At 64.9% G+C, this 56,374-nt stretch carries 54 protein-coding genes, 1 tRNA gene, 2 pseudogenes and 1 riboswitch (1 of these 58 cut by a window edge); of the genes and pseudogenes, 25 read left to right on the plus strand and 32 right to left on the minus strand.

Going from position 1 to position 56,374, the window contains the following annotated elements; genetic code table 11:
* Window positions 1-554 (plus strand): TPM domain-containing protein (locus tag KK7_RS0108020; protein WP_010544126.1); only part of this gene is annotated, 554 nt, incomplete at its 5' end.
* 10 nt (window positions 555-564) lie between these two features.
* A complete protein-coding gene (locus tag KK7_RS0108025) occupies window positions 565-1,095 on the plus strand; it encodes an NUDIX hydrolase (protein ID WP_010544127.1) in 531 nt (176 codons plus the stop codon).
* Window positions 1,096-1,104: 9 nt separating this feature from the next.
* On the opposite strand, the gene KK7_RS0108030 is transcribed toward KK7_RS0108025, so the two are convergent.
* On the minus strand, window positions 1,105-1,386 hold the full coding sequence (locus KK7_RS0108030) for an ETC complex I subunit (protein WP_010544128.1): 282 nt from the start codon (window positions 1,384-1,386) through the stop codon (window positions 1,105-1,107).
* 11 nt (window positions 1,387-1,397) lie between these two features.
* Complete coding sequence (hrpB, locus tag KK7_RS0108035; RefSeq protein WP_029623064.1) at window positions 1,398-3,941, minus strand: ATP-dependent helicase HrpB; 2,544 nt, start codon at window positions 3,939-3,941, stop codon at window positions 1,398-1,400.
* Between the two features lie 60 nt (window positions 3,942-4,001).
* On the opposite strand from hrpB, the gene KK7_RS0108040 reads away from it, so the two are divergent.
* Window positions 4,002-4,220 (plus strand): hypothetical protein, encoded by a 219-nt coding sequence (locus KK7_RS0108040; protein ID WP_010544130.1) that lies wholly within the window; start codon window positions 4,002-4,004, stop codon window positions 4,218-4,220.
* Window positions 4,221-4,242: 22 nt separating this feature from the next.
* On the opposite strand, the gene KK7_RS0108045 is transcribed toward KK7_RS0108040, so the two are convergent.
* Window positions 4,243-5,256: a polyprenyl synthetase family protein gene (locus tag KK7_RS0108045; protein ID WP_010544131.1), complete on the minus strand. Its 1,014-nt coding sequence runs from the start codon at window positions 5,254-5,256 to the stop codon at window positions 4,243-4,245.
* Window positions 5,257-5,337: 81 nt separating this feature from the next.
* Here KK7_RS0108045 and KK7_RS0108050 point away from each other — a divergent pair, with 81 nt between their 5' ends.
* The 4 genes from KK7_RS0108050 to KK7_RS0108065 are packed head-to-tail and all read left to right on the plus strand — an operon-like array spanning window position 5,338 to window position 9,400.
* Window positions 5,338-5,646, plus strand: coding sequence for a chorismate mutase (locus KK7_RS0108050; protein WP_010544132.1), 309 nt, complete (start codon window positions 5,338-5,340; stop codon window positions 5,644-5,646).
* A 37-nt stretch (window positions 5,647-5,683) separates the two neighbouring features.
* Window positions 5,684-6,799, plus strand: a complete 1,116-nt coding sequence (locus tag KK7_RS0108055; protein ID WP_010544133.1) for a glycoside hydrolase family 130 protein — start codon at window positions 5,684-5,686, stop codon at window positions 6,797-6,799.
* Window positions 6,796-8,379: an alpha-amylase family glycosyl hydrolase gene (locus tag KK7_RS0108060; RefSeq protein WP_010544134.1), complete on the plus strand. Its 1,584-nt coding sequence runs from the start codon at window positions 6,796-6,798 to the stop codon at window positions 8,377-8,379. The genes KK7_RS0108055 and KK7_RS0108060 overlap by 4 nt, the downstream gene beginning before the upstream one ends.
* 13 nt (window positions 8,380-8,392) lie before the next feature.
* Complete coding sequence (locus tag KK7_RS0108065) at window positions 8,393-9,400, plus strand: glycosyltransferase family 4 protein (RefSeq protein WP_010544135.1); 1,008 nt, start codon at window positions 8,393-8,395, stop codon at window positions 9,398-9,400.
* 1 nt (window position 9,401) lies between these two features.
* Here the strand turns inward: KK7_RS0108065 and KK7_RS0108070 are convergent, their stop codons facing one another.
* From KK7_RS0108070 to KK7_RS0108080, 3 genes are all read right to left on the minus strand, one after another.
* Window positions 9,402-11,978 carry a PAS domain-containing protein gene (locus KK7_RS0108070; protein ID WP_010544136.1) on the minus strand — a complete coding sequence of 859 codons (2,577 nt, stop codon included), beginning with the start codon at window positions 11,976-11,978 and terminating at the stop codon, window positions 9,402-9,404.
* A 19-nt stretch (window positions 11,979-11,997) separates the two neighbouring features.
* A complete protein-coding gene (locus KK7_RS0108075) occupies window positions 11,998-13,704 on the minus strand; it encodes a histidine kinase famiy protein (protein ID WP_010544137.1) in 1,707 nt (568 codons plus the stop codon).
* A 93-nt stretch (window positions 13,705-13,797) separates the two neighbouring features.
* On the minus strand, window positions 13,798-14,475 hold the full coding sequence (locus KK7_RS0108080; protein ID WP_010544138.1) for an HAD family hydrolase: 678 nt from the start codon (window positions 14,473-14,475) through the stop codon (window positions 13,798-13,800).
* Between the two features lie 61 nt (window positions 14,476-14,536).
* Here KK7_RS0108080 and KK7_RS0108085 point away from each other — a divergent pair, with 61 nt between their 5' ends.
* From KK7_RS0108085 to KK7_RS0108100, 4 genes are read left to right on the plus strand one after another with little or no spacing between them, the layout of a single operon-like run.
* The gene (locus KK7_RS0108085) at window positions 14,537-15,646 is read left to right on the plus strand and encodes an ABC transporter permease (RefSeq protein ID WP_010544139.1); all 1,110 of its coding nucleotides are present in this window, start codon (window positions 14,537-14,539) and stop codon (window positions 15,644-15,646) included.
* A complete protein-coding gene (locus KK7_RS20345) occupies window positions 15,643-16,458 on the plus strand; it encodes an ABC transporter ATP-binding protein (protein ID WP_010544140.1) in 816 nt (271 codons plus the stop codon). Before KK7_RS0108085 ends, KK7_RS20345 begins: the two co-directional genes overlap by 4 nt.
* The gene (locus KK7_RS0108095; RefSeq protein WP_010544141.1) at window positions 16,458-17,423 is read left to right on the plus strand and encodes an MlaD family protein; all 966 of its coding nucleotides are present in this window, start codon (window positions 16,458-16,460) and stop codon (window positions 17,421-17,423) included. The genes KK7_RS20345 and KK7_RS0108095 overlap by 1 nt, the downstream gene beginning before the upstream one ends.
* Window positions 17,424-17,431: 8 nt before the next feature.
* Complete coding sequence (locus KK7_RS0108100) at window positions 17,432-18,025, plus strand: ABC-type transport auxiliary lipoprotein family protein (RefSeq protein WP_010544142.1); 594 nt, start codon at window positions 17,432-17,434, stop codon at window positions 18,023-18,025.
* A 15-nt stretch (window positions 18,026-18,040) separates the two neighbouring features.
* Here the strand turns inward: KK7_RS0108100 and KK7_RS0108105 are convergent, their stop codons facing one another.
* The gene (locus KK7_RS0108105) at window positions 18,041-18,940 is read right to left on the minus strand and encodes a peptidylprolyl isomerase (RefSeq protein ID WP_010544143.1); all 900 of its coding nucleotides are present in this window, start codon (window positions 18,938-18,940) and stop codon (window positions 18,041-18,043) included.
* A 78-nt stretch (window positions 18,941-19,018) separates the two neighbouring features.
* Here KK7_RS0108105 and KK7_RS0108110 point away from each other — a divergent pair.
* Both KK7_RS0108110 and KK7_RS0108115 read left to right on the plus strand, forming a co-directional pair.
* A tRNA-Ser gene (locus KK7_RS0108110) sits at window positions 19,019-19,109 on the plus strand.
* A gap of 153 nt (window positions 19,110-19,262) precedes the next feature.
* The gene (locus KK7_RS0108115) at window positions 19,263-20,444 is read left to right on the plus strand and encodes a tyrosine-type recombinase/integrase (protein WP_010544144.1); all 1,182 of its coding nucleotides are present in this window, start codon (window positions 19,263-19,265) and stop codon (window positions 20,442-20,444) included.
* On the opposite strand, the gene tnpA is transcribed toward KK7_RS0108115, so the two are convergent.
* From tnpA to KK7_RS0108155, 7 genes are all read right to left on the minus strand, one after another.
* Entirely contained in the window at window positions 20,392-20,853 is a 462-nt protein-coding gene (tnpA, locus tag KK7_RS21815; RefSeq protein WP_237709166.1) for an IS66-like element accessory protein TnpA, read from the minus strand. The genes KK7_RS0108115 and tnpA overlap by 53 nt on opposite strands.
* Before the next feature lie 207 nt (window positions 20,854-21,060).
* Window positions 21,061-21,969: a GDP-mannose 4,6-dehydratase gene (locus KK7_RS21820; protein WP_040598095.1), complete on the minus strand. Its 909-nt coding sequence runs from the start codon at window positions 21,967-21,969 to the stop codon at window positions 21,061-21,063.
* 24 nt (window positions 21,970-21,993) lie between these two features.
* Complete coding sequence (gmd, locus tag KK7_RS0108135; RefSeq protein WP_010544148.1) at window positions 21,994-23,028, minus strand: GDP-mannose 4,6-dehydratase; 1,035 nt, start codon at window positions 23,026-23,028, stop codon at window positions 21,994-21,996.
* A gap of 76 nt (window positions 23,029-23,104) precedes the next feature.
* Window positions 23,105-24,556 carry a glycosyltransferase family 4 protein gene (locus tag KK7_RS0108140; protein ID WP_010544149.1) on the minus strand — a complete coding sequence of 484 codons (1,452 nt, stop codon included), beginning with the start codon at window positions 24,554-24,556 and terminating at the stop codon, window positions 23,105-23,107.
* 285 nt (window positions 24,557-24,841) lie between these two features.
* Entirely contained in the window at window positions 24,842-25,498 is a 657-nt protein-coding gene (locus KK7_RS0108145; RefSeq protein WP_010544150.1) for an ABC transporter ATP-binding protein, read from the minus strand.
* A complete protein-coding gene (locus KK7_RS0108150; protein WP_040598097.1) occupies window positions 25,495-26,286 on the minus strand; it encodes an ABC transporter permease in 792 nt (263 codons plus the stop codon). Before KK7_RS0108150 ends, KK7_RS0108145 begins: the two co-directional genes overlap by 4 nt.
* A 12-nt stretch (window positions 26,287-26,298) precedes the next feature.
* A complete protein-coding gene (locus KK7_RS0108155) occupies window positions 26,299-27,498 on the minus strand; it encodes a KpsE/RkpR family capsule polysaccharide export protein (protein WP_138983933.1) in 1,200 nt (399 codons plus the stop codon).
* 429 nt (window positions 27,499-27,927) lie between these two features.
* Between KK7_RS0108155 and KK7_RS0108160 the strand changes: the two genes are divergently transcribed.
* The 5 genes from KK7_RS0108160 to KK7_RS0108180 all read left to right on the plus strand — a co-directional run bounded on the left by KK7_RS0108160 (window position 27,928) and on the right by KK7_RS0108180 (window position 33,619).
* Window positions 27,928-29,136, plus strand: a complete 1,209-nt coding sequence (locus KK7_RS0108160) for a polysaccharide biosynthesis/export family protein (RefSeq protein WP_237709167.1) — start codon at window positions 27,928-27,930, stop codon at window positions 29,134-29,136.
* Window positions 29,137-29,305: 169 nt separating this feature from the next.
* On the plus strand, window positions 29,306-30,409 hold the full coding sequence (locus KK7_RS0108165; RefSeq protein WP_010544154.1) for a DegT/DnrJ/EryC1/StrS family aminotransferase: 1,104 nt from the start codon (window positions 29,306-29,308) through the stop codon (window positions 30,407-30,409).
* A gap of 7 nt (window positions 30,410-30,416) precedes the next feature.
* The gene (locus tag KK7_RS20355) at window positions 30,417-31,655 is read left to right on the plus strand and encodes a hypothetical protein (protein ID WP_010544155.1); all 1,239 of its coding nucleotides are present in this window, start codon (window positions 30,417-30,419) and stop codon (window positions 31,653-31,655) included.
* Window positions 31,648-32,967: a glycosyltransferase family protein gene (locus tag KK7_RS0108175; protein WP_010544156.1), complete on the plus strand. Its 1,320-nt coding sequence runs from the start codon at window positions 31,648-31,650 to the stop codon at window positions 32,965-32,967. Before KK7_RS20355 ends, KK7_RS0108175 begins: the two co-directional genes overlap by 8 nt.
* 43 nt (window positions 32,968-33,010) lie before the next feature.
* On the plus strand, window positions 33,011-33,619 hold the full coding sequence (locus tag KK7_RS0108180; RefSeq protein ID WP_010544157.1) for a tetratricopeptide repeat protein: 609 nt from the start codon (window positions 33,011-33,013) through the stop codon (window positions 33,617-33,619).
* A 2-nt stretch (window positions 33,620-33,621) separates the two neighbouring features.
* Here the strand turns inward: KK7_RS0108180 and KK7_RS20360 are convergent, their stop codons facing one another.
* From KK7_RS20360 to KK7_RS23725, 6 genes and pseudogenes are all read right to left on the minus strand, one after another.
* Window positions 33,622-34,248 carry an acetyltransferase gene (locus KK7_RS20360; RefSeq protein ID WP_010544158.1) on the minus strand — a complete coding sequence of 209 codons (627 nt, stop codon included), beginning with the start codon at window positions 34,246-34,248 and terminating at the stop codon, window positions 33,622-33,624.
* Window position 34,249: 1 nt separating this feature from the next.
* Window positions 34,250-35,548, minus strand: a complete 1,299-nt coding sequence (locus KK7_RS0108190; protein ID WP_010544159.1) for an ANL family adenylate-forming protein — start codon at window positions 35,546-35,548, stop codon at window positions 34,250-34,252.
* A complete protein-coding gene (locus KK7_RS0108195; RefSeq protein WP_010544160.1) occupies window positions 35,545-36,222 on the minus strand; it encodes an SDR family oxidoreductase in 678 nt (225 codons plus the stop codon). The genes KK7_RS0108190 and KK7_RS0108195 overlap by 4 nt, the downstream gene beginning before the upstream one ends.
* The gene (locus tag KK7_RS0108200; protein ID WP_010544161.1) at window positions 36,219-36,497 is read right to left on the minus strand and encodes an acyl carrier protein; all 279 of its coding nucleotides are present in this window, start codon (window positions 36,495-36,497) and stop codon (window positions 36,219-36,221) included. The genes KK7_RS0108195 and KK7_RS0108200 overlap by 4 nt, the downstream gene beginning before the upstream one ends.
* 1,392 nt (window positions 36,498-37,889) lie before the next feature.
* Window positions 37,890-38,228: a manganese catalase family protein gene (locus tag KK7_RS23360; protein WP_010544162.1), complete on the minus strand. Its 339-nt coding sequence runs from the start codon at window positions 38,226-38,228 to the stop codon at window positions 37,890-37,892.
* 52 nt (window positions 38,229-38,280) lie between these two features.
* Window positions 38,281-38,564: pseudogene (locus tag KK7_RS23725) on the minus strand (manganese catalase family protein); the annotation flags it as partial.
* A 90-nt stretch (window positions 38,565-38,654) separates the two neighbouring features.
* Between KK7_RS23725 and KK7_RS0108210 the strand changes: the two are divergent.
* Complete coding sequence (locus tag KK7_RS0108210) at window positions 38,655-38,897, plus strand: hypothetical protein (RefSeq protein ID WP_010544163.1); 243 nt, start codon at window positions 38,655-38,657, stop codon at window positions 38,895-38,897.
* A gap of 18 nt (window positions 38,898-38,915) precedes the next feature.
* On the opposite strand, the gene KK7_RS20370 is transcribed toward KK7_RS0108210, so the two are convergent.
* From KK7_RS20370 to KK7_RS0108255, 9 genes are all read right to left on the minus strand, one after another.
* Entirely contained in the window at window positions 38,916-39,416 is a 501-nt protein-coding gene (locus tag KK7_RS20370; protein WP_193378005.1) for a hypothetical protein, read from the minus strand.
* Window positions 39,417-39,466: 50 nt separating this feature from the next.
* Window positions 39,467-39,835 (minus strand): hypothetical protein, encoded by a 369-nt coding sequence (locus KK7_RS0108220; protein WP_010544164.1) that lies wholly within the window; start codon window positions 39,833-39,835, stop codon window positions 39,467-39,469.
* Window positions 39,836-39,914: 79 nt separating this feature from the next.
* Window positions 39,915-41,876 (minus strand): ATP-dependent zinc metalloprotease FtsH, encoded by a 1,962-nt coding sequence (gene ftsH / locus KK7_RS0108225; RefSeq protein ID WP_010544165.1) that lies wholly within the window; start codon window positions 41,874-41,876, stop codon window positions 39,915-39,917.
* Window positions 41,877-41,944: 68 nt separating this feature from the next.
* A complete protein-coding gene (gene tilS, locus KK7_RS0108230; protein WP_010544166.1) occupies window positions 41,945-42,955 on the minus strand; it encodes a tRNA lysidine(34) synthetase TilS in 1,011 nt (336 codons plus the stop codon).
* The gene (locus tag KK7_RS0108235) at window positions 42,933-43,847 is read right to left on the minus strand and encodes a tol-pal system YbgF family protein (RefSeq protein WP_010544167.1); all 915 of its coding nucleotides are present in this window, start codon (window positions 43,845-43,847) and stop codon (window positions 42,933-42,935) included. The genes tilS and KK7_RS0108235 overlap by 23 nt, the downstream gene beginning before the upstream one ends.
* A gap of 82 nt (window positions 43,848-43,929) precedes the next feature.
* Complete coding sequence (locus KK7_RS0108240) at window positions 43,930-44,874, minus strand: helix-turn-helix domain-containing protein (protein ID WP_010544168.1); 945 nt, start codon at window positions 44,872-44,874, stop codon at window positions 43,930-43,932.
* A 111-nt stretch (window positions 44,875-44,985) separates the two neighbouring features.
* The gene (ptsP, locus tag KK7_RS0108245) at window positions 44,986-47,262 is read right to left on the minus strand and encodes a phosphoenolpyruvate--protein phosphotransferase (protein WP_010544169.1); all 2,277 of its coding nucleotides are present in this window, start codon (window positions 47,260-47,262) and stop codon (window positions 44,986-44,988) included.
* An 80-nt stretch (window positions 47,263-47,342) separates the two neighbouring features.
* Window positions 47,343-48,374: an NAD(P)H-dependent flavin oxidoreductase gene (locus KK7_RS0108250; RefSeq protein ID WP_010544170.1), complete on the minus strand. Its 1,032-nt coding sequence runs from the start codon at window positions 48,372-48,374 to the stop codon at window positions 47,343-47,345.
* Between the two features lie 67 nt (window positions 48,375-48,441).
* A complete protein-coding gene (locus KK7_RS0108255; RefSeq protein ID WP_010544171.1) occupies window positions 48,442-49,713 on the minus strand; it encodes an aspartate kinase in 1,272 nt (423 codons plus the stop codon).
* A gap of 58 nt (window positions 49,714-49,771) precedes the next feature.
* Here KK7_RS0108255 and ubiG point away from each other — a divergent pair, with 58 nt between their 5' ends.
* Complete coding sequence (ubiG, locus tag KK7_RS0108260) at window positions 49,772-50,503, plus strand: bifunctional 2-polyprenyl-6-hydroxyphenol methylase/3-demethylubiquinol 3-O-methyltransferase UbiG (protein ID WP_029623071.1); 732 nt, start codon at window positions 49,772-49,774, stop codon at window positions 50,501-50,503.
* Window positions 50,504-50,516: 13 nt separating this feature from the next.
* Window positions 50,517-50,932, plus strand: a pseudogene (locus tag KK7_RS20375) (DUF1810 domain-containing protein).
* Here the strand turns inward: KK7_RS20375 and KK7_RS0108270 are convergent.
* Window positions 50,922-51,476: a carbohydrate binding domain-containing protein gene (locus tag KK7_RS0108270; RefSeq protein ID WP_010544175.1), complete on the minus strand. Its 555-nt coding sequence runs from the start codon at window positions 51,474-51,476 to the stop codon at window positions 50,922-50,924. The pseudogene KK7_RS20375 and the gene KK7_RS0108270 overlap by 11 nt on opposite strands.
* Before the next feature lie 110 nt (window positions 51,477-51,586).
* Between KK7_RS0108270 and ung the strand changes: the two genes are divergently transcribed.
* From ung to KK7_RS23730, 4 genes are all read left to right on the plus strand, one after another.
* A complete protein-coding gene (ung, locus tag KK7_RS0108275; protein WP_010544176.1) occupies window positions 51,587-52,282 on the plus strand; it encodes a uracil-DNA glycosylase in 696 nt (231 codons plus the stop codon).
* Window positions 52,283-52,325: 43 nt separating this feature from the next.
* The gene (locus tag KK7_RS20380) at window positions 52,326-52,520 is read left to right on the plus strand and encodes a type II toxin-antitoxin system Phd/YefM family antitoxin (protein WP_010544177.1); all 195 of its coding nucleotides are present in this window, start codon (window positions 52,326-52,328) and stop codon (window positions 52,518-52,520) included.
* A 93-nt stretch (window positions 52,521-52,613) separates the two neighbouring features.
* Window positions 52,614-53,321 carry a DUF433 domain-containing protein gene (locus KK7_RS0108285; RefSeq protein ID WP_010544178.1) on the plus strand — a complete coding sequence of 236 codons (708 nt, stop codon included), beginning with the start codon at window positions 52,614-52,616 and terminating at the stop codon, window positions 53,319-53,321.
* Window positions 53,318-53,716: a PIN-like domain-containing protein gene (locus tag KK7_RS23730; protein WP_010544179.1), complete on the plus strand. Its 399-nt coding sequence runs from the start codon at window positions 53,318-53,320 to the stop codon at window positions 53,714-53,716. The genes KK7_RS0108285 and KK7_RS23730 overlap by 4 nt, the downstream gene beginning before the upstream one ends.
* A gap of 21 nt (window positions 53,717-53,737) precedes the next feature.
* Here KK7_RS23730 and thiC read toward each other — a convergent pair whose 3' ends face one another.
* Entirely contained in the window at window positions 53,738-55,615 is a 1,878-nt protein-coding gene (thiC, locus tag KK7_RS0108290) for a phosphomethylpyrimidine synthase ThiC (RefSeq protein WP_010544180.1), read from the minus strand.
* A gap of 45 nt (window positions 55,616-55,660) precedes the next feature.
* Window positions 55,661-55,771: riboswitch (TPP riboswitch) on the minus strand.
* A gap of 40 nt (window positions 55,772-55,811) precedes the next feature.
* Window positions 55,812-56,374: the 3' portion of a MipA/OmpV family protein gene (locus tag KK7_RS0108295; RefSeq protein WP_010544181.1), read on the minus strand. 295 nt of this gene lie beyond the right edge of the window; 563 of the gene's 858 nt are visible here — the last part of the coding sequence; its start codon lies beyond the right edge, outside the window — the gene reads right to left on this strand; it ends in the stop codon at window positions 55,812-55,814.

The following is a 56,374-nucleotide window of genomic DNA, read 5'->3' on the forward strand; positions in this document are numbered from 1 at the left end:
TCGCGCTGCAATGGGCGGCACTCGCCATGCTGCTGGTGCTCGCGCTGCTCGCCTGGCAGCCCTGGCCGATCGAATGGCTGCACAGCCGGATGATCGATCCCTGGGCGCAGACCGTGCCGGCGCACTGGTACCTCACCGCCGCGCTGGTGGTCAGCGCGCTCACCTTCCTCATCGTCCGCGTCGCGCTGGCGAAGGACGCCCTGAGGATCGCGCTCGCGCCGGGATCGATGAAGACGCGGCGGGTCCATGCCCGCGCGCTGACGCTGTTCCGCACGGCGGCGGAGAAGCGGACCACGGGATCCACCGGCGTGCTGCTCTACCTGAGCCTAGCCGAACATCGCGCCGAGATCCTGGCGGATTCGGCGATCCATTCGCGCGTCACCCCCGAGGTGTGGGGCGCGGCAATGGCGGCGCTGCTGGCCGAGGTGAAGCAGGACCGCGTCGGCGAGGGCATGGCCGCCGCGGTGGCGCAGATCGGCGTCGTGCTGGCCGAGCATTTCCCGCGCGCCGAGGACGACGTGAACGAGCTTCCCGATCGGCTGATCGAGCTCTAAGGCCCATCCCATGACCGACGAACCGATCGAGACCCCCTGGGCGGGCAAGTGGATCACCGTGCGCCGCCAGGGCAAATGGGAATATGTCGCCCGCGCCCGCGGCATCCGCGCCGTGGTGATCGTCGCGATCGACGAGGAGGACCGGGTGATCCTGGTCGATCAGTATCGCGTGCCGCTGGGCCGCCGCTCGATCGAGCTGCCCGCCGGGCTGGTCGGCGATACCGAGGAAGGCGACACGGTCGAGGCCGCCGCCCGCCGCGAGTTGGCGGAAGAAGCGGGCTATGCCTGCGAGCGCGTCGAAGAACTGGGCGAGTATTTCGCCTCGCCCGGCATGGTCAGCGAGAGCTTCACGCTGGTGCGCGCGCACGGACTGACGCGAATCGGCGAGGGCGGCGGCGTGGATGGCGAGGACATCAACGTCCACCATGTCCCGATGGCCGACCTGCCCGCCTTCATCGCCGATTGCCGCGCGCAGGGCATGGGCGTCGACGTGAAGATGCTGTTGCTCCTCAGCGGCGCGCTGCTGGGGCGCGCCGGCTGAACCGAACGATCAGCGAAAATTGTCGGCGTAGGCCTGCAGCTTGAGCTTGCGCTGCGGCGCCGGCACGACGTGATAGGCATAGCCCTCGCGCTCGGCATAGTCCTTGGCAGCGTCCAGCGTCGGAAAGGACAGCCGGACCTGGTTCGCGGTCTCGCCGCCGCCGGCCCAGCCGGTCAGCGGATCGGGGCGCTGCGGCGTGTGCGGCTCGAACTCGAGAACCCAGTTGTCGGTCCGGGCGCGGCCGGACTGCATCGCGTTCTTGACGCGCTGATAGATGCGAGCGGACTTCATGGGGCCACCCTTTAGCGCGCCCCGCGCGCCCTTGCATCAGCGTTTTTCGTCCGTAGCGTTGCGGAGGCCGCCGCCGGATCCTCGGGCCAGGGATGGCGGGGATAGCGCCCGCGCATTTCCTTGGCGACCGCTGTCCAGCTGCCCTTCCAGAAGCCGGGAAGGTCGCGCGTCGTCTGGATCGGTCGCCCGGCCGGCGAGGTGAGGCTGAGGACCAGCGGCACATTGCCGCCGATCACCGGATGCTCTGCCAGGCCGAACAGCGCCTGTACCCGCACCTCTACGGTCGGGCCTGCTTCGGCGGCATAATCGATCGCATGGCTGGAGCCGGCGGGCGTCTCGAAACGCGCGGGCGCGAGGCGATCGAGCGCCTTCTGCCCGTCCCAGCCGAGCAGATTCTGCAGCGCCTGGGTGAGCGATTCGGGGCTGACCGCATCGAGCCGGCGCTTGCCTTCGAGCGCCGCGGGCAGCCAGTCGTCTAGCGTGGCGAGCAGGGCTCCGTCGGTCAGCGCCTCGATCCCGGCATAGGCGCCACGGGTGCGGAGCGCCTGCGCGGTATCGGACCAGGGGAGCAGGTGGAGGCCGTGGGTCCGCACGCCTTCGAGCAACGCCGATTCGATCTCCGCAGGGGTCGCACCCGAGTCGCTGCCGCCGGACAGGCGCACCGCGCCGAGCCTGCGCTCCCGCAGCGCCTCGATCCGGCCGGTCGCGGGGTCGAAGCTGACGGTACGGCGCGTCTCGATGCGGTCGGCGAACAGCGATTCGACCGTCGCAGCGTCGATCGGCGCGGCGGAGAGGATGCGCGCGCCCGCGGCCATGCCCTGGGTTTCCGCCACCGCCAGCCAGTCGGCGCGGGCGAGCGGCGAAGTCGGGTCGAGCTTGAACCCGCGCCCGCCGACCGACGCCCAAGTCTCACCCGAGCCGTCGCGACGCTTGGCGACGCGGTCGGGGAAGGCCAGCGCGATGCAGAGGGCAACCTCTTCGCCCTGCGCTCCCCCTCCCGCGAGCGGGAGGGGGCCGGGGGGTGGGCCACCGGCATCCGCACCGGAATCGCGCGTGGAGAGCGGGGGCCCACCCCCTAACCCCCTGCCGCTCGCGGGAGCGGGGACCAGCTTGCTCCAGCGTTCCGCCAGCCTTCGCGCATTCTCCGCGCGCTGGCCGCGTTCGCCCTTCCATCGGCGCAGGCGCAGCTCGAGGTCGGCGTCGTTGCCCCCCAGCCCGCGCTCGCCGAGCAGCACCGCCACCTCCGCCGCCGTCCGCGCCAGCCCGCGTTCGCTCGCGCGCACCAGCATGTGCCCGAGTCGGGGCGGCAGCGGCAGGCGGGCGATCGCCTTGCCGTGGTCGGTCGGTCGGCCGTCTTCGTCGATCGCCTCCAGCGCCCCCAGACGCGCCCGCGCCTCGGCAATGGCAGCCTCGGGCGGCGGATCGAGCCAGGCGAGCGCACGCGGATCGGTAACGCCCCACAGTGCGCAATCGAGCATCAGCGCCGACAGATCCGCTTCCAGTATCTCGGGCGGATCGAAGCGCGGCAGTCCCGCCGTCGCCGCCTCTTCCCACAGCCGATAGGCCGTTCCCGGCCCCTGTCGCGCCGCACGGCCCGCGCGCTGGGTGACCGCCGCCTGGCTCGCCCGCTCGGTAACCAGCCGCGTCATCCCCGCCGCCCGGTCGTACCGCGGCCGCCGCGCCAGCCCCGAATCGACCACCACGCGGATGCCGTCGAGCGTCAGCGAGGTCTCTGCGATCGAGGTCGCCAGCACGATCTTGCGCCGCCCTTGCTGGTCGGGCGCGATCGCGGCGCGCTGGGCAGCGGGCTCCAGGCTGCCGTGCAGCCGGTGGAGCACCGCGCCGCCGATATCGCCCAGCCGCTCGGCCGTCCGCTCGATCTCCGCCACGCCGGGCAGGAAGGCGAGGATGCCGCCCTCCTCCTCCCGCAGTGCCTGGCGCACTGCCGCCGCGACCGAGTCCTCGATCCGCGCCTCGGTCGCGCGGCCGAGATGGCGCAGTGTCAGCGGAAAGCTGCGGCCTTCGCTTTCCACCACGGGTGCCGCGCCCATCAGCCCCGAGAAGCGGCTGCCGTCGAGCGTCGCCGACATCGCGACCAGCCGCAGGTCGGGCCGCAACGCGCCTTGCGCATCGAGCGCCAACGCGAGGCCAAAATCGCTGTCGAGGCTGCGCTCATGCACCTCGTCGAACAGCACGGCGGATATGCCCGCGAGCTCGGGATCGGCCTGGATGCGATTGACGAAGATGCCTTCGGTCACGACGGTCACGCGCGTCGCCGCCGAACGTTTCGTATCCATCCGCGTGGCATAGCCGAAGGTCTTGCCGACGCTCTCGCCCGCCAGTGCCGCCATCCGCTCCGCCGCCGCGCGCGCGGCGAGCCTGCGCGGCGAGAGCAGCAGGATCTCGCCGGTGCACCAGGCTTCGCCGAGCAGCGCCGGTGCCACCGCCGTCGTCTTGCCCGCGCCGGGTGGCGCGACCAGCACCGCGTTGCTCGCCCCCCGCAGCGCATCGAGCAGCGCCGGCAAAACAGCGTGGATGGGCAGGGAGGACGTCATCAGGCTGCAACCATTCGGGACAAGCGTGGTTAGGCGGACTCACCGCCAGAGGAGCGCGACATGGCACGAATCCTTTCCCAGTTCACCATCACGCCGGATAGCGACGGCGATTACACACTGCACCTCGAGGACGAGGACGGTGAGACGATCGAAATGACCGCGAGCTACGAGCAGCTCGACCTGATCGTCGAGAGCATCGAGGAGGTGCTCGACATGGACGAGGAAGACGCGCTCGAAGTCGACGAGGACGACGGCGACGAGAAGTCGACCGAAGAATAATCCCCGGGCGGGTCGGCGCGCGTCAGTAGGCGCGCGCCACCGCGAATTCCACCGCCTCGACCATCGCGTCCTTCGCCTCGCAGGCGCGGAAGCCGCCCAGCGCATCGATCGCGCGCTGGCCATAATGGCGGGCGCGCGCCAGCGTATCGTCCACCGCGCGGCAGCTCTGCACCAGCCGGATCGCCTCGGCGAAATCCTCGTCCGAATTGCGGCGGCCCGAAATCGCTTCCTTCCAGAAGCCGCGTTCCGTCTCGTTGCCGCGCGCATAGGCGAGAATCACCGGCAGGGTCATCTTGCCTTCGCGGAAATCGTCGCCGGCATCCTTGCCCATGGTCGACGCGTCCGAGACATAGTCGATCGCGTCGTCGACCAGCTGGAAGGCGATGCCGAGATTGCGGCCATAGGCGTCGAGCGCCATTTCCTCCGTCTCGGGACGCTCGGCCACCACGCCCGCGATGCGGCAGGCGGCGGCGAACAGCGCGGCGGTCTTGGCGCCGATGATGTCGAGATAGCGATCCTCGGAAAGGTCGATCCGGCGCACCGCGGTGAGCTGGTTGACCTCGCCCTCGGCAATGATCGCGCTGGCGCCCGACAGGATGCGGAGTGCCTTGAGGCTCTCCGCCTCGACCATCAGCTCGAACGAGCGGCTGAACAGGAAGTCGCCGACCAGTACGCTGGCCGGATTGCCCCAGATGATGTTGGCGGTGCGGCGACCCCGGCGCAGGTCCGAGCTGTCGACCACGTCGTCATGGAGCAGGGTCGCGGTGTGGATGAACTCCACCGCGGCGGCCAGCTTGTGGTGGCGGGTGCCGGCATAGCCGAGCAGCCGCGCGCTCGCGAGCGTCAGCATCGGCCGCATCCGCTTGCCGCCGCCGGCGATCAGATGGCCGGCAAGCTCCGGAATCAGCGGGATTTCCGACTGCATGCGATCGAGGATCACCGCGTTCACCAGGTTCATGTCCTGGGCGACCAGCGCCATGATCGGATCGAGCGAGGGCTGGGTTCGCGACCCCAGGCGATGGACGGTAGCGCTCATATGCAGGTGCCTCTGGCCTTTGTGCATTGCAAAGGCAAGAGGCGCTTGCATGGCCGTGCCGCAGCGGCAAAAGAGACTTCCATGACCGACGCGACGCTGACCCGCTTCCGCCAGAGCATCGACAATATCGATGCGGCGCTCGTCTTCATGCTCGCCGAGCGGTTCAAGGTGACCCAGGCGGTGGGACGCTACAAGGCCGAGGCCGGGCTGCCCCCGGCCGATCCGGGCCGGGAAGAGGCGCAGATCGCAAGGCTGCGCGCGCTGGCGCAGGATGCCGATCTCGACCCCGAATTCTCCGAGAAGTTCCTGCGCTTCATCATCGACGAGGTGATCCGGCATCATCGCCAGGCGCAGGAAGCGGGCGCCGACGCCGGAACCCCGGGGGCCTGACTCCGTTGCTGGGCGTGACACCCAAGGGGGCAAGCGCTTGAGCGACGATTACCTGATCTTCCGGCCCGACGATGTCGACCTCACCCGCTCGCCGCTGCGGGCGGGCGTCGACGCGCGGACCTATGTCCTCGGCGCCTTCAACCCCGGTTTCACGCGGCTGCCGAACGGCAATCTGCTGCTGATGGTGCGTGTGGCGGAAGCCCTGCGCGATCCGGTGGTGGACGGCCATGCGCGAGCGATTCGCTGGACTCCGTCCGGCTATGTGCTGGACGGGCATGCAGTGGCTGGACTCGACATGGACGATCCGCGCCAGTTCGCCCTCAAGGAGCGAACCCCGCGGCTGCTCGGGCTCACCTCGCTGTCCTGGCTGCTGCCGGTGGAGCTCGACGCCGATGCCCGCACAGTGGTGGCGGTGCATTACGACAAGGCAATCGCGCCCTCGGCGAGCTATCTCGATTACGGCGTCGAGGATGCGCGGATCACGCGGATCGACGGCACCTACTGGATGACCGTGTGCGGTGTCTCCGCCGAACGGCACTGCACGGCCATGTACCGCTCGACGAACGGGCTGGACTGGGAGCTGCTCGGGGTCGTGCTCGACCACCAGAACAAGGACATGATCCTGTTCGAGGGGCGGATCGGCGGGTTTTTCCACGCACTCACCCGGCCGCTGGGCGAGGTCTATTTCGCCTATCCGGACGACTCGCCCTGGCTGGGTGGCCCCTCGATCAATCTCGCCCGCTCGCCCGACGGACTGCACTGGAAGCCACTGGACCAGCCCGGCCTCCGCGCGCGCAAGGGATCTACCTCCAACCAGCGGATCGGCGGCGGCAGCCAGCCGGTGCTGACCGATGCGGGCTGGCTGCTCATCTATCACGGCGTGGAGAAGCGAGAGTCGGTCGGAATCTATCGCAGCTTCTGGGCGCTGCTCGACCGCGACGATCCCAGCGTGATCCTGCGACAAGAAGATGCGGTGCCGTTGCTCGAGGCCGATCCCGCGCTGACCGCGGACATCGCGCACCAGCTCTATCTGCCGACGCCGGTGGTGTTCACCACGGGGCTGGTCGATGCCGGCGATCGCTACATCGTCGCGAGCGGCGAGGCGGATCTGGCCTGCCGCATCACCCATATCCCGAAGGAACGCTTCCGATGACCGAACCGCTGTGGTGGCAGAAGGGCGTGATCTACCAGGTCTATCCGCGGTCGTACGCCGATTCGAACGGCGACGGGATCGGCGATCTGGCGGGCGTCGCCGCGCGGCTCGACTATCTGGTCGATCTCGGTGTCGACGCGGTGTGGCTGTCGCCGATCTTCCCCTCTCCGATGGCCGATTTCGGCTATGACGTGGCGGACTATCGCGGGATCGATCCGCGCTTCGGCACGCTCGCGGATTTCGATGCGCTTCGCGACGCCGCGCATGCCCGCGGCCTCAAGCTGCTGCTCGATTTCGTGCCGAACCACAGCTCGAGCGAGCACCCCTGGTTCCTCGAAAGCCGCGCCTCCCGCGAGAACCCTAAGCGCGACTGGTATATCTGGCGCGACGCCGCACCCGATGGCGGGCCGCCCAACAACTGGCAGAGCTATTTCGGCGGCAGCGCCTGGGAATGGGATGCGGCCACCGGCCAATATTATCTCCACCAGTTCCTCAAGGAGCAGCCCGAGCTCAACTGGCGCAACCCGGATCTGCGCGCCGCGATGCTGGAGGCGATGCGCTTCTGGTTCGATCGCGGCGTCGACGGGTTCCGCATCGACGTGCTGTGGCTGGCGATCAAGCATCCCGACTTCCCCGACAATCCCGCAAATCCCGCCTGGCGCGAGGGGATGCAGGACATCGAGCGGCTGCTGCCCGCCCATTCGGCCGACCAGCCCGAGATGATGGAAATCATCGCGGCGATGCGCGACGTGACGGATGCCTATCCCGAGCGGGTGCTGATCGGCGAGATCTATCTGCCGATCCCGCGCCTCGTCGCCTATTATGGCGCGCGCGGGAACGGGGTGCATCTGCCCTTCAACTTCCATCTGCTCGACGCGACATGGGACGCGGCGGCGCTCGCTCGGTTGATCGCCGAGTATGAGGGTGCGCTGCCGGCAGGCGGCTGGCCCAACTGGGTGCTCGGCAACCACGACAAGCCGCGGGTCGCCTCGCGGGTTGGCCCAGAACAGGCGGCGGTTGCGATGATGCTGCTGCTCACCCTGCGCGGCACCCCGACATTGTACCAGGGTGACGAGCTGGGCATGCCCAACGTGCCGATCCCGCCCGAACGGGTGCAGGACCCGCAGGCGCTCCGCGAGCCCGATACCGCCTTCAACCGCGACGAGGTCCGCACGCCGATGCCGTGGGATGCCAGCGCGCATGCCGGATTCAGCACGGTGGAGCCCTGGTTGCCGCTCAACCCGGACTGGGCGGAACGCAACGTGATGGCGCAGCGGGACGACGCAGGCTCGATGTTGGCCTTCACCCGCGCGCTGCTCCAGCTGCGGCGGGCGCATTCTGCACTGTCGGTGGGGAGCTGGCATGCCGTGTCGAGCGACGGCGCGGTGCTGGCGTACGAACGGCGGCACGGCGCGGATCGCGTGCTGGTCGCGCTCAACCTGTCAGATGCGCCGCAGGCGCTGGCGCTGCCGGACTGGGCCGTGACGCTCGCCCCCGTGCTCACCACGCCCCATCACGACCTTCGTGCGGAGGGCGCCACCCTCCTCCTCGCCCCGAACCAAGGCATTCTGCTCCTATGATCATCCTCCCCATATGAAGATCGCCATGCTCGCGCCGATCGCCTGGCGCACCCCGCCGCGGCATTATGGCCCGTGGGAGCTGGTGACGAGCCTGCTTACGGAGGCGCTGGTCGCCAAGGGCGTCGACGTCACCCTGTTCGCCACCCAGGATTCGGTCACCACCGCCCGCCTCGCCGGCGTGGTGCCGCGCGGTTACGAGGAAGATCCGGCGATCGACGCGAAGGTGTGGGAATATGCCCATCAATCGCATCTCTTCGCCCGTGCGTCCGAGTTCGACCTGATCCACAACCAGGCCGATTTCCCCGCGCACGCCTATGCACCGCTGATCGACACGCCGATGGTCACCACCATCCACGGCTTCTCTTCCGAACGCATCCTGCCGATGTACAAGCCCTTCGAGGAGCGCGTGCACTATGTCGCGATCTCCGATGCCGATCGGCGCCCGGCACTGCGCTATGCCGCGACCATCCACCACGGCATCCCGCTGGACGACTTCGCCTTCGACGCGACCGGGAGCGAAGACCTGCTGTTCTTCGGCCGGATGCACCCGGACAAGGGCGCGGCGGAGGCGATCGCCGTCGCCCAGGCGGCGGGGCGGCGGCTGAACCTCTACGGCATCGTCCAGGACCAGGGCTATTTCGAGCGCGACGTGCAGCCGCACCTCGATGACCATATCGTCTACCACGGCCCCGTGGGTGGCGAGGAGCGCATTCGGGCCCTCGGCCATGCCCGTGCGCTCCTCCACCTGATCAACTTCGACGAACCGTTCGGCCTGTCGGTGATCGAGGCGATGGCGTGCGGCACGCCGGTGATCGCGATCCGCCGCGGATCGATGCCCGAGCTGATCGACGACGGCGCCACCGGCTTGCTCGTCCGCTCGGCCGAGGAGGCGGTGGAAGCAGTCGACCGGGTCGCCGCGATCGACCGCGCGGACTGCCGCCGCGCGGTGGAAGCGCGCTTCTCGGTGGAGGCGATGGCCGATGCCTATATCGCGCTCTACCGGCGTATCCTGGAACGGTAGCTCAGCGCACCCCGAGCAGGGTCAGCGCGCGGGCCAGGTCGGCCTGGCGGAACGGCTTGGGAAGATGCGCATAATCGCGGCCCAGCCCTTCGACATCGGCATAGCCCGAGACGATCAGCGTCGGCACCTCCCCCAGCCGGGTGCGCACCTCGCGCGCCAGCTCGGTGCCGGTCATGCCCGGCATCAGATGGTCGGTCAGCAGCAGGTCGGGCACCAGCCCCTGGTCGAGCATCCGCAGCGCCGCCTCGGCCGAATCCGCCGGCTGCACCTGGTAGCCGAGCGCGCGCAGCATCTCGGCCGCGGTGCCGCGTACGATCTCCTCATCGTCGACCAGCAGCACCATGCCGGCACCGTCATGCGGTTCGTGCCGGGGCGCCGCTTCGGCGATCTTGAGCGCGTCGCCGCTCACCGGCAGCCACAGCTCGACAACCGTACCCGCGCCCGGCTTGCTCTGGAGCCCCATGGTGCCGCCGAGCTGGCTGGCGAGCCCGTGCACCATCGACAGGCCCAGCCCGGTGCCGCGCCCCACCCCCTTGGTGGAGAAGAACGGCTCGATCGCACGCGCCAGCGTCGCTTCGTCCATGCCGAGCCCGGTGTCCCGCACCGCCAGGCGGACATAGCTCCCCTCCGCGAGCGGCTGCGGCGCCTCCGCCGCGCCGCCAAGCCCCAGCCGCACCTCGAGCGCGCCGCCTTCCGGCATCGCATCGCGCGCGTTCACCGCGAGGTTGAGCAGCGCCATTTCCAGCTGGTTGGCGTCGGCATGCGCCGGCGGCAGCGCCCCGGGCTTGGAGACCGACAGCGCGATCTTGGGGCCCAGGGTGCTGGCGAGCAGCGGCACCATGCCGTCGACCAGCGCGATCATGTCTACCGGCGCGGGCTGGAGCGGCTGGCGACGGGCGAAGGCGAGCAGCCGCTGGACCAGCGTGCTCGCCCGCTCCGCCGAGCGCAGTGCGCCATCGAGCAGCCGGTGGAGCACCGGGTCGTCGCCGCGCTTGCGCAGGATCAGGTCGAGGCTGCCGATGATCGGGGTGAGCAGGTTGTTGAAATCGTGCGCGACCCCGCCGGTCAGCTGGCCCATGGCCTCCATCTTCTGGCTCTGGCGCAGCGCCGCCTCGGCCTCGCGCAGCGCGTCGGTGCGGTCCTCGACGCGGCGCTCCAGCGTCTCGTTGGCGGCGCGGACGTCGGCGAGCAGCCGGGCATTGTCGATGGCGACGGCTGCCTGCGCGGCAAGGCTCTGCGCCAGTTCCTCGTGCCGGGCGGTAAAGCGCCCCGCCTGCGGGTGGCCGAACAGCAGCCCGCCGAGCACCGATCGATCGCGCGAAACCACCGGCACGCCCAGATAGCTGGTGATCACCGGATGGCCGGCCGGCATGCCGTGATGGGGCGCGTTGAGACCATATTCCGGTTCGCGCGTCACGTCGTCCGAGCGGATGACCACGTTGCGGAAGATGGGACCGAGGATGCCGGTGGCGCGCGGTCGCCCGAGCCGCTCGAACCGGCTGCGGTCCTCACCGGAAAGCGTGAAGAGGTGCAGCCGCTCGCCGCTTTCATCCATCACATTGTGGAAGAAGGCGCCGACACTGGCGCCGGTCAGCTCCACCCCGGCATCGGTGAGCATCTGGACCAGCCGTTCGAGATCATGTTCGGCCGAAAGCGCCGCGCCGACCCGGTTGAGCGTTACCAGCGCGCGTTCGGCGTTGCGCTCCTCGCTGACATCCTCGCAGGATATGGCGATCTGGTGGACCGTACCGCTCTCGTCATAGACCGGTACCCAGTTCTGCCGCCAGGTCGACATGCCATCGGGCCGCCCCCTAGTCGGCCCGGTGATCTCGATGTTCAGCAGTGGCTCGCCCGCAAGCACCTTCTGCAGCGCCGCCACGACCTGGTCGGTCAGGTCGGGCACGATCTCGCTGACATGCCGGCCGATATGGTCGGCGACCGGCAGGCCGTTCCATTCCGCCAGCTGACGATTGATCCGGATATAGCGGAGATTCGTATCGAGCACCGCCAGGCCTACCGGCGAATTGTCGTACATCACCGCCAGCTCGTGGGTCTGCTCGCGGGCCCGCGCCTCGCTCGCCCGCAGTGCCGCCTCGCTCTCGCGCAGCCGCTGCTCGGCCTTCACCCGTTCGGTGGTCTCGGTGAGAATGCACAGCACCCCGCCGATCGACCCATCGGGTTCGCGCAGCGGCGAGCAGGAAATGTCGAAATGCACCGTCTCGCGGAAGCCGCGCCGGTCGATCCGGAAGGGGCGATCCTCGGCCGCGAAGGTCTCGCCAGTCGTGCGGACGCTTGCGATCAGCGGCTCGAGATCGCTCCACCAGTCGCTGCCGTGAAGCGCGCCCGGCGCACCCAGCGCCGCGGGATGGCGATCGCCGAGGAGTTTGGCATAGGCAGGGTTGTAGATCGCGATCGCCCCTGCTGCCCAGAAGATCGCTACCGGGATCCCCGGCGGCAACAGCAACGCCGCGGACAGGCGCAGGCCCGGCGGCCATGCATCCGGGGCCCCGAGCGACGATTGCGCCCAGTCGCGCGCGGCGGCGAGTGCCGCCAGCGTCGGATCGGCCGGGCTCGTCACAGGGGCATCGGATCCGGCATCAACCCTCCGCCGGAACGATCGGATTGATGGCGCGGCGTGGATCGGGCGCACGCCGGTCCAGTGCCGAGCGGATCCGGTCCGCGAGCTGCTCGCGGCGATAGGGCTTGCCGATCACGTCCAGATTGGTGCCGCGCGGAATGTCGGCGACGAGATCCTCGTTGTAGCCGGTGGTCATCAGTACCGGCGTATCGGGATGCGTGGCGCGGAACTGCTCGACCAGCTCGAGCCCACTCATCCCCCCCGGCATCACGATGTCGGTGAACAGCAGGTCGATTGCCTCGGTCTTCAGCCGCTCCAGCGCTTCCTCGCCGCTGGCGGCCTGCAGGACGCGGTACCCCATCGCCGCAAGCTGCTCATGCGCCAGCGCGCGGACGTCGTCGCTGTCCTCGACCAGCAGAATGGTCTCGCTGCCCCCGGCGACGCCGCGACCGGCCGCATGGCGGGGCGTGGGCGGCGGTACGGCACCGGCAGCTGCATTGGCCGTCGGGAACAGCATGCGAATCTCGGTTCCTTCCCCCGGCACGCTGTCGATCTCCAGCCGCCCCAGCGATTGCTGGACGAAACCGTGCACCATCGCAAGCCCCAGCCCGGTGCCGCGCTCCGCGCCCTTGGTGGTGAAGAAGGGCTCGGTCGCGCGGCGGCGAACCTCCTCGTCCATCCCCGTGCCTTCGTCGCGAATGGTGAGGACGACGTAATCGCCCTCCGGCAGCTGGTGCTTGGCCGCGTCGCCGTTGAGCTTCCACAATCGGGTGGCAATGGTCACCGTGCCGCCCTTGGGCATCGCGTCGCGGGCATTGAGCAGCACGTTGAGGATCGCCATTTCGAGATGGGTCGGATCGACATGCACGGCTGGCAGCCGCCGTTCCAGCGCAGTCACCAGCCGGATCTGCGCGCCAACCGTGTTGTCGAGCAGGTCGCCGAACTCGTGGATAAGCTGGTTCATCTCCACCCGCTTCGGCTCCAGCCGCGTCTTGCGGGCGAAGGCGAGCAGCTGGCGGGTGAGTTTCGATCCACGATCGGCCGCCCGTGCGGCGTTGCTCAGCAGCCGCTGCTGCCGCTCGTCGTCGACCTGATTGAGGACGATGTCGACATTGCCGGAAACGACCTGGAGCAGGTTGTTGAAGTCGTGCGCCAGCCCCGCGGTGAGCTGGCCGATCGCCTCCATCTTCTGCGCCTGGCGAAAGGCCTGTTCGGATTGTCGGCGGCGGGTAACGTCGAGCTGGCTGGCGAAGAAATAGATCAGCTCGCCGTCCGGATCGAGCACCGGCGCGATGAACACCGCGTTCCAGAAGGGCGATCCGTCGCGGCGATAGTTGATCACCTCGATCGCCAGCGCTTCCTCGGCTTCCACCGCCGCCCGCATCTCCGCCACCGCATCGCGATCCGTCTCCGCGCCCTGGAGGAAGCGGCAGTTGCGGCCGAGGATCTCGCTTTCCTCATAGCCGGTCAGGTCGAGAAAGGCCTTGTTGGCGAAGACGATGGGATTGTCGTCCTGACGCGGATCGGTGAGGATCATCGGCATCCGCGTCATCTGGAGCGCAGCGAAGAACACCGTGCTGCGATCGCCCAGGCCGGGCGTGCCGATGATCGCGCGCTGCCAATGATGGGTGGGATGGTTGCCCGTGGGGCTGTAGCTGGTCGAATCCTTCAGGTTTTCGGCCGCTTCTCCGATAGCCGCCGGCTTCTGCTCGTCGTCATGCTGCACGCGCGTTTCTTCCTTATGGTCGCACCAACCCGGCCAACCAATGCACGGGCTGCCGTTTCGGTTGCGAACCTTTTGGAAGTGTTGAAGAAATCTTCAGCCGCGACGCCAGTCCAGCGCCGTCCAGCCGCGCTCGCGCGCCAATCTGGCCAAGGGCCCATGCGCATTGACGGCGAACGCCTCGTCCGCCCAGCCGAGCAGCGGCGCGTCGGAAACATGGTCCGAATAGGCGCGGACATGACAATCGGCGCGGTGCTGTCCCCGAGCCGCCAACCAATTTTCGATCATATGGAGCTTTACGGGCCCGTAACAGTTCTCGCCCTCGAGTTCGGAGAGAATATGCCCCTGCCCATCCCGCTTCGCATTGGTGGCAATCACGTCGTCGAAGCCCAGCCGCTTGCCGATCGCTTCGGCATAATAGCGGTGCGAGGCGGTGGCCATGACCAGCCGGTAGCCGGCGGCGCGATCGGCCTCGATCTGCGCACGGGCACCCTGCAGCACGCCCTTCTGCAGCTCCAGCTCGGCAAAGGCCTCGGCCACCGCGGTCATTTCCGCCGGCGCCAGCGCCCGGCCGAGCAGCAGCCGGTGCGACAGGCGCTTCAGCCCTGCACGGTCGATGCGGCGGACAAGATAGGCCATGCCCCCCAGCCCCACCACGGGGAACAGCCCGAGCCGCCAGGGCGCGCGAGTCCGGGCGACGTGCAGCAGGAACCGCGTCCAGGTGGGTTTCGCGGTGATGGTCTTGTCCATGTCGTAGATGGCGAGGCGTTGCATTGCGCCCTCTAGCCACGGGAGAACTTGCCGTTCCAGTCGGAATCGCGGAAAGGGGTGGTCGATGAGGGGACCTGCCGACTTCGAACGCTCCGACAGCAACGGCGAAGCGGTGCTCCGCTTCTCCGGCAATCTTTCGCTCGCCTGCCTTGGCGACCTGGCCGACCGGCTCGACGCCGTCGACGGCCCGGTTGCCCGGCTGGACCTGAGCGCGGTGGGCCGCATGGACACGGTAGGCGCCTGGGTCGTCCATCGCTTCGCCCGCGATCGCGGTGCCACGATCGAAGGGCTCAACACGGACGAGCAGCACCTGCTCGATCAGGTGATCGCCGCCGAACACCCGATCCAGCTTCCCCCGCCACCGCCCGGCTCATTCACCCGCGCGCTGGACGAGATCGGCAAGGCGGTCCTCAATTCCGGCCATACGCTGTACGGCCTGCTCGGCTTCATGGGCGCCACGGTGGTCTCGCTGTGGCACGTGATCCGCCATCCCAGCCGCTTCCGCTTCAACGCGACGGTGCAGCGGTTCGAGGTGGTGGGCGTCGGCGCGCTGGGCATCATCGCGCTGATGAGCTTCCTGATCGGGATCGTCATCGCGCAGCAGGGATCGGTGCAGCTGCGCCAGTTCGGCGCGGAGATCTACACGATCAATCTGCTCGGCCGTATCACCCTGCGCGAACTCGGCATCCTGATGACCGCGATCATGATCGCCGGCCGATCGGGCTCGGCCTTCGCCGCACAGATCGGCACGATGAAGCTCACCGAAGAAATCGACGCGATGCGCACCATCGGCGTTTCGCCGATGGAGGCGCTGGTGCTGCCGCGCGTCTTCGCGGTGGTGTTCATGCTGCCGCTGCTCGGCTTCTATTCCTCGGTCATCGCCATCGCCGGCGGCGGCCTGCTGTGCTGGGTGGACCTCGGCATCCCGCCGATCACCTTCATCCAGCGCGTGCGCGAAGTGGTGCCGATCACCGATCTGTGGGTCGGGCTGGTCAAGGCGCCGGTGTTCGGCGCGATCATCGCCATCGCCGGCTGCTTCCACGGCATGCAGGTGGAAAGCGACGCCGAGCAGGTCGGCAAGCGCACCACCACCGCGGTGGTCCAGGCGATCTTCCTGGTGATCGTGCTCGATGCGTTCTTCGCGGTGTTCTTCACCAATGTGGGCTGGATATGAGCGACGCGGCAGACGCCCCCGAAAGCATCATCCGCGTCCGCGGCCTGCGCAACGGCTTCGGCGACCAGCTCGTCCATGACGGGCTGGACCTCGACGTGCGGCGCGGCGAGATCCTCGGCGTGGTCGGCGGGTCGGGCACCGGCAAGTCGGTGCTGATGCGCTCGATCATCGGGCTCCAGTCGCCGCTCGACGGCACGGTGGAGGTGTTCGGCGAGAACACCGTCGGCCGCGACGAGACCGAGGCGCTGGAGATCCGCAAGCGCTGGGGCATCCTGTTCCAGGGCGGCGCGCTGTTCTCGACGCTGACCGTTTCCGAGAACGTCCAGGTGCCGCTCAAGGAATTCTATCCCAGGCTCGACCCTGCGCTGCTGGAGGAAATCGCCGCCTACAAGGTGGTGATGACCGGCCTGCCGCCCGAGGCGGGCCCCAAATATCCGGCCGAGCTGTCCGGCGGCATGAAGAAGCGCGCCGGCCTGGCGCGGGCGCTGGCACTCGATCCCGAGCTGCTGTTCCTCGACGAGCCCACCGCCGGGCTCGATCCGATCGGCGCAGCGGCGTTCGACGAGCTGACCGCCTCGCTCCAGAAGACGCTGGGGCTCACCGTGTTCCTGATCACCCATGATCTCGACACGCTCTATGCCATCTGCGACCGCGTCGCGGTGCTGGCGGACAAGCGGGTGATCGCGGTGGGCACGATCCCGGAACTGCTGGCGTTGGATCATCCGTGGATCCAGGAATATTTCAACGGACCGCGCGGACGTGCTGCGGTCGCGGGCCCGAACCGGCCGGCGCATGAGGATAAGAGGGGCTGATGGAAACGCGTTCCAATCATGTGCTGGTCGGCGCGGTGGTGCTGATCCTGCTCGCCGTGCTCTGCCTGTTCATCGTCTGGCTGTCGCGGCTGGGCGGCGGTGACGAGCAGCAGTACGACATCTTCTTCAAGCAGTCGGTCGATGGCCTCAGCCCCGGTTCGTCGGTGAGCTTCTCGGGCGTGCCGGCAGGCCAGGTGAAGGAAATCCAGTTCTGGCGCCCCGATCCCAGCCTGGTGCGCGTGCGCATCAGCGTACGGCCCGACGTGCCGATCCTGGAAGGCACCAACGCCACCATTCAGGGCAGCTTCACCGGTCCCAGCACCGTGCAGCTGGACGGCGCCGTCAAGGGCCAGCCGCCGATCGAGTGCCCCAAGGACAATCCCCGCGCGGCCTGCCCGCTCGGCGTGCCCGTGATCCCGACCAAGCAGGGCGGCCTCGGCGCACTGCTCAGCTCGGCACCCAAGCTGCTCGAGCGGCTGACCACCCTCACCGAGCGCGTGTCGGACCTGCTTGATGCCAAGAACCAGGCTTCGATCTCGGGCATCCTCGCCAACACCAACCGCCTGACCAAGTCGCTGGCGGATCGCGGGCCGGAGATCGCCGCGACGCTCGCCGAGACGCGGGTCGCGATCCAGCAGGCGGGTGCCGCCGCGCAACAGATCGGCCAGCTTGCCGAGACGACCAACAGCATGATGGCCAACGACATCAAGCCGACCATCGCCAATCTCAACGCCACGATCAGTTCGGCGCGCAAAAGCGTCGAGACACTGGATGCGGCCATTGGCGATGCGCGGCCCGGCCTGCAGACCTTCTCCAACAAGACCATGCCCGAGGTCGGCCAGCTCGTGCAGGATCTGCGCGAAATGTCGCTGGCACTGACCAACGTCGCGCACAAGCTGGATCAGGGGGGCGCCTCCAGCCTGATCTCGGCGCCCGCGCTGCCCACCTACAAGCCGAAGAAGTGAGGTTCCGGATGAACAAGACCGTCATCGCCGCGCTGCTCGCCGCCGTGCCGCTGTCCGGATGCATTTCCTTCGCGGCCAAGCCGCCGGCCTCGCTCTTGACGCTGCAGCCGGCGGCGGTGCTGCCGGCGGGCGCGGTGCAGCAGTCGGGCCAGGTCAAGGCGGTGACCATCGGCGCCGTCAATGCGCCCCAGGAACTCGCCACCACCCGCGTGCCGGTCCATTCGGGCCCGGGCGGCACCACCGTTGCCTATGTGAAGGACGCCCAGTGGGTGGAAGGGCCGGCCAGCCTGTTCGGTCGCCTCCTCGCCGACACGATCGCGGCGCGCACCGGGCGCATCGTGCTCAGCCGCCGCCAGTCGCTGACCGCCCCGAGCGCCAGCCTGGGCGGCGATCTACGCAGCTTCGGCGTCGACGCCAGCAGAATGGAGGCCGTGGTCACCTTCGATGCGGCGCTGGGTCGCGAGGGCACCCAGACGTTCGAACGCCGCCGGTTCGAGGCACGCGTGCCGGTGGCGGCGATCGACACCGCCGCGATCGGCCCCGCGCTCAACCAGGCCGCCAACCAGGTCGCCGACCAGGTGGCGGACTGGATCGGCAGGTAAGCCGGGCCAGGCGCCTCAGGGCCGGCGGCGGACCGCTGCCGGCAGGTCGCACACGTTGAGGCCGGTCGCCACGGTCGGCGGCGCAGGATCCTCCCGCAGCGCGATCATCGCTGCGTAGCGGACATTGTCCGTGGCACGGACCTGGAAGTGCGGGCGCTCGTCCGCCGGCAGCTGGCTGGCGAGCCGCACCCAGGCGATGCCGGTCCGCTCCCCCTCGGTCGCATAGACGCCCATCGCGGCATCGCTGCGCGGCAGCGCCGAGAGAAACGGCATGCCCTCGATGATCCGCCCGACCACCGTATAGTTGCGGTCCAGCCGCCGGGCCGACTGGCCGATCGGGGTGAACAGCTCGGCACCGGTGCCGGTATCGGGCAGCTGGTCGCGCGCGACGCCGACCATGCCGTAGCAATGGGTGAGCCATGCCGCCTTGCCGTCGCTGGCGATGGGCCAGCCGTCGGCGGTGACGCCGGTGGCCGCGGCGTAGGAATCGGGCTTGGACAGGCGCTGCGCGGGGGCGAAGGTGCCGATCTCGAACTCGGCGGGCGGCCGGGCAAGGATTTCGGGCGGCAGCGGTTTCTTCTCGGTCGGATCGCCCCACTGCGCGACCCAGTTCTCCTGCACCCGATAGACGCTCTCCCCGTCCCACCAGCGCGCTGCGGCGAGCTTGCGGATGTTGTTGACGTGCGCCGGCGCGAACCGGGCCGCGAGCCGGATTGCGACCTGACGGCCGGTCTTCAGCTGGACGAGCAGGATCTCGTCGTCGGGAATGTCACGCCAGTCCTCGGCCGCCGGCTCGGCGGCCGAGGGCGCGGGCCGTGCCGCAGTGGCCGTCCGGGCCGGGGTCTGGGAAGCGGTCTGGGCGGCGAGCGGTGCGGCGGCGAGCGCCGCGGCAAGGACGAGCAGGGTTTTTGCCATCAGGCGAGCTTGGCATGCGAACGGGTGCTTGCCTAGCCGCCCAAGGAACGGTAGGGCCGCGCCTTCCAGGTATCCTGCGGAGCGGTGGCCGAGTGGTCGAAGGCGCTCGCCTGGAAAGTGAGTATACGGCAAAACCGTATCGAGGGTTCGAATCCCTCCCGCTCCGCCACCTGCGCCCTTTTTGGGTCTCCCCAAACCCGCTAAAAACTGCTAGAAAGCCGCAGAAATCAGCGGTTTTTTCGTTCCGCTGAATTCCATGTGATCCGACACCATCCCACGAGAAGTGTGGGGTAAAGTGTGGGGTAAATCGGAGTGGGATGCGATGGGAAAGCTGACTGCGACCAAGATCCGGGCGTTGACCGAACCGGGTCGGTACTCCGACGGTGACGGGCTCTTCCTGGAACTGAATGGCAAGGATTCAGGCCGCTGGCTTCTTCGCGTTCAAGCTGAGGGCCGGCGAAGGGATATTGGCTTGGGGTCGTTGAAAGCTGTTTCTCTCGCTGACGCGCGAGAAGCCGCGCTGCTGACCCGAAAGAAAATCGCCCAAGGCGTCGACCCCGTCGCCGAGAAGAAGCAGGAGCGACAGGTCATCCCAACGTTCCGCAGGGCTGCCGAAATGGTCCACGAGGAACACGAAAAGGCTTGGAAAAACGGCAAGCATCAGAACCAATGGATCGCGACGCTGAAGACCTACGCCTTCCCCAAGATGGGCGACCGCCTAGTCAGCGAGATCGAGGGTCCCCTGATCCGGGATGTGCTGGCGCCAATCTGGCTGGCGAAGCCAGAAACTGCGCGCCGCGTCCGGCAACGCATCGGCACAGTTCTGGACTGGTCGTATGCACGCGGGTTTCGTGCAACCGAAGCGCCGATGCGGTCCCTTTCCAAGGGTCTCCCTCGCCAGCCCAAGAAGGACAAGCATTTCGCAGCCCTGCCGTACGCTTCTGTACCGGATTTCCTTGAGAAGCTGCGGGCGCGTGAATCGGTGGGCCGTGTAGCGTTGGAGGCGTTGATACTGACCGCCGCGCGGTCAGGGGAAATTCGGGGAGCGACTTGGTCGGAACTCAACCTGGAAGCAGCGTTGTGGACGATTCCGGCTGAACGGATGAAAATGGGGCGCGTGCATGTCGTGCCCCTTGCCCCCGAAGCGGTGGCGGTGTTCGAGCGCGCCAAGAAGTTCAAGGCTGGCGCTAGCGACTTGGTGTTCCCCGGCCAGACCGTGAAGAAGCCGCTCTCGGACATGACGCTTCTCAAGATTCTACGAGACATGGATCTCGCGGTGACCGTGCACGGGTTCCGCTCAGCATTTCGGGACTGGGTTGCGGAGCAGACCGACTATTCCGGCGAGATTGCAGAGGCGGCGCTTGCTCATACGGTCTCGAACAAGGTCGAGGCCGCCTACCGCCGTACTGACTTCCTCGACAGGTACACCTTCGTGCCGGGTGGAAGCGAGATCATGCAGTTTCCCGCAGCGCCCGCAGCACGCGGGCCAGCGCCTTCTCGTTGACGTAGGTGTCGACCGACAGGCGGACCCCACCGGGCAGGTCGATCTCGATGCCGCCGGGGCGCAAGCCCGGGTTCGGCCGTATCAGCTCCTCCTGCGTCGTTCCCGTCTCGCGCGCCGCATCACGAGATGAAGCAGCCGCTGGCTCGGCGCTTTGCAAGGCCACTGCTGGGGGCTCCGCAACAGAGCCGCCCGTCACTTCACCATATGGTACAAATTGCAGCGGCTCGCTCGTCAGAAGCGCCATGTCGCGCTGCCGCTTGCGCCAGCTATGTATCAGACTGGGCGACATCCCAAGCTGCCGAGCAACGCCCACGATGGTGGCCCTTGGTGCATCGCATTGCGCGAGCACCGCGGCCCGCTCCGCGTCTGAATAGCGTCGACGGCGTTCCACATGGGTGATGATCTCCATCCGTCCCATCCGCACTCTCCTTACGGAGTGCGAAAGGACACTCCTGAGTGCTCCTCGCCTCGCGCAGCAGAAGTACCCACGCAATACGGGTCAGGACGGACGCTTACCTGCCGACGCCTCGCCACGCGCTATGACCGCACCGCCGCCGTCTTCCTCGGCAGCATACACCTCGCTGCCGCCGTCATGTGGTTTTTGTGAGTCCGGGCCCTAGGATACGCGACTGCCCAACATCCAGCGGAGCGTTTCTTCTAGTGAAGGCCCCTCTACGAGGCCAATCAACGACTGCAGCTTTGTATCATCGCCCCACAGCCGCTCGACTTCGTTTTCCCGCACAAGAGACGGGTTGGTGGCGACCTCGAGCCGTATTCCCGACAGACGAGCGACAAGGTCCAAGACAGAACTGATGCTGTAGGCTCGACCAGAGCAGATGTTCACACGCTCGCCGTCCAGGTCGAGCTCCATCAGTCGCGCCAGCGACTCCGCGAAGAAGCGTACATCACTAAAGTCGCGAGCGACATTGACGTTGCCCAGCTCGATTTGCCTCGCGCCTTGCTGAGCGTGATAGACGATCTTCGGAATCAGAAATGACCGAGACTGCCCGATCCCGGTATAATTAAATGGCCGAACTATGAAGTTGCGAACGCGAGAAGCAAAAACATCACCAATGAATTCACCAGCGAGCTTGCTGATTGCATAATCGCTTTGAGGACGTGGTGTAAGCGCCTCATGGAGAGCCCCGCCTTGGCGATTTCCATAGACGTTTGCACTTGAAACAATTGCTGTTGGCCCTGCGATAGGGCCGACGTCTGCCAACGCCTGCAATAGATTATGCGTGCCGATCACATTCGTCTGATAAATTTCTGACGCATTTGAATAGGCGACGTGGGAAATTGCCGCGAGGTGAACCACGGCATCAGGGAGAAGCACCGCTATGGCGCGTTGAACGCCGCCAAGATCTCGCAGATCCACTGTCTCCAACGCCTCAAAAGAGGCGCGGACGGAATCGTCGGCATCGCTATGCGCGAGGCCGACGACGCGATGGCCACGGGAACGAAGCGCGGCCGCCACATAGCGCGCCGCAAAGCCCCCGGCTCCTGTTACGAGTATCGTGGCCATGGCTAGTCCTCGCCCGTCCCCCTCTTAGAAGGAGAAGCCGATCTCGTTGCGTCGCAGATCCGCTTCGACCATCAATCGGCACAACTCCTCAAGGGTGGTCTTAGCTTCCCAGCCCAGCTCGGTACGCGCCTTTTCCGGGTTGCCGATTAGCAGGTCGACTTCGGCCGGGCGGTAATAGGCTGGATTGATCCGCATCACCATTTTCCCGGTACCGCGATCCAGCGCATACTCTTCTTCCCCGTTGCCGCGGAACTCAATGTCCATATCCACGCATTTGAAGGCGAGACGAAGAAAGTCGCGGACGGTTTCCGTGCGGTTGGTCGCCAGCACGTAGGTGTCGGGAACGTCGCTCTGCATCATCATCCACATGCCCTCGACGTATTCTTTAGCGAAGCCCCAATCGCGCTTGGAGTCAATGTTACCGAGTTCAAGATACTCCATTTTACCAAGCTTTATCTTCGCCACCGAGTCCGTGATCTTGCGGGTCACGAATTCGCGACCACGCAGAGGACTCTCATGATTGAACAAAATGCCGCTGCACCCGAAGATGTCATAGCTTTCCCGATAGTTTATCGTGGTCCAGTGCCCGAACAACTTCGCGACACCGTAAGGGCTGCGAGGATAGAACGGCGTATCCTCGTTCTGGGGAATAGCCTGGACCTTGCCAAACATTTCGGACGTGCTTGCCTGATAGAAGCGAATCCGCGGATTAACGATGCGGATCGCTTCCAAGAGGTTTAGGGGACCGATGCCCGTGATCTTAGCGGTGGTAACCGGCTGGTCGAAGGAAACGCCGACGAAGCTCTGCGCCGCGAGATTATAGACCTCATCCGGCTGGCACGTCTCCAACAGTCGGATGCTCGAAGCCAGATCGGTCAGATCGTATTCGACCAGCGTGAGGTTCGGATGGTTGGTGATTCCAAGCTCATCGATACGCCAGAAGTTCACAGAACTCGTGCGCCGGAACGTAGCGAAGACCTTGTACCCTTTCTCGAGAAGAAACTCCGCGAGATAAGCGCCGTCCTGCCCCGAGATACCGGTAATAATCGCCTTTTTCATATTCTAGTTCCGACTAACGTCCAAAAGGGACTTGGTTATTGATCCAGATCGCGACTACGTGTCGTGCCGCCGACCGTTATAAGGACCGGACGAGAGAGGTGCCGTCATCCATAAGCAACGCTTCATTGTTGCTGACAGCGCCCAAACAGCGAAACTGCGTTATGCCGTAGATCGCATGCGCAGCGGATAGTAAATCAGCATCTTCAGCACCAGGCCAGCAACGTATCTCCGCAATTTCACCAATCAAATCTTCTGTCCGCACCACGTTCGAGCGCGCCGGCTTGGACGGAGACAGACAAGTCCGTGCCAGACAGGACTCCATCGCAGCGATCGCCCTGCTCGCCACCATATCCCAGGAAAAACGACGGACATGTTCCGCAGCGTGCCGGCGCAGCCGTTCGCCAAATGCTGCTTCGCCAAGCGCACGTGCAATCAAGGCCGCCATTTCATCCGCATCGTACGGATTGAATTGCGCTTCGGGCAAACCGACCACCTCCGGCACGCTGGACAATCGCGATCCGAGCACCGGTGTCCCGCACCACATCGCCTCCAGAACCGGCAGGCCGAAACCCTCGTGGAATGATGGAAAGACGAAGAGAGACGCGTTGGCATATAGGAGCCGAAGATCCCCGTCCTCCACATAGTCTGTCAATATCACGTCTTGGTCTTGAAGACCCGCGTCGGCGATGGCTTGCCGCAGCTTGGCGCGGCCATGGTCATCAAGACGGCAAACGAGCACGAGCTGGTGCTGCGCGCGCATCTCCCGTGGAAGCCGGCCGAATGCAGCTATCAGACCTTCGAAATTCTTCCGCTGGTCGAACGCGCTGGTGTGCATGACATAGGGGCGCGTGATTGCATGGCTCGCGAGCAACGCGGATGCGGCATCGCACCCCCGCAACATACCCAGATCCTCTCGCGCGAAGTCGTCGGCTGCTGCCGCACCTATATGCACGATCGCCTCTCGCGCGATTGGAAGATGCGCACGGCCTTCCTCGCACGCGGAGTGCGAAATGCCGAGCAGGAGGTCTGAACGGCATGCTTCCTCAATCTTGCCGGCGTACCAGCTCCGTGCACCTTGATGCGACAGATGCCGATCCGGATCTAGCAACGGAATCAGGTCGTAGAGGATGGTCGCGACACGGTACGATCGGGGCTCTTCCGGGATCGCAACGACCGTGTCATCCCCCATTCCCTCGAAAAGACTGCCGACCAACAGCACGTCAGGCGCAAGTTGCCGTACCGCCTGCGCGTAAAGCTGCTTCGCCGCCGCCGCGCGCCACCCGTTCCTTGGGTCTCCACTCGCTACGGCTGATGGGAGATTCACCGTCATGAATGCGTCCGCATCCGCGAGATCGGCCAGCGACGCCATCACCGCGTCGGCATAGGGCAACGCACCGTTCAGCAAGAACCGTACGTCATGCCCGTTAGCATTTCGCAGCAGCCCGCGAGCCAAGGCATGTACATACCGGCCGATACCGCGAAAGCGGCTCCCGTTCTGCATGCCCTGCAAGTCGACCAATAGGTACATCTTCAGCGGTTCACAGGCCGGTCATAGGCGGCACAAAGCATGCGATAAATCGCTACCACTTCCTGCGATGTGCCAACAGGTGGTGCGCGATGCGGCAAGCGCAGCGCACGCCGAACAACGGCGCGCGTCGGGAGGCCGAAACGCGCAGCTAGACGAGCAGCTGGACGTGTAACTGCGAACCTCCAAAAACGCACGACTCGACGACGAAGCCATCGAATGCCTCCCGCCACGGAGCGCCCCTTCCTCACGGCGGTATCGGGTGCGGCAGCAAAAGGACGGCGGCCCTCAGACATGCTGGATGCTCTTGTAGAAGACGTATCCCTCGTCGATGTCGTCAAACATCGTCAAGCGCCCCTTGTTCAAGACGCCAACGCGAGAACAGTGGTCTCGGATGTACGGGGCATCATGCGACACGATGATGAGCGCCCTATCCGCACGCTTCTCAAACAGCTCAATCCTACATTTCTCGTGAAAACGCGCATCGCCGACCGCGATGATTTCGTCGATCAAGAAACAGTCGAACTCAACGACCATCGACACCGCGAAGGCAAGGCGCGCGCGCATGCCCGCCGAGTAGGATCGCACCGGCTCCTTCAGATAAGCGCCCAGCTCGCTGAACTCTTCCACGTACGCGACGCGTTCTTTCCAATCGAGACCGTACAACCGGCAAATGAATCGCATGTTGTCCAGTCCGGTCAGAGCGCTCTGAAAGGCACCACCAAACGCCAGAGGCCAGGATACCGTCATTTCGCGACGAATGGTCCCGCTGGTGGGCGCTTCAGCCCCACTGATCAGGCGGACCAAGGTGGACTTGCCGGCACCATTGCGACCAAGAAACGCAACCTTTTCGCCGGGCTTCACGTCGAAGTTCACGCCATCCAGGACAAGCACGCTTCCGTGCCGCGTCGGATAAACCTTCGATACGTCGCTGACGGTGATCATTCCGGAACCACCTTCGCACCGACCCTGCGGAGCATTACAAGTGCCATGAAAGTGAGCACTGCATTTATCGTAGCGAGATAGCCCATGTCATAATGGGCGCGGATATGCGACCCGAAAAACCCTTCGCGAACCAGTTCCACGCCGTGCACCAATGGCAGGATCAACACCACCTTCTGAAAAGCCGGCGGGAGAGCATCCACGATGTATGCCGCCCCAGAAACCGGCAGCAGAAAGTACGAGATCGGGTGCCAAAGCTTTTCAACGAGCTCCGTCTCCTCGGCAAGGCAGCCAACGAAGATCGCAAAAGAACATCCGAACCAAGCTAGCATGAACCACCCGAACGCGACCTTCAGAACATCTTCGGGCAGGCTCATCCAACCCATGTAGCTAAAAAACAGGGTCAAAATTATGAACGATAATGTAGCACCGCCACCCTCGACCAGCAGCCTCGCCAGAAATATGTCGATGACTTTGACATAACGGTGATACATGAGCGACAAGTTCGGCTGAATCGCGAGGATGCAGCGCGATGGCATGTTTCGCCATAGCAAAACACTAGAGTAACCCGAAACCGCAAAGGCGGTAATCGGAATATTTGAACCGTGAGTTGACTTGAACGCCGTCCACAAAATCGTAACGCCGACGGTAAACATCATCGGCTCTACGAACAGCCACAGAAATCCAATGTTATGCCTGCCAAAGCGAGTCAGCAATTCGCGAATGAAGAGCGCGCCGATCACTCGGCGCTGAATAGCCCATGCACGCGATAAATTTGCGACGGTAGCCAATTCAACTCCCCCTCAAGCGTTATGCTCAAGCATGGCGGAAAACAGCATCTTGAGTACGCCCCAGGCGACTAATCCGAGTACCAAAACGGAAAGAATGCCGCGCAATCTACGGGGTTCATGGGCCTTGTCTGGCAGGTTTGGCTGGACAATCCGTTCAACATATACCTGCTGACGCCGCGCATCGTTGTTTGCCGACTGTAGCGAGACAAGGGCATTGGCCAGAAGCTTTTCTGCATATTCGGAGTCAAGTGCGAGCCGGGTATAATCAGCCGTCTTGGCCGCGAGCGATCCACTGGTTCCGGTCAGCTTACCCGTCTCGATCTTCATCTCCTTGGTTAGAGACGCGATGCGAGCCTGGAGTACGGGGAGCTGGGGGTTGTTGGGCGCGAAGGCCCTGATCTGCATCACCTGGGTGCGCGTGGCGATCAGATCGTCCTGGAGCTTGGAGATCATTTGCAACGATACGCCGGCTTGCTTTTCCGGATCGATCACCGCGTGCTCATTGCGATACTGCGCAAGTGCAAGCGCGGTCACCCGAACCTGCTCTTTCGCATCCTTGACCTCCTGCTGCGCATAGCGGACGAGATCGATGCGGCTCCGATCGTTCAAGCGATTGACCAGCCCCTCACCAAGCGTGAGAAGGCGCTCGTTGATCCAGCGCGCATCTTCCGGCCGGTATGCCTTCACGACAAGGGTCGTGATGGAGGTCTGATTATCTTGATTCAGCGACACGTGCTTGCTGAAGAACGAGTACAAATCCTCGCGCTTCGTTGCCCCGAATAGCTGAAGGCGATCAAACCAAGTAACTTCCGGACGATTGTACATCTGGTTCAGCTGGCCGCGATCATTCAACGCGGTCATCGCGTCTCGCGAGGCCGCGTACTCGGCTACCGCGCTTATGGCGCTACCGGACAGACCCGCCACATCCCCGCCTACCAACAACGATGCCAGGCCGGACGGAGCCTGCTTGCCCTGGGTACGCACAATGTATTTGGATTCCGAAACATAGACGTCCGACGCCAGAAATCCAAAATACACCACCGCCAGCGCCGTCGGCAGCAACACCGTCAAGGCAAAGAGGGGACTAATCCGCGAAAGGATCCTTCGAACCGGGTGCACGCGCTCGGTACGGTCGGTAGACTTGATATGGGATAACAGCATCGGCTTTCCGGATTGTTCTTCTTGTCCCGCAGGGTGAAAATCGCTGGGCAAGAGCTGGCCGCAGAGGTTTCAAAACTGTTTCTCTAACGTTGACCGCAGAACCCACGCAGCGCGAAATCTCGCGCGGAGACTGAGGCCCTATCTATCAAGCGCATCATTAATGCAACCTCCAGACCACCGATATCCAGCGGGTAACCAACGCAGGTTCCGCACGTTCACACTGCTGCCGGGGACCCCCGGGAATCAGAATGCCAATGTAGCGCGCGTGGCGCACAGCACGCAGCGCCCGCCTAGCAAGGCAATGATGCGGCAACTCCCCCGGCAGGCTGACTAAGAACCGCCACACCTGCTCGACGTTAGAAAAGACATTGCCCGTCACTCGAGACCAAGTACAGAAGCGTAAAGGCCCTTGAATCCTAAGCGCGGATCGTGTTGAAGCCGGGCATCTGAGCGCTCGGGCGGCCACGCTTCCCGGTGCCGTTGCGCCTTGTCGAGTTCGAAAAGATGAAATCAGGTTTGTTCCGTGGGGCTGGGTTGGCCGCTTTGCTCGCGACCTTGTCGGCCTGCAGCGGGCTGGTCGGCCAACCAGGCCCTACCGCAAGGGCGATCGCAGATGCCCCCAATAACAAGGCATTGAGCGGCATCGTTGTGATCGATCTGGATCGCGATACGGTGTTGCGCACGCGTTCCCGGACCGTGAATGACAGCTTCGCGGACGCGTTTGGCACCACGCAGCCCGTCGCAACGATTGTGCGGCCGGGTGATGTTCTGGAAGTCTCCATTTGGGAAGCACCGCCCGCAACGCTGTTTGCCGGCAGCGGCACGACGTCTGCTCGCGACAGCGCCAATGCTGCTGTCGGCACCCCTGAAGTAAGCACCAACGCTACGCTACCGGAACTACTGGTAGACGGAACGGGCACGATTTTCGTGCCCTTCGTAGGGGCAGTTTCGGTCGCCGGGCGCTCTGTTCGAGAAATTGAGCGTGACATCTCGACCCGGCTTCAGAAGAAGGCCCATTTGCCGCAGGTCGTCGTCCGACTCGTGCGGAACACCACTGCCACCGTGACGGTAGTCGGAGAGGTGGTGCGAAGCACGCGCATGGCGCTGAGCCCGAAAGGCGAGCGCCTGCTGGATGCGCTCGCCCAAGCCGGAGGCGCTACCCAGCCGGTGAACCGGATGGTGATACAGTTGACCCGGGGAGACCGGGTATTGTCGATGCCGCTCGAAAGCGTGATCCGCGATCCCAGACAGAATATCATCCTGTCGTCGGACGACGTCGTGACGGCTGTTTACCAGCCGTTTACGTTCACCGCGCTCGGCGCATCGGGCAAAAACGAGGAAGTGAAATTCGAGGCGACGGGCCTGACATTGGCGCAGGCTTTGGGAAGGATCGGCGGTCTGCAAGCCGATCGTGCAAATGCCAAGGGGATCTTCATCTTCCGGTGGGAGGATCCGGCGAACCTCCCGCCCAGCGCAAATCCGCAGATTGCGCAGAACGGAAAGGTGCCTGTCATCTATCGGGTAGACTTGCGCGATCCCGCTACGTTCTTCCTTTCTCAACAGTTCGACGTCCGAAACGACGATCTGGTCTACGTGTCGACAGCGCCGATTGCAGAGTTCCAGCAGTTCGTGAACGTCGTCGCCTCGACCGTTCTGCCATTGATCGCGGTCCGAAACTCGGTCAACTGAGGTGACTTCTACTTCAATAACCGTCACAATGGCCAAAGCGAGAAGCTACGTTGCTTTACGTTGCGGCCACGGGGGCGCCAATTGCGATAGCGGCAGAGCATCTTAGTAGGGCCATTGCTCGACTCCGGTACTGCCGTTAACAAAACCCGATAGCTGATTGAGACTCACGATGAGAATTCCTGTCTACACGCCCGACCTCACCGGCAACGAAGTTGCATATGCCGAAGATGCTATCCGTAGTGGCTGGATCAGCAGCATCGGCCAGTATGTAGAACGGTTCGAGCGCGGGCTCGCGGAAGTCATTGGATCAGAAGGCTCAGTGTCAGTGTGCAACGGCACCGTGGCGCTTCACCTTGCGCTTCACTGCCTGGACATCGGACCGGGCGATGAAGTCATTGTACCTACCTTCACGTATATCGCTTCGGTGAACACCATTGCTCAGACCGGGGCGAAGCCCGTTTTTGCGGACTCGCGCGCTAGCGATTGGTTGCTTGATCCGGAATCGTTCCGGTCCCGCATCACCCCGCGCACGAAGGCGGTAATGCCCGTGCACCTGTTCGGCGCTGTGTGCGATCCCGAGATTACGCAGATCGCGCGTGAGCACGGCATTGCGGTCATCGAAGATTGCGCGGAATCGCTCGGATCGTCCCTGCACGGCAAGCATGTGGGCACCGACGCGGACGTCGCGACCTTCTCCTTCTTCGGTAACAAGACCATCACAACCGGTGAAGGCGGCGCCGTTATCGCCGCTGATCCCGCCCTTCTCGCCCGCATGCGAAAGGTCAAGGGCCAGGGACAGTCGCTGACTCAGCGTTATTGGCACGACGAGCTCGGCTTCAATTATCGGATGACGAACATCGCGGCGGCCATCGGAACTGCCCAGCTTGAACGTCTCGATGCCATTCTTGCGCGCAAGCGCGAGATTGCGACGCTCTACCAGAAAGAGCTGGGAAACCACTTCACCTTTCAGACCCTCGCCGAGGGCGCGCTGTCGAGCAACTGGCTGGTTTCCACGCTTCTCCCGCAGGGTTGTGATCGTGCAGCGGTTATGGCCTCGCTGGCTGAAAAGGGTATCGACAGCCGCCCCGTGTTCTTCTGTGCGCACCATATGCCAATGTACCGCAGTGACGAGAGCTTCCCGATTGCGGAAGACATCTCTGCGCGCGGCATCTCGCTTCCTTCCTATCCAGGCCTCACTGATGCAGAGGTTCTCGAGGTAAGCGCCGCGCTGACGGAGGCGGTGGCCGCGCAGGCAGATCGCGTCGTCGCATAAAGCGGTGATGCGTCACCTGCTGTCCACAAGCACTACCGCGCCGAAGGATACGGTCGTGAAGATCGCGTTGCTGCTGCCAGCCTACCCTAGCCGACGGATCCTCCGTAAAGGGCGTGCGCTCACCAAGTCCCTGCTTCAAACTCAGTCACTTGCAGGTGAGACAGTAGAAGTCGTTGTTGGCCTGGTACCGCTGACCGACGTGTACTGGAAAGAGGAATCGGCGCGATTTACGGCGCTGGGAGAACGCGTGTCGGTGCGTCGCCTCCATTGGGAACGCATCCCCTTTTCCAACGCCAAGCGCATGTTCTTCGCCTATCCACGGCCGTCGACGGGACCGGGGATTGACTCCGTAATCCTGCCGCGGGACTTTGGAGAGAATTTTCTCGACTGCTCATTTTGGTTCAATATCGCAGACCTTCGCGCTGGGGCGGTATACGGCGTTCGCCCCATGGCGAACTTCCTACTCGAACCAACCCCACGGCAAGTCCCGGAGGCATTCCCGCACGCCTCTGCGGATCCATATTGGGCTCTACAGACCGAAGCATTCCGTAGCTTCCGCATGACGGGCTTGGTTGTTACCGAAGGTGAGTCCGATGCCGCCGAATGGGCATCCTATGCCGGCATCCGTCGCGACGACGTGATGGCTGTAGGAGAGCTTTATACGCCGGCCGCCTCCATCAGCACCTCCCCGCACCACGCGAGCCGATTGCTTTGGCGGGTGGAACCCGATCCAATCTACGATTTCGAGCGAGCTGCTGCGGGCCTCCAACGGTACCTGAACGAGGGCGGAAGCATGTCGCCAGTGCTGCTGTCCGAACTTCCGGAAGAAGGTTTTCGCAAAGGGAGCAACATCCCGCTCGTGGCAGGGGCCTCGTTCTCGGTGCGCGAGATGTTGCACAGGCTGCCCTATCGACATTATTGTGACGAGAACGATATTGCCCGGGCACTCGCTACTTCGGCGTATGTCTGGGATTCCGCCGTTTTCGCGATGGCGAAGGCTCTCTCAAGAGACGCGCTATTCGCCGGGCTGCCGTTGCTATCGGCTGAGGTGCCCGGGTGGGAAGCAAGCGAGGGTGCAACCTTCCTGCGATATCGCTCGGACAACGCCCACGCCATCGCCGACGCTCTGCACGAACTCGAGCGTTTCCAGCCACACGCGCCCGCCTTACACGAAGATACGCTAGCTGACGTCACCGTTCGGATCGGTTTCGTGCTCGATCGCCTCTGGGAAATGTCCGATGCTTAAGACCAAGGTGGCGGAGCGCACGCCGATCGGCTTCTGGATTGAATCGCCAAAGGGCGCCCAATGGACCAACCAAGGCATGACGCGACTGGTCGGGTTCATCATCGAGGGTGCCGCCAAGGGCGAGCGATATATCTTTCATGTCGTGACCACGAACGACATCCGCGATGAGGCAGAAGGCGATTTGGCTACGCTCGCGGCGACGGCCGGCGTGGATTATGTCATCCATTCACCGCGCGATGTCGGCGTCACTGACGAGTCATTCGATGCGCTCGCAGATTTTGCGAATGATCACGTTCCCGTGGAAGCCTGGATATCGATTTTCCCCATTCAGCTATTCGCGGCGCGCTTGAACGCACCTGTTGCGGTCATCTTTCCTGATGCGATCGGCCTTGCCTACCACGACTATGCTGACGCTGCTTGGAACGCGGAGGGCCATGCCGAGCGATGGCGCCGCCTGGTGGCCAAGAATTTGCCGCTCTTGGGCAACATAATTACGTTCTCTGACCATGTTGCGCGGGAGCAGGTCGTCAGATTCTTTGGCGTAGACGAAGACCGTCTGCGAATCATTCCCCACGCGCCCCCGTCGTTGGATGGCATCCTTCCATTCGTCAAAAACGGGAAGAAGACTCCGGAAAGCCTGTTCAAGGCGGCCACGCTCTTGCGGCGCCACGCCGCGGAAAGGGGCTGGAGATATCTGGTCGACTTCCCCTTTGAGGAAAGTAGCTACATCGCCGTCTCCACCCAGGACCGGGTGACCAAAAACATCCGGATCGTCGCGGACGCAGTGGCGATAGCCAACGCCAAGGGCGGTACGGGCATCAAGGCCTTTGTAACAGCCAAGATTGATTTCCACGCCCGCTTCACCCCGCTGCCCGGCGCAATCGAAGTTGCCCGTTCGTTCTACGACGTTGTTTCCGTTCCAGACCTTCCCAGGGATGTACACGCCGCTTTCTATCATTGCGCGCAGTTGACAGTGCATCCTTCGGTATTCGAAGGGGGGCGCGGCGTGTTTCCGTATTACGAATCCGTCAGCGTCGGCACGCCATGTATCATGGCAAAAGGGCCGCACGTAACTGAGTTCCTCGATGACGCACCTGAGTTCGCGCCTTATTGTTTCGATGCCTATGATGCTGTGAGGCTGGCCGAGCTGATTGAAAGGGTGTCCGTGAATTGCGATGAAGTCACGCAGCACCAGCAAGACACCTATGCACGGCTGCGGCAACGCGATTGGGCGCAGGTTGCCGATGAGTATGCCGTTGCTGCGCTGACGTCGAAGCAACCTGCTTCCCTTACCAGCGAGCAACCTTTGTGATTTTCGACAGGACCGAAACGTGCCTACAGATGAGTCGGAGCAGATGACGACGACGCACACCAACTCCGAGCTACATTCAGAGCTAGCAAAGCTCAGACAGCACATCGCTTTGGAACGAAACCAGCGCTGGCGCGAGATGGAACGCCACAAGCGAATCGTGCTGGAAACGCAGTGGCTTCGAGCAGAGCTGCGTGATCGTGATGCCGAGCGGGCGCAGGAGGAGGCACGCGGTCAAGACGGGTCCGTGGCGGAAATTTGCAGTCCGGCGGTGCGCACCCTTCGTCGGGAAGAGCAGCCGATCCGGCAGAACCTGCTTTCGCGACTTCTTGCTGCGCTGCTTCTGCGTTTCGCCCGTCGAGCCGCTCGCGACAGGCAATATGCGCAGGCCGAGATACTGTATCAGGCGATCCTGCTCTTTCGCCCGCGCGCCTTTCTGTGGCGCCAGGTCGGAAACATGCAGGCCGGGCAGGGCCTCTACGACGCCGCGGCTGAGAATTTCCGTCAGGCTATCACGGCGGACGACAAGGATGGAGAGGCCCATCTAGCATTGGGCCACGCGCTGCACCAACTCCACCGGGAGGCTGAAGCGGAAGCAGCCTTTGCAAAGGCCATCAGCCTCGACAAACGACTGCTCTCGCGGGTTATCCGGTAACCTTAAGCTTCGAAAGCACGCATTCGCGTTGCTGGATTGCCGAAAACGGTAGCGTTTGGGGTCACGCGTGCGAACGTGACGGCGCCTGAACCTACCACCGCATCGTCCCCGACCTTGATACCGTCGAGAACGATCGCTCCGGAGCCGATCAGCGTACAGCGGCCAATCCGCGCGCCGCCACCAATCTGGGCCCCCGGATTGATTTGCACATATGCGCCAACGTCCGCCTCGTGTCCGATTCCCACGCAGAAATTGACGAAAGCCAACTCTCCCAGCTGCACATTAGGCGAAACATGCGATTGGGGACAAACTACTACGCCATCCGCCAGGCGGGCCCGCGGGGAGACAACCGCGGAGGGATGTACCACCGCGGGGAAAGAGAAGCCCGCCGTACGTAGCCGCGCATGAAGCTTGGCCTTCAGCTTCGGGCTGCCAATTGCCATGACTGCGAGGTCTGTACCCGCCGCGGCGGGTGTGACCTCGTCGGGGAAAGCCGATCCAGGCATTTCGAAGCGCGCATGCTCGTCTGCATCGAGCGTCGAAAAGCCGACGATCTGGTAGCGCTCCTGCAGCCAGCACGCGATCTCGCGCGCCAAGCCGCCAGATCCGATAATCAGAAGTTTTTGCACGTCACGACCTCTTGAAGCGGTGCCCAACTGCTACGCTTTCGAAGCGAATACGGCGCGGTTGCATGTGTACGGGCAAACGCTCTGCAAGGAACTTGCCCAGCAGTTTGGCATCCCCGTCCACGCCTTCAGCCATTTGTACCGTCATCTCGGCATGTTGACCGGAAATCGGATTGGGCCGGCCAATGACTTTGACCAGCGACACACCCGGATATTCGAGTGCAACGCGTTCCACTTCGGATGCCATGAACTTCAGACCGCCGACGTTGATCACCTCTCCGATCCGCCCGGTGACGCGGAAAAACTCGCCTTTCACCTCGACGATGTCCTTCGTGTTGTACCAGCCTTCCTCGTCGAATGGGGACTCGGCGTTCATATAGCCAAGCATGCGGGTCCTAGACCGGATGTACAGCACGTCGTCCACAACCTTGGTCTCGACGCCTTCCCCGCCGATCCGCATAAACAGGCTGTCGCGCGCTTCCGACTTCGCGCGCACGATTCCGAGCTCGGACATGCCAAACGTCTGGCGGAAGTCGACGCTCGGAAGCAACTCGCACAGTTGATCGAGCGTCGGCTGATCCATGCGCTCCGTACCGTAAGTGATGAGTTTCAGGCACGACGGAATCCGGTCAGGCACCGCACCGCTCATCAACATCATGCGCAGGAACGTCGGCGTCGTCGGCAGCACCTCAACGTCATAGTCGCGAATGGTGCTAAGGATCGAGTCAACCGTACGACTCTCAGGAGCGATGACGACCCCCTTGTTGAACAGCGTATGCAGCAGCGTGTTGATGCCGCCGATATGATCAAACAGCAGGAAATTGATGGTTCGCTGTGTGGGCCGCGGTGTGTCGAAACGCTTTAGGAACAGGGTGAGATCGTGCAAGATCGCTTTGGGTCTTCCCGTCGTTCCGGTCGAGAAGAGGATCAGGCCGGCATGTTCCTGCTCCCGCAGTTTTGCGACCAACGGGTGCGTTTCCGTACGCGGTATCCGCCGCACCTCGCCGCTGTGAACGACGACATCGACGCAGGCGGCTTCGAAGAAGTAATCGTGCTGCCCCTTTGTGTCTTCCGTCAATGGTACGATGATCGCACCCTTGTCGATGATCTGCAGCAGGAGAGAAATCGATTCCGGATCGAAATCGCCAATTAGGGCAACAACATCACCCGACTTGATCTCGTCGATATTAGCTGTCTTCTGATCTGCAATATTAGTGAACCGCAGTTCCCGACCCTGATGTATCAGAAATGGGTAATCGGCGTTCTGCCAGATCTGCTGTAACTTCTGTATAAGAGTGCTCATGCGCCACCAATGCCAAAGACCTGCCCAGACAGCGATCCACTACGATCGTCGAGCAGAAGTTCTACTACGTCGCTGACCGCATCCGGCCCAAACTGCCAAGGCAATATTTGCTGGGAAACAATTTTCCCGATCTGGTCGGATGTAATCCCACGCAGGAGGGCGGTGTCGATCGGCCCAGGTGCGATGCAGTTCACACGGATGTTAAAGTCTGCCATCTCGCGCGCGAACGCGCGGCTAAACCCTTCGACGCCAGCTTTGGACGCGGCGTAGACCGCCTCCCCCTTTAGGCCTAGCGCCACCGCAATCGTCGAGAAATTGATAAAGCATCCGCCCTTCTGACGCATCATCAACGGCGCAAATACTTGGCAACAATAGATCGTACCAAGCAAATTAACCTGCACAACACGCGCCGTAGTGTCCGGCGGCGTGGTGACCGCCAGATTCATGGCAGCGATACCGGCGGCATTTACAACACCGGAAACCTTCATGTTATTTTGCCGAAGGTGCTTCGCGACGGCTTTTACCTGCGCGTAGTCGGACACATCGCACGCTAGCGCAGCATAGGGCACGTCCTCCACCGAACGCGCAAGCGCAAGGACCTCCTGCCCCTTTGACAGCAGACGCTCGCAAATGGACCGTCCGAGACCCCGGCTACCCCCGGTCACGATGATCATTGCTGCGCCTTCATCTGCTTGGTGAACTCTTCCACCAGCGCCCCTACGCTGCGGAACATGCTGCGCGAGCGGGACATAGCTGCGTTGGACGTCCAGTCAAATTCGAAGCCCAGGTCAGCAGCCACGTCTTCCAGCGCGATACACAAAGAAACGACCTTCATCGAGTCAAGTACGCTTCCATCACCGATGAGAGGCATTTCGTCGGTGATCACAATATCGTCATTGTCGATGACTTCTTGCAGCTCAGCATAAATCTTTTCTTTGAAATCGCTCATGTCCGGAAACCTTTAGGTCGATGGCAAATTTTTGATATATAGCATAGGAGAAATTTATCGACCGGCAAATACATGATGGCTCGGGCGCTTGCAATCCCATGATCTTGGCGGGCCATCGCAGGATCTCGATTGCTATAGGCTTGGCCCGTACGGCATGCTCAACCGCGATACGCATCAGCGCGATATCGCGGAAGCCTCGAGCGAGCGGCCTTAGATAGTTTCCCGACCATAATCGGTGCACCTGCTTCATCGCGAAAGTGACGGCGATGATCTCGATTATTCCGGGCAAGAGCTATTGCAATGTATCCACCAGGATGTTGAATATATTTTTGAGCAATCCCTAAAATTCGCGACGCTTTGGATCCCAAATTTGAAGATCGGAGACGACGATGGGAAGCCCAGTTCAGCGATGACTCAAGCATGATGCGCTGGCCCAGATCACCGAGCATGGGTGTCCGGTAACGGAGGGCTCGGCGTCAGCCAGCACTTGCTGTCTTCGTGGAAACAGCAGCTGGCGAGGCAGGTATTTGGCGAGCTCGACAAGGATACGGAGATCCGGCAGCTGAAGCGCGAGCTGACTCCGGGCGACCGAGCAAAGCAACACCCTAAAAAGCCACGGCGTATTTCGCGTACGTTGCAAAGTGAAATACGTGTTCATTGCCGAACATCGCGATCTTTTGGAGCGTGGGCGATGTGCCGCGCCTCGCGTGGCCGCTCTGCTTGGCAGCGGAGTCCGCTGAGCCCGCAGGCTCGGGAAGTTGCACGGCAGACTGAGTTGCTCCGGCGAGCCTGGAATGACAGTGGCAAGGTCCGTGGCTAGCCCAAGCTGCACGACGACCTGCTGGATCCCGGAGGGACTTGGTGTCTCAACCGCTTTGCCAGGCTAGGCGGGCTGGCGAGCATCACGGCGTAGATTGGCTACAGGCGGAGGTCGCCCTCCATTGCCGTCGACAACACGCTGAACCGTCAGTTCGACATCGCTGCGCCCGACCAGACACGAGTGATAGACATAGCCTACATTTGCGCTCTGGAAGGCTTGGTCCATCTAGGGCTTTGACCCAAAAATGGGATGCCGTCTGCGCGAGAGATGTGATTCACCCCAGGATGTTGGAGGTGGAGGGCGTTTAGCCGGGCGAGTTCCGGCTGAACGACGAGCACTGGGATCGTCTACGGCCGCCGCTGCCAAACAAACCGCGAGGTGTGTTCGACGGCCATCGGGTGATCGAATGCGGCGGTGGCCGCGCGGGCATACGTCAATGGTCTGTAGCGTCTACGGGTGCTTTATTGAGAAGGGGTTCGGCTGCCGCGCTCTGTCAGAGCGCAGTATCCATCGCCCCTCTATTACGCTGAACCTGCCCGAGCCCGCATATTGTGCGCCCGAGCAAGCTAAGATTAAGTCGCCTCGCGCCCTATCGTCCGCTCCGCCAACTGGCGTGGCAGCGCCCTGTCGTCCGATCCCAGCACCACCGTCGGCATGCCGTTGCCTCCGTCGACCGGCATCACCTGCTCCAGCTCATCCACCCGTTCCCATTCCGGACCATCGTTCCACGGCCCGCGCAAGTCGCCTTCGCCCTGCGAGTTGTTCACGTACATGCTCGCATCTTCCGGCACGCCCGGCAGCTTGCCCGGCGGGAAATTGTCCTCGATCGCATAGAGCGCCTTCTCGAACGATTTCTGGTGCGCCACCTCGCGCATCATCAGAAACGTGAGCGCGTCCTGGATGCCCCGCATCGTCGGTCAGGTTGACCAGCCGCTCATCGACGATCTTGGCGCAGCTGCCCGCGGCGATGTTCGAGGGCAGGTCGCAGACCGGATCGCCGCGGCTGTCGACATAGGCCGCCGTCCACGGCTCCCTGCCGAATTGGTAAGCGACGGGCCGCCGCCATAAAGGATCGCCTGGGTGTGGCTGTTGCCGCCTTGGGTCAGCGACATGTACAGCTCAGCCTCTTCCATATCGCCTTCGGAGACATGGGCCCTTACGCCCTTGTTGAGCATCGTCACGATTGATCCGATCGCCTCGAGATGGCTCAGCTCCTCGGTGGCGATGTCGAGCAGCACTCCTGCCACCGCCCTGAACGACGCAACCGATCAGCGGAACGGGCGCCCGCGCCGCTTCGTTGAGGATGGAGAAACCCACGGAAATCACGAGCTTGGCAAATGAGTGACAAACAGCCGATGCAGGCGAGCGGCGGCGGCGAACGCAAGGGCGCACCCGACGGCGTATCGGACGTTGACACCCATGGCCGCAGCGAAGGCGAGAGCGAAGGCGGCGCCTATCCGAACCCCTATCCGCAAAAGGCAAAGAAGGAGGGCCCCGGCCACCTGATGGGCCATGGCGGGCAGAGCCATATCAACTACGAAGGCGGGCCCAATCCGAACGCGACGACCAAGGGAGAGTAGCTGAATGCCTCCTGTCTTCTAATCCCCTCCCGCCGGCGAGAGGGGGAGAAATGTCACACCACCGCCGGCGTGATGGACTGCGCACCACCCGGCTCGACCGACATGGCCCTGCCCTCCACCACCTGCAGCATCTTCGCGGATACCGCGCTTCCGCCCGAGCGAGGTCACGATGTCGAGCGCGGTCGCCGCCGCGACAAAGGCGATCCCGCCCCGTACCGCCTTGTTCTGCGGTGCCCGTCGCGTGGCGAGGCCGAGGGCCGCGATGTCCAGAGCGTAGCCCGCCACGCGGTTCCACACTCGCACGCTGTGCGCCGGTCCTGAGAGCAACGCTGAACCCGCCAGCAGCTCGCGGGCACCGAAGGCGCGCACCGCGGCCAGTTCGGCAATGCCGAGGCCGATCGAGAACAGCCCCAGACAGAATCCGAGCTTGCGATAGTCCGTTTGCCCAGCTCCTTGCGCTTTCGAGGATCGGTGCGCCGGGCACATTCTGCCCGGGTCACAGCCGATCAACGGCGGCACGCCACCGCCGCTCCGCCAAATCGCGGCCAGAATTTCTTATGTTCACAAGATCATTTGCACGGGAAGCGCTGCTGCATCACCGCCGCGAAGGCGGTCTTCACACTGATACTGCGCCGGGCCGGCGGGATCTTCTCGAACGCGGCGATCAGCTCGCTGCTGCTCATCTTCACCTGCCCCTTTGTCGGCGGACAGCTGCTCGGCCGCTTGCCGGCCGCGGCAGCGGCGGCGAGGTCCGCGCGATACGCAGCGGACGCGCCGTCCACTTCCTGCTTCAGCAGGCCGATGTCGGAAGAGAACATCGCCAGCGCACCCTTCGCCTTGAGCGCGTTCACCTTGGCGAGAAATTCGGCCACGCTCATTGCCTGGGCGGGGACCGCCACCAGCATCAGGCCGCCGACGGCGAGGAACAGACGTCGCATGCAAAAACGCTCCCGAATGGTTGCACCCGGGAGCGTTCTCTATCGTAGCTGGGCGGAACCCGGCAATGCCGGGCCGCGGTCAGGCTCCCTGCGGCGCCGGATTGCCGAACGGATCCTTCAGCTTGCGCGTCTTGGGGATCGAGGTGCCGCCCACCGCCGGCATACCCGGCGTGCCGGTGGGATCGCCGCGATCCAGCGTCTCGCCGGCGATCAGCTTCTTGATCTCCTCGCCGGTCAGCGTCTCATATTCGAGCAGCGCTTGCGCGATGGTGTGGAGCTGGTCGGTATGGTCGCCCAGGATCTGCCGCGCGCGGTTGAGCCCCTTCTCGACGAACGCCTTCACCTCAGCGTCGATCAGGCGCGCGGTCTCATCCGACATCGGCTTGGCGCGCTGCACCGAATAGCCGGTGAAGCTGTCCTCGCTCTCGGAGAAGTCGAGCGGGCCGAGATTGTCCGACAGGCCCCACTTGGTGACCATCGCACGCGCCAGACGGGTCGCCTGCATGATATCGTTCGAGGCGCCCGAGCTGACCTTGTCATAGCCGAAGATCAGCTCCTCGGCGACGCGGCCGCCGAACGCCACGGCGATGTCGGCGTGCATCTTGTCACGGTGATAGCTGTAGGAATCGCGCTCCGGCAGCGGCTGCACCATGCCGAGGGCAAAGCCGCGCGGGATGATCGTCGCCTTGTGGATCGGATCGGCGGTCGGCTCGTGCGCGAACACCAGGGCGTGGCCGGCCTCGTGATAGGCGGTCATCCGCTTCTCGTCGTCGGTCATCACCATGGAGCGGCGCTCGGCGCCCATCAGCACCTTGTCACGCGCGTCGTCGAATTCCTGCGCCGCCACCAGCCGCTTGCCGCGACGAGCCGCGAGCAGCGCCGCCTCGTTGACCAGGTTGGCGAGATCGGCACCCGAGAAGCCCGGTGTGCCGCGCGCGATCACGCGGGCATCGACGTCGGGTGCGATCGGCACCTTCTTCATATGGACCTGCAGGATCTTCACGCGGCCCTCGATATCGGGGCGCGGCACCTGCACCTGGCGGTCGAAGCGGCCCGGACGCAGCAGCGCCGGATCGAGCACGTCGGGGCGATTGGTCGCGGCGACGATGATGATGCCTTCGTTCGCCTCGAAGCCGTCCATCTCGACCAGCAGCTGGTTCAGCGTCTGCTCGCGCTCGTCATTCTGGTTGCCCAGTCCTGCACCGCGCGACCGGCCGACCGCGTCGATTTCGTCGATGAAGACGATGCACGGTGCCGACTTCTTGGCCTGCTCGAACATGTCGCGCACGCGGCTCGCGCCAACGCCGACGAACATCTCGACGAAGTCTGAACCCGAAATGGTGAAGAAGGGCACGCCCGCCTCGCCGGCGATCGCGCGGGCGAGCAGCGTCTTGCCGGTACCGGGCGAGCCGACCAGCAGCGCGCCCTTGGGGATCTTGCCGCCCAGGCGTGCGAACTTCGAGGGGTCCTTTAGGAACTCGACGATCTCCTGCAGCTCCTCGCGCGCCTCGTCGATGCCGGCGACGTCGTCGAAGGTGACCTTGCCTTCCTTCTGCGTCAGCAGGCGGGCGCGGCTCTTGCCGAAGCCCATCGCGCCCGAGCCCGAATTCTTCTGCATCTGGCGCAGCACGAAGAAGGCGATGCCGAGGAACAGCAGGAAGGGCAGCGACTGGACCAGGATGTACTGCCAGATCGAGGGCGTATCCTCAGGCCGCGCGTTGATCACCACGCCCTTGGCGCGCAGCGTCTCGACCAGCTTCGGATCGCCGGGATTGTTCGTGCGGAACTTGCCTTCGCTCGTGGTGAAACCGATCGCGCCGCTTCCCGGCGTGATGTTGGTCTCCTTCACGTCGCCCGACTGCACCTTGTCGAGGAAAGTCGAATAGGGGATCGCGTTGCCCGTGGGCTGCGCGGTGCGGGTATCGAACAGCGTGACGAACAACGCCAGGGCTGCGAGGATTCCTACCCAGATGAGCAGGCTCTTCATCCAGGGGTTGTTCCCCCCGTTTTCCGGACCCTGCTGCTTGCCGTTTTCGCTCATCGTGTACCCGGTACCTTTCCAGCCCTAAGATAGGCATGGCGGCGTTAATGACAATGGAACAACGTCGATCACGGTGATCGATGCGGGGGCGCCGGCGAAAAGCGCCAGCGGGCTCCCGGCCGCACCACGACTCCGGCCAGCGTCGCTACCCTGCCGGCATCGACCGCCGCGATCAGCCGGTCAAGAGCGGAACCGCGCGGATCGGCAGCGCCTCCCACGGCGCACAGCGCGCGGGCGACGAGGCGGCGACGCAGCTCGCGCGGCAGATCGGCGGGGTCGAGCGTCACCTGCACGCCGTCCAACCGGACGCGGTCCGCCCATGCTCGGTCGGCGGCCCAGGCCACCGCATCCTCGGCGTCGCGCAGATTCCCCGCGGCGAGGGCCAACCGCGCGGGCGGCAGCTCGGACGTCTGCGCCAGCAGACCGCGCATACGGGCACGATCGAAGCGGGGATGGCGATTGGAGGGGTCTTCGACCGACTCGATCCCCGCCCGGGCGACGAGATCCGCCAGGCGCGCCCGCGACCAGCCGAGCAGCGGACGCACCAGTTGCACGCCGCCAGCGCCCAGCGGCCGGACCGGCAGCATGGCGGCAAGCCCGCCTACGCCCGCACCGCGCCGCGCGCGCAGCAGGAAGGTTTCCGCCACATCGTCCTGCTGGTGCGCAACCGCCACCCAGGGCGCCCCAGCCGTCGCCGCCCAGTCGGCGAGGCAGCGATAGCGCATCGCCCGGGCGCGATCCTGGAGATTGCCGCCGTCCAGCATCCCCGGCCGCGGCGGCAGGCAGGTGTGGAGCACGCCGATCCGGGCGCATACCGCCCCGACGAATGCCGCCTCCTCGGCCGATTCCGCCCGCAGGCCGTGATCGACGGTGGCGGCGGCAACCACGCCCGGAAAGGCCGCGCGGGCGAGAAGCAGCAGCGCAAGACTGTCCGCGCCCCCCGAAACGGCAACGCCGATCGGCGCGTGCTCGGCAGGCCGGCGTCCGGCAAGCTTCAGCCAATCGGCGGTGAAGCGGGCGACATCCTCGCCCGCGACCGCGCCGATCAGCGCCGCGTCACTTGCAGCGCTGATCCGCACGGCCCTTGGCGACGCCCGCCTTCATCTCGGCCGAAAGCGACGGGCCATAGACCTTGTTCAGCTCGTCATAGACCTTGCAGACCTCGCTCGACGGCTTGTTCAGCTTCACCAGTGCCTGCGCCAGATAATAGAGGCTGTCGGGCGCGCGCTCACCGTCCGGATCCTTGGTGTAGTTCTCGTACAGCGCCACCGCCGCGAGGCTTGGCTTGCCGTCGTCCAGATAGGCACGGCCCAGCAGGTTGCGGGCGAAGCTGGCGCGCTTGCCGGTAGGGAACTTGGCCTTGTACTGCTCCAGCACCTTGGCCGATTCGGGATAGAATTTGGCCTGCCACAGGCGGAAGCCATAGAGGTACAGGTCCTCGCCGGCATCGCCGCTGCTCGGCTTCTGGACGGCGGCGACCTTCGCGGCGCGATCGCCGGCGGGCTTGGCCGGGGCCGGCGCGGAATCGCCCGATGCTGCCACATCGCCCTCGGTCGGCGCGGCGTCGGTGGAGGCAGGCGCCGGCGGCGTCTCCAGCGTCTTCAGGCGCGAATCCGTCGCCGCCTTGTACGCGCCGAACGCCTCTTCGAGCTGACGCATGCGATACTGGTTCTGCTCGATCTGCCCGGTCATGGTCTGGATCTGGCTCTCCAGCGCGGCGACGCGCTGGGTGAGATCGGCCAGCGGCGTGGTCGCGGGCACGCCCGGCGGAGTGGTATCCACCTGCTGGGTGATCTGCGGCTCCACGGTCATGCCGGCGCCGCCGGGGAAGACCTTGCGCTGCACCGCGCGCATCTCGCGCTCCAGCTTGTCGACGCGCGGGCCGACATTGCCGTCCTGGGCCTGCGCCATCGCGGCGCCGTTGAAGCCGAACGCGGCAAAGGCCAGTGCCGCTGCGAGAGCAATACGCATCGTCGATAATTCCCTCAGCGCCCCCCGGGGAGCGGAGGCGTGGCGCCGCTATAGCCAAGCGGCGCCCGCTCGCGCCAGCCCCTCAGGGGTTCGGCGTGTCGCCTGCAGGCGTCGCACCGGCGGCCGGCGCGGTCGAGGCGCTAGCGCCGTCGGACGCCCGGGCGGCGGTGTCGCGGCGCGTGGCACGCAAACGGGAGGCCGGGGCGGCCGCCGCATCGGGGGTGCCTGCCGGCGTCGGCGTCGCGCCCGGCTGGCTGCGGGCCCGCAGCGCCGCGGAGGTCAGCTCCGCCTCCACCACCTTCACCTCGGTTCCGAGCGGCGCGATTTCGCTGCCGTTCAGCAAGACCTGCAGTTGGTCCGGACGGCCGGTGCGGACGCGGGGATGGTCGGCATCGTCGGGCACTTCGTAGCGCTCGCCGGCAGCCAGTTCCTTCTCGGCCAGGCGCTTGCCGGTCGCGTCGGTGATGCGGATCCAGGCGGGCCCGCGGGCAACAAGCGTCACGTGCTCAACCGCAGGGATCGTCGGGCTGGGTGCCGGCACGGGTGCGGCGGCCATGGGAGTCGGCGTCGGCGCGATCTGCTGGACGAGGCCGTCGCCAATGCTCGTGCCGCCACGAAACCAGTCGGTACCGTACCAGATGCCGACGCCGGCGACGAGCAGCACCGCCACGATCACGCCGAACCACACGACCCCGCCGGGGGCGGCGCGCGAAGGCTCCTGCAGCGGATATTCCGGGGTCAGCACCGGCCGCTCGATCTGGCCGAGCTCGGCGCGGACGTCGCGGGCGATCGCCACCTCGTCGGCATCCACCGCGCGTGCATAGGCCTTGGCGAAGCCGGTGGCATAGGTGATCGACGGCAGGCCGGCATAGCTGCCCTGCTCGATCGCCTCGAGATGGCGCTGCGGAATACGGGTGCGGGCCGCGATCTCGGTGAGATCCAGCCCCAGAGCCTCGCGCGCGGCGCGCAGCCGTTCGCCGGGGCGGGCAGCAGTCTGGCCGGAATCGTCGGGCGTCTCGCCTTGCATTCTATCCTCCGGCGAGCGCGTTGGACCCTGGGTCGCTCACCTTGTCGTGCAGGGGATGCCCCCGCGGTACAGCCGCTGTCAACGCCGCGGCAAAATCATTCCGTCGCCGGATCAGGCCAGCTCGACCCCCTGGGACTCCGCCCATGCGGTGAGATCGTCGCGCAGCGTGCCCTGGGGATGCGCGAGCATGGCCGTCATCGCCGCCATGACCGCGTCGCGATCCAGCGAGCGCAGCATCGCCTTGATCGGTCCCACCGCCGCCGGCGTGATCGACAGGCGATCGATACCCAGCCCGATCAGCGCGAGCGCCTCCAGCGGACGCCCCCCCATCTCGCCGCACACCGCCACCGGCACCCCCGCCGCGCGCGCCTGGTCGCTCACCCGCTTGAGGAAGCGCAGGATCGCCGGGCTCAGCCAGTCATAGCGCAGCGCCAGCTTGGGATGGGCGCGATCGGCGGCGAACAGAAACTGGGTGAGGTCGTTGGTGCCGATCGACAGGAACTGCAGCTTGGGCAGCAGCATGTCGAGCATCTCGGCCAGCGCCGGCACCTCGAGCATCGCGCCGTAGCGGATCTCGGTCGGCATCTTGCGGCCGCGCGCGGCAAGCCAGGCATGCTGCGCCTCGAACAGCGCGCGCGCCTGATCGAACTCCCAGGGCTCCGAGACCATCGGGAACATCACGTTGAGCGTCCGCCCCGCCGCCGCCTCGATCAGCGCGCGCGCCTGCGCCTTCATCAGGCCATCGCGATCGAGCGCCAGGCGCAGCGCCCGCCAGCCCATCGCCGGGTTCTCTTCCTCGCCGTCCTCGTCATGGTTCAGATAGGGCAGCGCCTTGTCGCCGCCGATGTCGACGGTGCGGAAGATCACCGGCCGGTCGCCCGCCGTCTCCAGCACGTCGCGGTAGAGCCGCCGCTGCGCCTCGCGCTGCGGCAGGGTGGCCGAGACGAGGAACTGGAATTCGGTGCGGAACAGGCCGATGCCGTCGGCGCCGGTCAGGTCGAGCGCGGCGACGTCGTCGCGCAGCCCGGCATTGACCATCACCGTCACCCGGTGCCCATCCCTGGTCACTGGCGCGACGTTCTTGAGCTGGGCAAAGGCCGCCCGCCGCTTCTGGCTGAGCGCGAGCTTGGCCTCGAACGCCTCCTCCATCGCCAGCGAGGGGCGCACGAATACGCTTTCCTCGCCCACGTCGAGCAGGAGCAGGTCGCCCTCGGCGACTTCGCGGCGGATCTCGCGAACACGGCCGAGCACCGGCACGCCCATCGCGCGGGCGACGATGGTGACGTGCGCGGTCAGCGAGCCTTCCTCGAGCACCACGCCCTTCAACCGCCGCCGATCATATTCGAGCAGCTCGGCCGGCCCCAGGTTGCGCGCGATCAGGATCGAATCCTGCCGCAACCCCAATTGCGCGGCGGTGCCGAGCTGGCCCGAGACGATCCGCAGCAGCCGGTTGGAGAGGTCCTCCAGATCGTGCATCCGATCGCGCAGCAGGGGATCGTCGATTTCCCGCATGCGCTGGCGGGTGCGCTGCTGCACACGCTCGATCGCAGCCTCGGCGGTAAGGCCGGAATCGATCGCCTCGTTGATGCGGCGGCTCCAGCCCTCGTCATAGGCGAACATCTTGTAGGTGGCGAGGATCTCCTCATGCTCGCCGCCGCTGCCGAATTCGGCCTGGCTGGTCATGCGCTCGATCTGCTCGCGCATCTTGTCGAACGCGGCATAGACGCGGTGGCGCTCGGCCTCGGTATCGTCCGCCACGGTATGTTCGATCACGATGCGCGGCTGGTGGAACACCGCCACGCCACGCGCCATGCCCTCGACCAGCCGAAATCCGCGGATCGTGCCGGAGGCGGTCGGCTGCAGCCGGGTGGAGGCACCGCCCGCAGCATCGATCAGCTCGGCATTGGCGATCAGCTCGGAAAGCACCATCGCCACGGTCTGCAGCGCCTCGATCTCGATATCGGCATAGCGCCGTGGATCGACATGCTGCACGGCGAGCACGCCCACCGCCCGCTCGCGCCGGATGATCGGCACGCCGGCAAAGCTGTGGAAGCGGTCCTCGCCGGTTTCCGGATTATGGACGAAATTGGGGTGGCTGGTTGCCTCGTCGAGGTTGAGCGTCTCGACATGGGCGGCGATGGTGCCGACGAGGCCCTCGCCCATCCCCAGCTTGGTGACGTGCACCGCCTCCTGCTTCAGCCCGCGCGTCGCGAACAGCTCCAGCGCGCCTTCGCGGAGAAGATAGATCGAGCAGACCTCGCTGTGCAGCGCCTCGCCGATAATGTTGACGACGGCGTTGAGCTTCGACTGAACCGGCAGCCGTTTCGCCATCAGATCATGAAGGCGGGTGAGGATTTCCCGGGCGGAGGCGGCAGCAGTCAGGGCCATGCGACAGCGCTAACAGATTGTGCGCACCCGCGCCAAGCGGGGTGCGCAGCAAAAGCGGAGGAAAGCGCGCAGCCCAAGCGTCAGGCCGCGCGCTTCTCCAGCGCGTGGGCGGCCTCGGCCATCAGCGCCTCGATGATCGTCGCGACCGGTTCTTCCTTGGTGACCATGCCGACCGACTGGCCCGCCATCACGCTGCCATGCTCGACATCGCCGTCGATCACCGCGCGGCGCAGCGCGCCCGCCCAGTAATGCTCGATCTGGAGCTGGGCCTCGGCCATCTCGACCGTGCCTGCATCGAGCGCCTGCGCCACTTCGCGCTGCTTGGCAGTGAACAGCTCGCCGCCGGCATTCTTGAGCGCGCGCACCGGGATCACCGGCAGGCGCGGATCGATCTGCACGCTGGCGATCGCGTCGCGGGCCGAAGCGCGGATGAACGCCTTCTTGAAATTGGCGTGCGCGATGCTCTCGGTCGCCGCCGCGAAACGGGTGCCGAGCTGGACGCCCGCCGCCCCCATGTCGAGATAGCCGGCGATCGCCTCGCCGCGCCCGATGCCGCCGGCGACGAACACCGGGACCTGGGCGGCGACTTCCGGCAGGATCTCCTGCGCGAGCACGCTGGTCGAGACCGGACCGATATGCCCGCCGGCTTCCATGCCCTCGACGACGAGCGCGTCGACGCCCGAGCGGATCAGCTTCTTGGCCAGGCTCAGCGCCGGGGCGAAGCAGATCAGCTTGGCACCGTGGCCCTTGATCGCATCGAGCGAGCCCGCCGGCGGCAGCCCGCCCGCCAGCACGACATGGCCGACGCCGTGACGCCCACACACCTCGATCAGCTCGAACAGCTGCGGGTGCATGGTGATGAGATTCACGCCGAAGGGCTTCGACGTCAGCGCCTTGGTCGCGGCGATCTCGGCGTCGAGCAGCTCGGGGCTCATCGCGCCGCACGCGATCACGCCGAAGCCGCCCGCGTTCGAGATGGCGGCGACGAGGTTGCGCTCGGACACCCAGGACATCGCGCCGCCGAGAATGGCGACCTCGCTGCCCAGGAAGTCGCAGCCGCGCGCCATGCGGCGGGCCAGGCGCTCGGCGCCGATCGTGGAAGTTGCGTTCATGGGGCTAGCGCCTAGCCCCGGCGCCCCCGGCTCGGCAAGAGGCGCCTGCCCCTTGCCGAGTCCCGGCTCAGGCTGCGACCTCGTCTGCGTCGAGGCCATAGGCGGTGTGCAGCACGCGCACCGCGAGTTCGGTATAGTCTTCCTCGATCAGCACCGAGACCTTGATCTCGGAGGTGGTGATCGCCTGGATGTTGATGCCGCGCGCGCCCAGCGTCTGGAACATCGTCGCGGCGACACCGGCATGGCTGCGCATGCCGACGCCGACCACCGAAACCTTGGCCACGCGCGTGTCATGGCTGATGTCGCTGAAGCCGATCGCGTCCTTCTGCTGCGCCAGGATCTCCAGCGAGCGGGCGAGATCCGCCGCCGGCACCGTGAACGTCACGTCGGTCGCGCTGGCGCTGCCGGCGCTCTGGTGCGCGATGTTCTGGATGATCATGTCCACGTTGATGCTGGCATCGGCGAGCGGGGTGAAGATCGATGCCACCGCGCCGGGCTTGTCCGGCACCGCGGTCAGGGTGATCTTGGCCTCGTTCTTGTCGTGCGCGATGCCGGTGATGAGCTGGCGTTCCACGTCCTGAATCTCCTCTTCGCCCACGATCATCGTCCCGGGCAATGTATCTGCCATCGGCGCATCGTCGCCCGTGAAGGACGAGAGCACCTGCACGCGAACCCCTTCCTTCATCGCCAGGCCGACCGAACGGGTCTGGAGCACCTTGGCGCCGACGCTGGCGAGTTCGAGCATTTCCTCGTAAGTGACGCGCTTCAGCTTGCGCGCGCGGGGCACGATGCGCGGATCGGTGGTGTAGACCCCGTCGACATCGGTGTAGATGTCGCAGCGATCGGCCTTCACCGCCGCAGCGACCGCGACCGCCGAGGTGTCCGAGCCGCCGCGGCCGAGCGTGGTGATCCGGCCCTCATGCACGCCCTGGAAGCCGGGGACGACCGCGACTTCGCCCGCATTCATGCTGGCGAGCAGTGCGTCGGTGCCGATGTCCTCGATCCGTGCCTTGGCGAAGGCGTCCGAGGTCTGCACCGGCAGCTGCCAGCCGAGCCAGGAGCGCGCCGGCACGCCGATCGCCTGCAGCGCGATCGCCAGCAGCCCGCTGGTGATCTGCTCGCCGGCGGAGACGACGACGTCATATTCCTTGGGGTCATAGAGCGACGAGGCCTCGCGGCAGAAGCCGACCAGCCGGTCGGTCTCGCCGGCCATCGCCGATACGACCACGGCGACCTGGTTGCCCGCCTCCCACTCGCGTTTGACGCGGGCGGCGACGCTGCGGATACGCTCGATCCCGGCCATCGATGTGCCGCCGAACTTCATTACGATACGCGCCATGGCTGGTTGCTTGTTTCCTGCCCTTGGGAGAGATGGGCGTGCCTGATAGGAGCCAGCGATGCCGAACGCAACAAGTGCTACGATTGACCCCCGTGAAGCGGAACATTTCGGTCGTCTGGCGGCCGATTGGTGGAATCCAAAGGGCTCCTCGGCCATGCTCCACAGGCTGAATCCTGCGCGGCTGGGCTATATTCGCCGCGCGATCGACCAGCATTGGGCCAGCGATTCGGCCGATTTCATGCCGCTGACCGGCAAGACCGCGATCGATGTCGGCTGCGGCGCGGGCCTGCTGTGCGAACCGCTCGCCCGGCTCGGCGCGCGGGTGACCGGGGTGGACGCGGCGGCCGAGAATATCGGCGCGGCGCGCGCACATGCCGCACCGTCCGGGCTGCCGATCGACTATGTCCATGGCGGCATCGAGGATCTGGCAGGCCGGACCTTCGACCTCGTCACCTCGATGGAAGTGATCGAGCATGTGAGCGACCCCGCCGGCTTCGTGCGCGGACTGGCCGGCGCACTCGCCGAGGGCGGGCTGATGGTGCTGTCCACGCCCAACCGCACGCCGCTCTCGCGCCTGGCGATGATCACGCTGGCCGAAGGCACCGGCGCGATCCCCAAGGGCACGCATGACTGGAGCCGCTTCCTCAAGCCCGAAGAACTGGAAGCGCTGCTCGCGGATTCGGGCCTGAAGGTGATCGACCGCCAGGGCCTTACCTTCTCCCCCACCCGCGGTTTCGTGGTCAGCGAGAACGAGGCGCTCAACTATCTGGTGACGGCGATCCGCGCCTGACGGGAGAAAGCCCGTGGACCCGCTCGACCGCTTCGTCGCCGCGCAGGCACGGGACTATGCGGTCGCGCTGGCCGAGCTGCAGCGCGGGCGCAAGACCAGCCACTGGATCTGGTACGTCTTGCCCCAGATCGCGGGGCTGTGGCGCAGCGGTACGCGATCGCGGACCTGGCGGAGGCCCGTGCCTATCTCGCCCATCCGCTGCTGGGCGCCCGGCTGCGCGAAGCCATGGCGGCGCTGCTCTCTCACGCCGGCCGCCACGCGGCGACGGCGATCCTCGGCGACATCGATGCAGTGAAGGTCCGCTCCTCGATGATGCTGTTCGAGGCAGCGGCAGCGGACGCGGAGGCAGGCAGCGGCTTCGCCGCCTGCCTCGATGCCTTCTATTCCGGCCGCCGCGATCGAGAGACGCTGCGCCGGATCACTTGTTGAGGTCGAGAAGCAGGATCGGCCCGATGTCGAGCACCTGCTTTGCGGTGGCGAGGTGCAGCGAGACCGAGATGTCGCCCACCGCATAGTCGCGGTCAGCCACGCCGACGACGTGCACCATCTTCCATTCGCTGCCGACCTCGGCCTCGCCCTTGAACACGGTCGTGTAGGGCTCCTTGGCGAGACCGACCTGGATCGTCGCGATCTTGGCGGTGGTGGCACCCTCGGGCAGCTTTTCCGCGCGGGCCCACACGGCGGCGACCAGCTTGTCGCCCTTCTTCACCGGCTGGTTGATCGACGAGATCAGCCCGACGCTCCACGGCTGGTCGCCACCGCCGGCAATCGGCACCCGCAGCGCGCGACCACCCTGGACATTCTTGTCCTTCACCACCGCCGGCTTGGTGCTGAGGCCATAGACGTTGAACGTCTCGGGCGTCGGCGCATTGATGATCTGCTTGGAAACGTCGCTTTGCGGCTGGCCTTGTGCAAACGCCGGGGCGGCGGCGGCAGACAGGCAACAGGCAAGCGTGATCAGCCAGGTTTTCATGGCGTCCCCTCCTCACTGTGTTTTCGTTGAGGTGCAGGCTATCGCGGGGGTCAACGCTGTCAATAGCCGTCGATTGACAGGCCCGTGCCGACAGCGGACAGTGTGCCGCCATGTCGACGATCAAGCTGCATCCGAGTTGGCTGGCGCCGCTCGAAGAGGAATTTGCCCAGCCCTATATGGCAGCGCTGCGCGACTATCTGCGCGCCGAGAAGGCGGCGGGAAAGCGGATCTTCCCGGCCGGCAAGGACTGGTTCCGCGCGCTCGACCTGACGCCGCTGGAGCAGGTGCGCGTGGTGATCCTGGGGCAAGACCCCTATCATGGCGAGGGGCAGGCGCACGGCCTGTGCTTCTCGGTGCAGCCGGGCGTTCGGGTGCCCCCGAGCCTGGTCAACATCTACAAGGAGATGGAGACCGACCTCGGCATCCCCCGCGCGAAGCACGGCTTTCTCGAGCATTGGGCTCGCCAGGGCGTGCTGCTGCTCAACGCGGTGCTGACGGTGGAAATGGGCCGCGCCGCCGCCCATCAGGGCCGCGGCTGGGAGCGATTTACGGACGCGGTGATCCGGCTGGTCAACGCGAAGCCCGAGCCGGTGGTATTCCTGCTCTGGGGCAGCCACGCGCAGAAGAAGGCGGCGTTCGTCGACTCGATCGACAAGGGCGGGCGGCATCTGGTGCTCAAGGCCCCCCACCCCTCGCCGCTCTCGGCACATTCCGGGTTCTTCGGCAGCCGGCATTTCAGCAAGGCGAACGCGTTTCTGCAAAGTATCGGGCAGAGGCCGATCGATTGGGCGCTGCCGGCGCTGTGAGACTGTAGAAGCAACTTTCTGCATACTATGATATGTGCCTCGTATGCGGACGATCTCGGCGGCAGAACTCGATGGCACGTTAGATGAGGTTCTTGCCGCCGTGGCAGAAACCAGGGAAGCCGTGCGGATCAATAGACCGGATGGCGAAGGCGTAGTGATGATCGCCGCTACGCAATGGGCTATGATGCAAGCTGTTTTGGACGGGCAATCTCCCATCTCCAAAACACTGAGCAAGTGAACGATCCAGACAATCCGGCCCCTATGACGGCGACGGGGGCACCCTTGATTATTGAGGTAGAATCGCCGGAGTCGATCGTGCTACAGAATCCACATGTCGGACCCGCAGTATGGCATTGGCGCGTATACGCTCACCGAAGCCGGCCGGCTGCTTGACCTGTCGCCGGCGACCTTGAAGCGTTGGCTCTTCGGGTACAGCTATCAGCATCACGGTCCACCTAAAACGCAGCCTCCGATCTGGATATCGCAATATGATGCGGAGAAGGATGAACCACTTCTGGGTTTCCGTGACCTGATCGAAGCGAGGGTGGTGCGCGGGCTTCGCTCGCTAGGCATCGGTCTTCCGACGATCCGGCAGTGTCTTGCTCAAGCGAGCGAGATCGTAGGCGACACGCACCCCTTCTCGACGCGCCGTTTCAAGAGCGACGGAAAGAAGATTTTTCTTGAGGTGACGGAGCGACTTCATGGCGAAGATCGAGATCCGGCATTGATCGATTTGAAGTCACGGCAAAGAGTGTTCAAAACGATCGTTGCGCCGACATTCGTCGATCTTTCGTTTGACGCCGAGGTCGCTTCGAGATGGTGGCTGCTGCCTAGTAAGCGCACGATCGTTCTTGACCCCGAACGATCCTTCGGTCAGCCGATTGTCGCAGAAAACGGCGTTCCGACAAACCGGTTAGCCCAAGCCGTCGCCGCGGAGGGCTCGGTCGAGCGTGTGGCGGATCTGTTTGAATTACGGCCTCAGGTCGTGCGGGACGCCCTTCTCTTCGAAGACCGGGCATCGGGCAAGATCGCTGCGTGAAGCTCCTGGTAGATCACAATCTACCGCCCCGATTGGCGCAAGCGCTAAATATCATCTTTGAACCTGAGCACGAAATCGTTGCGCTGGGAAAGAAATTCGGCCGACACAATCTTAAAGACGAAGAATGGATTCCTGCTCTAGGGAAGGAGGGCGGATGGGCCGTCTTATCAGCTGACATGAACATAGCAAAGAAGCGTCCATCCAGAGACCTGTTTAATCGCGCAGGCTTAGTCGGATTTTTCTTCAGCCCAGCGATGCAGAAATGGCCCCTCCACCGGCAAACGGCCCGCTTGCTGACGTTATGGCCTCAAATGGCTTCCCACGTCCGCACTACGGCTAATGGCGTTTTCGAGGTGCCAGCGAGCGGAAGCAAGTTCCGCTCGATAGGCCGCTAACCCCGAGAACCACAGAGCACCTCAGTCGTGCTCGCGGCCGCCGGCGCCCATGTAGAGCTCGCTGCCGGTTTCGCGGAACACCTTGCTCATCTCGGCCATGCCCGCTTCGGCCTCGGCAGGCGCAGCAGCCGGGGTCGCGGCCAGGAAGCTGTCCGCCGCCTGATTCTGCTTCGCCGCGAAGTCGCGGACCTCCTGCGTGATCTTCATCGAGCAGAATTTCGGGCCGCACATCGAGCAGAAATGCGCGGTCTTGGCGCCTTCGGCCGGCAGGGTCTGGTCGTGATACTGTTCGGCGGTGTCCGGATCGAGCGACAGGTTGAACTGGTCGCGCCAGCGGAACTCGAACCGCGCGCGGCTCAGCGCGTCGTCGCGCACCTTGGCCGCCGGGTGACCCTTGGCGAGGTCCGCCGCGTGTGCCGCCAGCTTGTAGGTGACCACGCCCACCTTCACGTCGTCGCGGTCGGGCAGCCCCAGATGCTCCTTGGGCGTGACGTAGCAGAGCATCGCCGTGCCGTACCAGCCGATCATCGCCGCGCCGATGCCGCTGGTGATATGGTCATAGCCCGGCGCGATGTCGGTGGTCAGCGGCCCGAGCGTGTAGAAGGGCGCCTCGCCGCACGCCTCGAGCTGCTTTTCCATGTTCTGCTTGATCTTGTGCATCGGCACATGGCCGGGGCCCTCGATCATCACCTGCACGTCCTGCTCCCAGGCGCGCTTGGTCAGCTCGCCCAGCGTGTAGAGCTCGGCGAACTGCGCCTCGTCATTGGCGTCGGCGATCGAGCCGGGGCGGAGACCGTCACCCAGCGAATAGGCGATGTCATAGGCCTTCATGATCTCGGTGATCTCGTCGAACCGCTCGTAGAGGAAGGATTCGCGGTGATGCGCGAGGCACCATTTGGCCATGATCGAGCCGCCGCGGCTGACGATGCCGGTGACGCGCTTGGCGGTCATCGGGATGTACGGCAGCCGGACGCCGGCATGGATGGTGAAATAGTCGACGCCCTGCTCGGCCTGCTCGATCAGCGTGTCGCGGAAGATCTCCCAGGTCAGCTCCTCGGCGATGCCGCCGACCTTCTCCAGCGCCTGATAGATCGGCACGGTGCCGATCGGCACCGGCGAGTTGCGCAGGATCCATTCGCGGGTGTCGTGGATGTTGCGGCCGGTGGACAGGTCCATCACCGTGTCCGCGCCCCAGCGGATCGACCAGACCATCTTGTCGACCTCGCTCGCCACATCGCTGGCGACCGCCGAGTTGCCGATATTGGCGTTGATCTTCACCAGGAAGTTGCGGCCGATCGCCATCGGCTCGCTTTCCGGGTGGTTGATGTTGTTCGGGATGATCGCCCGGCCGCGCGCGACTTCGTCGCGGACGAATTCCGGCGTCACATAGTCGGGGATCGAGGCGCCCCAGTCCTGCCCGTCGCGGACATATTCCGCCAGCCGCTCGCGGCCGAGATTCTCGCGCTCGGCGACATATTCCATCTCGGGCGTGATGATGCCGCGCTTGGCATAGTGCATCTGGGACACGTTCATGCCCGGCTTGGCGCGCAAGGGGCGCTTCACCACATTCGGGAATTGCGGCACGCCGGCGGAACGATCCGGGCCCTTCAGGCCATTGTCCTCGGGGCGGACTTCGCGCGCGTCATAGGCCTCGACGTCGCCGCGTCCGAGGATCCAGTCGCGGCGCAGCGCCGGCAGGCCCGCCATGATGTCGATGCGGGCGTTCGGATCGGTGTACGGGCCCGAGGTGTCGTACACGCGTACCGGCGGCTCGCCGCTGCCCGGCTCGAGATGGATCTCGCGCATCGCCACGCGGTGCTTGCCGACGTAAATCTTGCGGCTGCCGCGGATCGGGCCGGTGGTAACGCCGATTTCGGTCTTGGCGGGGATGTCAGCCATGCTCGTCTACTCCTTGGGCGGACGTACGGGAGCAGACGGACCTCGGGGAACAAGACCCTCCCTCCCTACGCCGGTGTCAACCGGATCAGGTTCAGCGGGTCGAAGGCTGCAGCCCTCCTCTCAACCGCTGCACCAGCGGTCCCCCGGGGAATGATGCCTGCTGTAAAGACTTGTGCGGGCGCGGGCAATGCCCCCGTCAGAAGGTGTAGGCGAGCCCGACCGCGCCGTACCACTGGTTCCGCGAACCCGCGATCCGCACGACGGGGGAATCGGCCGCATCGTCGAGCATCCGCCGATAGGCCACCCCGCCCACCGCCGAGAGGCCGTGCGTGAGGTCACCGGTGAGCGCGACATTGCCCATCGCCCCCAGCGTCCAGTCCTTCCAGCCCTTGCGCGCGTTGAACACCGGCAGGCCGCTGCGCGCGCTGCCGCCCGGGGTCACGCCGAAATAGGTCTGGGCATAGCCGTTGCCCATGTAATTGGCGGAGAGGTTCAGCAGCACATAGGCCTTGCGGCTGAGCGGCGTGCCATAGTTGATCGAGGGCGACACCAGATAGCTCTTATGCACTGTGCCGACATCGTGGATGTACGACACGCCCACCGTCAGCTTGTCATAGTCGCTGGTGATCAGCCCCTGCTTGCCCAGGCCGACGAACCCGCCCGCCTCGATCGCGGTCTTCACCTTGCCGAGCGCGGAAACCTGGCGGTCGTCGATCCGCGCGGTGCGGTTGAGGTTGACGTTGACGACGGGGCCGGCCT

It is taken from the genome of Sphingomonas elodea ATCC 31461, from assembly GCF_000226955.1.
Lineage (GTDB): Bacteria > Pseudomonadota > Alphaproteobacteria > Sphingomonadales > Sphingomonadaceae > Sphingomonas > Sphingomonas elodea.

Excerpts from the sequence above, each read along its gene's own strand:
- KK7_RS0108145 (WP_010544150.1), bottom strand. The coding sequence starts at position 25,498 with ATGATCACCGTCAGCGACGTATCGAAGGTTTATCCGACGCGGCACGGA.
- hrpB (WP_029623064.1), bottom strand. The coding sequence starts at position 3,941 with ATGACGTCCTCCCTGCCCATCCACGCTGTTTTGCCGGCGCTGCTCGAT.
- ptsP (WP_010544169.1), bottom strand. The coding sequence starts at position 47,262 with ATGGCCCTGACTGCTGCCGCCTCCGCCCGGGAAATCCTCACCCGCCTT.
- KK7_RS0108040 (WP_010544130.1), top strand. The coding sequence starts at position 4,002 with ATGGCACGAATCCTTTCCCAGTTCACCATCACGCCGGATAGCGACGGC.
- KK7_RS0108050 (WP_010544132.1), top strand. The coding sequence starts at position 5,338 with ATGACCGACGCGACGCTGACCCGCTTCCGCCAGAGCATCGACAATATC.
- KK7_RS0108270 (WP_010544175.1), bottom strand. The coding sequence starts at position 51,476 with ATGAAAACCTGGCTGATCACGCTTGCCTGTTGCCTGTCTGCCGCCGCC.
- KK7_RS0108250 (WP_010544170.1), bottom strand. The coding sequence starts at position 48,374 with ATGAACGCAACTTCCACGATCGGCGCCGAGCGCCTGGCCCGCCGCATG.
- KK7_RS0108100 (WP_010544142.1), top strand. The coding sequence starts at position 17,432 with ATGAACAAGACCGTCATCGCCGCGCTGCTCGCCGCCGTGCCGCTGTCC.
- KK7_RS0108045 (WP_010544131.1), bottom strand. The coding sequence starts at position 5,256 with ATGAGCGCTACCGTCCATCGCCTGGGGTCGCGAACCCAGCCCTCGCTC.
- KK7_RS0108220 (WP_010544164.1), bottom strand. The coding sequence starts at position 39,835 with ATGCGACGTCTGTTCCTCGCCGTCGGCGGCCTGATGCTGGTGGCGGTC.
- KK7_RS0108255 (WP_010544171.1), bottom strand. The coding sequence starts at position 49,713 with ATGGCGCGTATCGTAATGAAGTTCGGCGGCACATCGATGGCCGGGATC.
- ubiG (WP_029623071.1), top strand. The coding sequence starts at position 49,772 with ATGCCGAACGCAACAAGTGCTACGATTGACCCCCGTGAAGCGGAACAT.
- KK7_RS0108025 (WP_010544127.1), top strand. The coding sequence starts at position 565 with ATGACCGACGAACCGATCGAGACCCCCTGGGCGGGCAAGTGGATCACC.
- KK7_RS0108235 (WP_010544167.1), bottom strand. The coding sequence starts at position 43,847 with ATGCGTATTGCTCTCGCAGCGGCACTGGCCTTTGCCGCGTTCGGCTTC.
- KK7_RS0108200 (WP_010544161.1), bottom strand. The coding sequence starts at position 36,497 with ATGAGCGATTTCAAAGAAAAGATTTATGCTGAGCTGCAAGAAGTCATC.
- KK7_RS0108065 (WP_010544135.1), top strand. The coding sequence starts at position 8,393 with ATGAAGATCGCCATGCTCGCGCCGATCGCCTGGCGCACCCCGCCGCGG.
- KK7_RS0108190 (WP_010544159.1), bottom strand. The coding sequence starts at position 35,548 with ATGAGCACTCTTATACAGAAGTTACAGCAGATCTGGCAGAACGCCGAT.
- KK7_RS0108165 (WP_010544154.1), top strand. The coding sequence starts at position 29,306 with ATGAGAATTCCTGTCTACACGCCCGACCTCACCGGCAACGAAGTTGCA.
- KK7_RS23360 (WP_010544162.1), bottom strand. The coding sequence starts at position 38,228 with ATGCGGGGCATCCAGGACGCGCTCACGTTTCTGATGATGCGCGAGGTG.
- KK7_RS0108195 (WP_010544160.1), bottom strand. The coding sequence starts at position 36,222 with ATGATCATCGTGACCGGGGGTAGCCGGGGTCTCGGACGGTCCATTTGC.
- KK7_RS0108240 (WP_010544168.1), bottom strand. The coding sequence starts at position 44,874 with ATGCAAGGCGAGACGCCCGACGATTCCGGCCAGACTGCTGCCCGCCCC.
- KK7_RS0108180 (WP_010544157.1), top strand. The coding sequence starts at position 33,011 with ATGACGACGACGCACACCAACTCCGAGCTACATTCAGAGCTAGCAAAG.
- KK7_RS21820 (WP_040598095.1), bottom strand. The coding sequence starts at position 21,969 with ATGGCCACGATACTCGTAACAGGAGCCGGGGGCTTTGCGGCGCGCTAT.
- ung (WP_010544176.1), top strand. The coding sequence starts at position 51,587 with ATGTCGACGATCAAGCTGCATCCGAGTTGGCTGGCGCCGCTCGAAGAG.
- tnpA (WP_237709166.1), bottom strand. The coding sequence starts at position 20,853 with ATGGAGATCATCACCCATGTGGAACGCCGTCGACGCTATTCAGACGCG.
- gmd (WP_010544148.1), bottom strand. The coding sequence starts at position 23,028 with ATGAAAAAGGCGATTATTACCGGTATCTCGGGGCAGGACGGCGCTTAT.
- ftsH (WP_010544165.1), bottom strand. The coding sequence starts at position 41,876 with ATGAGCGAAAACGGCAAGCAGCAGGGTCCGGAAAACGGGGGGAACAAC.
- KK7_RS0108085 (WP_010544139.1), top strand. The coding sequence starts at position 14,537 with ATGAGGGGACCTGCCGACTTCGAACGCTCCGACAGCAACGGCGAAGCG.
- thiC (WP_010544180.1), bottom strand. The coding sequence starts at position 55,615 with ATGGCTGACATCCCCGCCAAGACCGAAATCGGCGTTACCACCGGCCCG.
- KK7_RS0108080 (WP_010544138.1), bottom strand. The coding sequence starts at position 14,475 with ATGCAACGCCTCGCCATCTACGACATGGACAAGACCATCACCGCGAAA.
- KK7_RS20355 (WP_010544155.1), top strand. The coding sequence starts at position 30,417 with ATGCGTCACCTGCTGTCCACAAGCACTACCGCGCCGAAGGATACGGTC.
- KK7_RS0108105 (WP_010544143.1), bottom strand. The coding sequence starts at position 18,940 with ATGGCAAAAACCCTGCTCGTCCTTGCCGCGGCGCTCGCCGCCGCACCG.
- KK7_RS20380 (WP_010544177.1), top strand. The coding sequence starts at position 52,326 with ATGCGGACGATCTCGGCGGCAGAACTCGATGGCACGTTAGATGAGGTT.
- KK7_RS0108060 (WP_010544134.1), top strand. The coding sequence starts at position 6,796 with ATGACCGAACCGCTGTGGTGGCAGAAGGGCGTGATCTACCAGGTCTAT.
- KK7_RS0108210 (WP_010544163.1), top strand. The coding sequence starts at position 38,655 with ATGAGTGACAAACAGCCGATGCAGGCGAGCGGCGGCGGCGAACGCAAG.
- KK7_RS0108095 (WP_010544141.1), top strand. The coding sequence starts at position 16,458 with ATGGAAACGCGTTCCAATCATGTGCTGGTCGGCGCGGTGGTGCTGATC.
- KK7_RS0108030 (WP_010544128.1), bottom strand. The coding sequence starts at position 1,386 with ATGAAGTCCGCTCGCATCTATCAGCGCGTCAAGAACGCGATGCAGTCC.
- KK7_RS0108175 (WP_010544156.1), top strand. The coding sequence starts at position 31,648 with ATGCTTAAGACCAAGGTGGCGGAGCGCACGCCGATCGGCTTCTGGATT.
- KK7_RS0108140 (WP_010544149.1), bottom strand. The coding sequence starts at position 24,556 with ATGTACCTATTGGTCGACTTGCAGGGCATGCAGAACGGGAGCCGCTTT.
- KK7_RS0108115 (WP_010544144.1), top strand. The coding sequence starts at position 19,263 with ATGGGAAAGCTGACTGCGACCAAGATCCGGGCGTTGACCGAACCGGGT.
- KK7_RS0108285 (WP_010544178.1), top strand. The coding sequence starts at position 52,614 with ATGTCGGACCCGCAGTATGGCATTGGCGCGTATACGCTCACCGAAGCC.
- KK7_RS20345 (WP_010544140.1), top strand. The coding sequence starts at position 15,643 with ATGAGCGACGCGGCAGACGCCCCCGAAAGCATCATCCGCGTCCGCGGC.